Annotated in this window: 52 protein-coding genes (2 of these 52 cut by a window edge); 33 read left to right on the top strand and 19 right to left on the bottom strand. The window is 65.6% G+C overall.

Annotated elements, in window-relative coordinates:
* On the bottom strand, positions 1-72 hold the start of the coding sequence (locus Pla108_RS21095) for a DUF6666 family protein (RefSeq protein ID WP_197526710.1). Its footprint begins 1,281 nt before the window's first position; only the first 72 of its 1,353 coding nucleotides appear in the window; its start codon is at positions 70-72; its stop codon lies beyond the left edge, outside the window.
* Between the two features lie 365 nt (positions 73-437).
* Between Pla108_RS21095 and ade the strand changes: the two genes are divergently transcribed.
* Entirely contained in the window at positions 438-2,084 is a 1,647-nt protein-coding gene (gene ade / locus Pla108_RS19105) for an adenine deaminase (RefSeq protein WP_146446581.1), read from the top strand.
* A 169-nt stretch (positions 2,085-2,253) separates the two neighbouring features.
* On the top strand, positions 2,254-3,669 hold the full coding sequence (locus tag Pla108_RS19110; protein ID WP_146446582.1) for a BNR-4 repeat-containing protein: 1,416 nt from the start codon (positions 2,254-2,256) through the stop codon (positions 3,667-3,669).
* Between the two features lie 28 nt (positions 3,670-3,697).
* Here the strand turns inward: Pla108_RS19110 and Pla108_RS19115 are convergent, their stop codons facing one another.
* Together Pla108_RS19115 and Pla108_RS19120 are read right to left on the bottom strand one after the other, a co-directional pair.
* Positions 3,698-5,203 (bottom strand): cytochrome P450, encoded by a 1,506-nt coding sequence (locus Pla108_RS19115; protein WP_146446583.1) that lies wholly within the window; start codon positions 5,201-5,203, stop codon positions 3,698-3,700.
* 141 nt (positions 5,204-5,344) lie between these two features.
* The gene (locus Pla108_RS19120) at positions 5,345-5,767 is read right to left on the bottom strand and encodes a hypothetical protein (RefSeq protein ID WP_146446584.1); all 423 of its coding nucleotides are present in this window, start codon (positions 5,765-5,767) and stop codon (positions 5,345-5,347) included.
* 163 nt (positions 5,768-5,930) lie between these two features.
* On the opposite strand from Pla108_RS19120, the gene hemB reads away from it, so the two are divergent.
* Entirely contained in the window at positions 5,931-6,932 is a 1,002-nt protein-coding gene (gene hemB / locus Pla108_RS19125) for a porphobilinogen synthase (protein ID WP_146446585.1), read from the top strand.
* 72 nt (positions 6,933-7,004) lie between these two features.
* Here the strand turns inward: hemB and Pla108_RS19130 are convergent, their stop codons facing one another.
* The gene (locus tag Pla108_RS19130; protein ID WP_146446586.1) at positions 7,005-7,589 is read right to left on the bottom strand and encodes a hypothetical protein; all 585 of its coding nucleotides are present in this window, start codon (positions 7,587-7,589) and stop codon (positions 7,005-7,007) included.
* A 58-nt stretch (positions 7,590-7,647) separates the two neighbouring features.
* Between Pla108_RS19130 and Pla108_RS19135 the strand changes: the two genes are divergently transcribed.
* The 8 genes from Pla108_RS19135 (at position 7,648) to Pla108_RS19170 (ending at position 18,266) form a co-directional block, all read left to right on the top strand.
* On the top strand, positions 7,648-8,142 hold the full coding sequence (locus Pla108_RS19135) for a peptide chain release factor family protein (RefSeq protein WP_146446587.1): 495 nt from the start codon (positions 7,648-7,650) through the stop codon (positions 8,140-8,142).
* Between the two features lie 106 nt (positions 8,143-8,248).
* Positions 8,249-8,926: an HAD family hydrolase gene (locus Pla108_RS19140; RefSeq protein WP_146446588.1), complete on the top strand. Its 678-nt coding sequence runs from the start codon at positions 8,249-8,251 to the stop codon at positions 8,924-8,926.
* Positions 8,927-9,104: 178 nt separating this feature from the next.
* Positions 9,105-10,589 carry a Si-specific NAD(P)(+) transhydrogenase gene (sthA, locus tag Pla108_RS19145; RefSeq protein ID WP_146446589.1) on the top strand — a complete coding sequence of 495 codons (1,485 nt, stop codon included), beginning with the start codon at positions 9,105-9,107 and terminating at the stop codon, positions 10,587-10,589.
* Positions 10,590-10,700: 111 nt separating this feature from the next.
* A complete protein-coding gene (locus tag Pla108_RS19150; RefSeq protein ID WP_146446590.1) occupies positions 10,701-11,540 on the top strand; it encodes a Gfo/Idh/MocA family protein in 840 nt (279 codons plus the stop codon).
* Between the two features lie 620 nt (positions 11,541-12,160).
* Positions 12,161-13,852 carry a hypothetical protein gene (locus Pla108_RS19155; protein WP_146446591.1) on the top strand — a complete coding sequence of 564 codons (1,692 nt, stop codon included), beginning with the start codon at positions 12,161-12,163 and terminating at the stop codon, positions 13,850-13,852.
* A 392-nt stretch (positions 13,853-14,244) separates the two neighbouring features.
* A complete protein-coding gene (locus tag Pla108_RS19160; protein WP_146446592.1) occupies positions 14,245-15,303 on the top strand; it encodes a Gfo/Idh/MocA family protein in 1,059 nt (352 codons plus the stop codon).
* 141 nt (positions 15,304-15,444) lie between these two features.
* Positions 15,445-17,391 carry a sodium:solute symporter family transporter gene (locus Pla108_RS19165; RefSeq protein WP_197526712.1) on the top strand — a complete coding sequence of 649 codons (1,947 nt, stop codon included), beginning with the start codon at positions 15,445-15,447 and terminating at the stop codon, positions 17,389-17,391.
* A gap of 326 nt (positions 17,392-17,717) precedes the next feature.
* Positions 17,718-18,266: an SMI1/KNR4 family protein gene (locus tag Pla108_RS19170; protein WP_197526713.1), complete on the top strand. Its 549-nt coding sequence runs from the start codon at positions 17,718-17,720 to the stop codon at positions 18,264-18,266.
* A gap of 275 nt (positions 18,267-18,541) precedes the next feature.
* On the opposite strand, the gene Pla108_RS19175 is transcribed toward Pla108_RS19170, so the two are convergent.
* From Pla108_RS19175 to Pla108_RS19185, 3 genes are all read right to left on the bottom strand, one after another.
* The gene (locus Pla108_RS19175; protein WP_146446594.1) at positions 18,542-19,642 is read right to left on the bottom strand and encodes a glycoside hydrolase family 10 protein; all 1,101 of its coding nucleotides are present in this window, start codon (positions 19,640-19,642) and stop codon (positions 18,542-18,544) included.
* Between the two features lie 5 nt (positions 19,643-19,647).
* Positions 19,648-21,294, bottom strand: a complete 1,647-nt coding sequence (locus Pla108_RS19180; RefSeq protein ID WP_146446595.1) for a family 10 glycosylhydrolase — start codon at positions 21,292-21,294, stop codon at positions 19,648-19,650.
* Positions 21,295-21,405: 111 nt separating this feature from the next.
* Positions 21,406-22,485, bottom strand: coding sequence for an anhydro-N-acetylmuramic acid kinase (locus Pla108_RS19185; protein ID WP_197526714.1), 1,080 nt, complete (start codon positions 22,483-22,485; stop codon positions 21,406-21,408).
* A 156-nt stretch (positions 22,486-22,641) separates the two neighbouring features.
* Between Pla108_RS19185 and Pla108_RS19190 the strand changes: the two genes are divergently transcribed.
* The 7 genes from Pla108_RS19190 (at position 22,642) to Pla108_RS19220 (ending at position 30,193) form a co-directional block, all read left to right on the top strand.
* Positions 22,642-23,796: an AraC family transcriptional regulator gene (locus tag Pla108_RS19190; RefSeq protein ID WP_146446597.1), complete on the top strand. Its 1,155-nt coding sequence runs from the start codon at positions 22,642-22,644 to the stop codon at positions 23,794-23,796.
* Between the two features lie 168 nt (positions 23,797-23,964).
* On the top strand, positions 23,965-24,879 hold the full coding sequence (locus Pla108_RS19195) for a hypothetical protein (RefSeq protein WP_146446598.1): 915 nt from the start codon (positions 23,965-23,967) through the stop codon (positions 24,877-24,879).
* 120 nt (positions 24,880-24,999) lie between these two features.
* Positions 25,000-26,247: a PEP-CTERM sorting domain-containing protein gene (locus Pla108_RS19200; RefSeq protein ID WP_146446599.1), complete on the top strand. Its 1,248-nt coding sequence runs from the start codon at positions 25,000-25,002 to the stop codon at positions 26,245-26,247.
* Between the two features lie 53 nt (positions 26,248-26,300).
* Complete coding sequence (locus Pla108_RS19205) at positions 26,301-27,341, top strand: DUF1559 domain-containing protein (protein WP_261342532.1); 1,041 nt, start codon at positions 26,301-26,303, stop codon at positions 27,339-27,341.
* Complete coding sequence (locus tag Pla108_RS19210; protein ID WP_146446601.1) at positions 27,331-28,026, top strand: hypothetical protein; 696 nt, start codon at positions 27,331-27,333, stop codon at positions 28,024-28,026. The genes Pla108_RS19205 and Pla108_RS19210 overlap by 11 nt, the downstream gene beginning before the upstream one ends.
* Positions 28,023-28,481 (top strand): hypothetical protein, encoded by a 459-nt coding sequence (locus tag Pla108_RS19215; RefSeq protein WP_146446602.1) that lies wholly within the window; start codon positions 28,023-28,025, stop codon positions 28,479-28,481. Before Pla108_RS19210 ends, Pla108_RS19215 begins: the two co-directional genes overlap by 4 nt.
* Positions 28,478-30,193: an FAD-dependent oxidoreductase gene (locus Pla108_RS19220; protein WP_146446603.1), complete on the top strand. Its 1,716-nt coding sequence runs from the start codon at positions 28,478-28,480 to the stop codon at positions 30,191-30,193. Before Pla108_RS19215 ends, Pla108_RS19220 begins: the two co-directional genes overlap by 4 nt.
* A 44-nt stretch (positions 30,194-30,237) precedes the next feature.
* On the opposite strand, the gene Pla108_RS19225 is transcribed toward Pla108_RS19220, so the two are convergent.
* The 5 genes from Pla108_RS19225 to Pla108_RS19245 form a co-directional block, all read right to left on the bottom strand.
* Positions 30,238-30,780, bottom strand: coding sequence for a cytochrome P460 family protein (locus tag Pla108_RS19225; RefSeq protein WP_197526715.1), 543 nt, complete (start codon positions 30,778-30,780; stop codon positions 30,238-30,240).
* A 143-nt stretch (positions 30,781-30,923) separates the two neighbouring features.
* Positions 30,924-31,715 carry a 3-keto-disaccharide hydrolase gene (locus Pla108_RS19230; protein WP_197526716.1) on the bottom strand — a complete coding sequence of 264 codons (792 nt, stop codon included), beginning with the start codon at positions 31,713-31,715 and terminating at the stop codon, positions 30,924-30,926.
* A 35-nt stretch (positions 31,716-31,750) separates the two neighbouring features.
* Positions 31,751-32,626, bottom strand: a complete 876-nt coding sequence (gene larE / locus Pla108_RS19235; RefSeq protein ID WP_146446606.1) for an ATP-dependent sacrificial sulfur transferase LarE — start codon at positions 32,624-32,626, stop codon at positions 31,751-31,753.
* 3 nt (positions 32,627-32,629) lie between these two features.
* The gene (locus Pla108_RS19240; protein WP_146446607.1) at positions 32,630-33,433 is read right to left on the bottom strand and encodes a UvrB/UvrC motif-containing protein; all 804 of its coding nucleotides are present in this window, start codon (positions 33,431-33,433) and stop codon (positions 32,630-32,632) included.
* Positions 33,434-33,563: 130 nt separating this feature from the next.
* Positions 33,564-34,655 (bottom strand): DUF4912 domain-containing protein, encoded by a 1,092-nt coding sequence (locus Pla108_RS19245; protein WP_146446608.1) that lies wholly within the window; start codon positions 34,653-34,655, stop codon positions 33,564-33,566.
* A gap of 528 nt (positions 34,656-35,183) precedes the next feature.
* Between Pla108_RS19245 and Pla108_RS19250 the strand changes: the two genes are divergently transcribed.
* The 13 genes from Pla108_RS19250 (at position 35,184) to pyrF (ending at position 45,156) form a co-directional block, all read left to right on the top strand.
* Complete coding sequence (locus Pla108_RS19250) at positions 35,184-35,633, top strand: hypothetical protein (RefSeq protein ID WP_146446609.1); 450 nt, start codon at positions 35,184-35,186, stop codon at positions 35,631-35,633.
* A gap of 5 nt (positions 35,634-35,638) precedes the next feature.
* A complete protein-coding gene (gene atpB, locus Pla108_RS19255; RefSeq protein ID WP_146446610.1) occupies positions 35,639-36,586 on the top strand; it encodes a F0F1 ATP synthase subunit A in 948 nt (315 codons plus the stop codon).
* Positions 36,587-36,667: 81 nt separating this feature from the next.
* Positions 36,668-36,958, top strand: a complete 291-nt coding sequence (locus tag Pla108_RS19260) for an ATP synthase F0 subunit C (protein ID WP_146446655.1) — start codon at positions 36,668-36,670, stop codon at positions 36,956-36,958.
* Positions 36,959-37,058: 100 nt separating this feature from the next.
* Positions 37,059-37,802, top strand: a complete 744-nt coding sequence (atpF, locus tag Pla108_RS19265) for a F0F1 ATP synthase subunit B (protein WP_146446611.1) — start codon at positions 37,059-37,061, stop codon at positions 37,800-37,802.
* 52 nt (positions 37,803-37,854) lie between these two features.
* Entirely contained in the window at positions 37,855-38,484 is a 630-nt protein-coding gene (gene atpH / locus Pla108_RS19270; protein WP_197526717.1) for an ATP synthase F1 subunit delta, read from the top strand.
* Between the two features lie 81 nt (positions 38,485-38,565).
* Entirely contained in the window at positions 38,566-40,110 is a 1,545-nt protein-coding gene (atpA, locus tag Pla108_RS19275; RefSeq protein ID WP_146446613.1) for a F0F1 ATP synthase subunit alpha, read from the top strand.
* An 83-nt stretch (positions 40,111-40,193) separates the two neighbouring features.
* Positions 40,194-41,078, top strand: coding sequence for an ATP synthase F1 subunit gamma (gene atpG, locus Pla108_RS19280; RefSeq protein WP_146446614.1), 885 nt, complete (start codon positions 40,194-40,196; stop codon positions 41,076-41,078).
* 214 nt (positions 41,079-41,292) lie between these two features.
* Positions 41,293-42,732, top strand: coding sequence for a F0F1 ATP synthase subunit beta (gene atpD, locus Pla108_RS19285; protein ID WP_146446615.1), 1,440 nt, complete (start codon positions 41,293-41,295; stop codon positions 42,730-42,732).
* Between the two features lie 129 nt (positions 42,733-42,861).
* Entirely contained in the window at positions 42,862-43,260 is a 399-nt protein-coding gene (gene atpC, locus Pla108_RS19290; protein ID WP_146446616.1) for an ATP synthase F1 subunit epsilon, read from the top strand.
* Between the two features lie 69 nt (positions 43,261-43,329).
* Positions 43,330-43,659: a 50S ribosome-binding protein YggL gene (locus Pla108_RS19295; RefSeq protein ID WP_146446617.1), complete on the top strand. Its 330-nt coding sequence runs from the start codon at positions 43,330-43,332 to the stop codon at positions 43,657-43,659.
* Positions 43,660-43,671: 12 nt separating this feature from the next.
* Complete coding sequence (locus tag Pla108_RS21700) at positions 43,672-44,016, top strand: DUF6883 domain-containing protein (RefSeq protein WP_146446618.1); 345 nt, start codon at positions 43,672-43,674, stop codon at positions 44,014-44,016.
* Positions 44,013-44,246 (top strand): DUF4926 domain-containing protein, encoded by a 234-nt coding sequence (locus Pla108_RS19305; protein WP_146446619.1) that lies wholly within the window; start codon positions 44,013-44,015, stop codon positions 44,244-44,246. Before Pla108_RS21700 ends, Pla108_RS19305 begins: the two co-directional genes overlap by 4 nt.
* Positions 44,247-44,262: 16 nt before the next feature.
* Positions 44,263-45,156 carry an orotidine-5'-phosphate decarboxylase gene (gene pyrF, locus Pla108_RS19310; RefSeq protein ID WP_231934556.1) on the top strand — a complete coding sequence of 298 codons (894 nt, stop codon included), beginning with the start codon at positions 44,263-44,265 and terminating at the stop codon, positions 45,154-45,156.
* A gap of 121 nt (positions 45,157-45,277) precedes the next feature.
* Here pyrF and ggt read toward each other — a convergent pair whose 3' ends face one another.
* Together ggt and Pla108_RS19320 are read right to left on the bottom strand one after the other, a co-directional pair.
* The gene (ggt, locus tag Pla108_RS19315) at positions 45,278-47,029 is read right to left on the bottom strand and encodes a gamma-glutamyltransferase (protein ID WP_146446620.1); all 1,752 of its coding nucleotides are present in this window, start codon (positions 47,027-47,029) and stop codon (positions 45,278-45,280) included.
* A gap of 62 nt (positions 47,030-47,091) precedes the next feature.
* On the bottom strand, positions 47,092-49,794 hold the full coding sequence (locus Pla108_RS19320; RefSeq protein WP_146446621.1) for a CHASE3 domain-containing protein: 2,703 nt from the start codon (positions 49,792-49,794) through the stop codon (positions 47,092-47,094).
* Positions 49,795-50,112: 318 nt separating this feature from the next.
* Between Pla108_RS19320 and Pla108_RS19325 the strand changes: the two genes are divergently transcribed.
* Positions 50,113-51,045, top strand: a complete 933-nt coding sequence (locus tag Pla108_RS19325) for a YHYH protein (protein ID WP_146446622.1) — start codon at positions 50,113-50,115, stop codon at positions 51,043-51,045.
* On the opposite strand, the gene Pla108_RS19330 is transcribed toward Pla108_RS19325, so the two are convergent.
* Positions 50,976-52,730, bottom strand: a complete 1,755-nt coding sequence (locus Pla108_RS19330; RefSeq protein WP_197526718.1) for a PQQ-dependent sugar dehydrogenase — start codon at positions 52,728-52,730, stop codon at positions 50,976-50,978. The genes Pla108_RS19325 and Pla108_RS19330 overlap by 70 nt on opposite strands.
* Positions 52,731-52,895: 165 nt before the next feature.
* Positions 52,896-53,942 carry a pectinesterase family protein gene (locus tag Pla108_RS19335; protein ID WP_146446624.1) on the bottom strand — a complete coding sequence of 349 codons (1,047 nt, stop codon included), beginning with the start codon at positions 53,940-53,942 and terminating at the stop codon, positions 52,896-52,898.
* A 291-nt stretch (positions 53,943-54,233) separates the two neighbouring features.
* Here Pla108_RS19335 and Pla108_RS19340 point away from each other — a divergent pair, with 291 nt between their 5' ends.
* Positions 54,234-55,181 (top strand): formylglycine-generating enzyme family protein, encoded by a 948-nt coding sequence (locus Pla108_RS19340; protein ID WP_146446625.1) that lies wholly within the window; start codon positions 54,234-54,236, stop codon positions 55,179-55,181.
* Positions 55,182-55,478: 297 nt separating this feature from the next.
* On the opposite strand, the gene Pla108_RS21735 is transcribed toward Pla108_RS19340, so the two are convergent.
* From Pla108_RS21735 to Pla108_RS19355, 3 genes are all read right to left on the bottom strand, one after another.
* Entirely contained in the window at positions 55,479-55,829 is a 351-nt protein-coding gene (locus tag Pla108_RS21735; protein WP_449240203.1) for an REP-associated tyrosine transposase, read from the bottom strand.
* Between the two features lie 149 nt (positions 55,830-55,978).
* Entirely contained in the window at positions 55,979-57,109 is a 1,131-nt protein-coding gene (locus Pla108_RS19350; protein ID WP_146446626.1) for a serine hydrolase domain-containing protein, read from the bottom strand.
* Positions 57,106-57,248: the 3' end of a sodium:solute symporter family transporter gene (locus Pla108_RS19355; RefSeq protein WP_146446627.1), read on the bottom strand. It continues 1,384 nt past the right edge of the window; only the last 143 of its 1,527 coding nucleotides appear in the window; its start codon lies beyond the right edge, outside the window; it ends in the stop codon at positions 57,106-57,108. Before Pla108_RS19355 ends, Pla108_RS19350 begins: the two co-directional genes overlap by 4 nt.

Below are 57,248 nucleotides of genomic sequence, written 5' to 3' on the forward strand. Positions count from 1 at the left end.
AAGCTGCGCCGTCGCAGGCATCGTGGAGGAAGCGGCGAGAAGTCCGAATAGGGCGTGCATCAGGCGACGCATCGCAGGTACCTCACGGGGGCAGGTGTCATGATTCGACTGGCGCGCGTTCCACTAAAGACCGACTCGCGGTCTGCTAGCGGCAGGCGTGCGCCAGGCCCCCCTGGTCGCAGCTAACCGTATCTATCGTCCCCCAGCGGGCCGTACTTTCGACAAAGTCGGCGTAATCGTCAGGGTCGATGCTGTCAGGGGCAGCGGCGGTGGCTCTTTTGTTGGGTCCACAGTGCGGACCGTGCGCTGGCGGTGTTTGGAAGCCTCTTCCCGCCGCGATATCCAACGCCCGGTCCGCACAGCGGACCCTACGGGGTGGCGCCAGCATCGCTATACTCGCGTCTCTCGCTCCCGACTTGTTTAAGACCCGCCCCGCCATGCCCGCCTCGTTCTCGATTCGCTCCAACGTTGTCGATCTCTTCGCCCGCACGGTGACTCCCGCCGAGGTCCGCGTCGCCGATGGCAAGATCGCCGCCATCGAGCCACTGCCGGCTGGCGAAACCGTCGAAGGCTATTTGGTCCCTGGCTTTGTCGACGCCCACGTGCATGTCGAGAGCTCGATGCTCGTCCCGACCGAGTTCGCCCGGGCGGCGGTCGTCCACGGGACGGTCGCCTCGGTGAGCGACCCCCACGAGATCGGCAACGTGCTCGGCGTCGCGGGTGTCCACTACATGCTCGAGCAGGGGGATCAGACGCCATTCAAGTTCTGCTTCGGCGCCCCGTCGTGCGTCCCCGCCACGACGTTCGAGACCGCCGGCGCCACGATCACGGTCGAGGAAGTCGAGACCTTGCTCGACGACTCACGGATTGGCTACCTCAGCGAGATGATGAACTTCCCGGGCGTCCTCGGCGGCGACCCCGAGTGCCTGGCGAAGATCAAGGCCTCACAAGACCGCGGCAAGCCGGTCGATGGCCACGCCCCCGGCCTCCGCGGCGCGGAGGCGGCCCGCTACGTCGCGGCCGGCATGACGACCGACCACGAGTGCTTCACGATCGAGGAGGCCCGCGACAAACTCGCCGCCGGCTGCAAGATCTCGATCCGCGAGGGCTCCGCCGCCCGCAACTTCGACGCCCTCGCGCCGCTCATCGCCGAGCATCCCGGCATGGTGATGCTGTGCAGCGACGACAAGCACCCCGACGAGTTGGAGATCGGGCACATCAACCTGCTGCTGCGTCGGTCGGTCGCCCAAGGGGCCGACGTCTTCGACGCCCTCTGCGCCGCTTGCCAAACTCCGGTTGATCATTACAGCCTGCCGGTCGGCCTCTTGCGGGTTGGCGATCCGGCCGACTTGGTCGAGATCGATTCGCTCAGCGAGTTCAACGTCCGCCGCACCTGGATCGATGGCGAGTTGGTGGCCGAGAACGGCAAGAGCCTGCTGCCGCGGATCGAGCCCGCCGTTGCGAACAACTTCGTCGCCCGCGAGGTGCGTGGAGAGGAACTGGCGTTGTCGGCCGCGGGCGTCGAGGAGCTCCGCGTCATTGAGGCGATCGACGGGCAGCTGATCACCAACGCCCTCGCGGCCAGGCCCAAGGTCCACGCCGGCAACGTTGTCTCCGACGTCGACAACGACGTGCTCAAGCTGGTGGTCGTCAACCGCTACGCCGACGCCCCCCCGGCGATCGCGTTCATCAAGAACTTCGGACTGGCGCGTGGCGCTATCGCCTCGAGCGTCGCCCACGACTCGCACAACGTGATCGCGGTCGGCGTGGATGACACCGACCTCTCTACGGCGATCAACCTCGTCATGGAGAACACCGGCGGCCTCTCCGCCGCCAGCCACAAGGACGGGGTCGCCGAGGCGCTGCCGCTGCCGGTGGCCGGCCTGATGGCGACCGGCACGTGCCAAGAAGTTGGGCAGGCGTATGGCAAGCTCGACAAGCTCGCCAAGGGGTGGGGCAGCCCGCTGCGGGCGCCCTACATGACGCTCTCGTTCATGGCCCTGCTAGTGATCCCGGCGCTCAAGCTGAGTGACAAAGGGCTCTTCGACGGCGCCAAGTTTGAATTCGTCTCGCTCACGTCGTAACTCTCCTGCCACTCTAGCGCCCTCGTCGCCACCCGCTCTCGTACCGAGAGAACGCGACCCCATTGAATCGTTCGCTTTCCCGGACAGGGTACGCGTTGGGGGGCCGCCGTAGTTAAACTGGCGGGCTCACTCCACGCCGTCTTCGCCTCTCACCTGACCAGACCAAGCGATGCCTGTTTCTCAACTCCAGTGCCTCCGCTTCGCCACGGCGGCTCTTGTGCTGGCCCTCACACGGGGTGGAATCGCGTCAGACAACTCTGGCGGTCATGAGATAAACTTCGTCGCCGGCCGCCTGATCGAACTGAACGACAACGGCGCGTGGTCGTGGTTCATGGACAACCGAGCCATCGTCCAAGGCGGAAAGCTCGTCGTGGGTTCGATCCGGTCGATTGGCGACTTCCGGTCCGGCCGCACCGACCCGAATTGGGGCAACGTCGAGATCGCCACGCTCGACCTCGAAACGCTCAAAGTGGGCCGCACGGTGATGCACCGCCAATTTGAGCAGGACGACCACAATAACCCCGCCTTCCTGCCGATCGACGGCGACCGGCTCTTGGCCGTCTACACCATGCACGGGCAAGAAGTGAATATCTACGTGCGGCATTCCGAGCCGCACAACCCGCTGAGCTGGAGTGATGCCCTCGTCGTCATATCACCGGGGCAGGCGGGCAGCTTTACAAAGGACAGTGTCACCTACTCCAATCTCTTCCGCCTGTCGTCGGGCGAGATCATCGACATCTACCGAGGCGTTGGGCACGATCCCAACTATATGTCCTCGGACGACGAGGGGAAAACCTGGCGCTATCGCGGCCGATTCCTGAAAGGTCGTGACGGCTACAGCCCCTACCTCAAGTACGTCCAGGACGGCGACCGGATCCACTTCGTTGCGACCGAAGACCACCCCCGCAACTTCGACAACAGCCTCTACCACGGCTACATCGAGGCGGGTGAGTTGCACCTCAGCGACGGTGAAGCTGTCGGCCCGATGAGCGATAACCAAGAAACGGCCCTACGGACATGGGACTTCACCCGCGTCTTTCAGGGCGACCCCGATAACGTCGCCTGGATGTGCGACATCGAACTCAACAAAGAACGTCATCCCGTCATCGCCTTCACGGTACAGAAAGACGGACGTGGCCTTCCTAAGCGCCAGGGCGGTGAAGACCACCGTTTCCACTACGCTCGCTGGGATGGCGACGGGTGGCGGCAGTCCGAGATCGCTTTCGCCGGGAAGCGGCTCTACCCCTCCGAAGACGACTACACCGGCCTCGCGGCGATCGATCCGCGCGACGTGAACGTCGTTTACATCTCCACCAACGCCCACCCGAAGACCGGCGAGCCGCTCATCAGTGAGGCCGACGGCAAACGGCATCACGAGTTGTTCCGGGGTCGTCGCCCCGAGGTGGAGGGCGCCCCATGGAAGTGGACGCCGATCACCGCCAACTCGACTGCCGACAATCTTCGCCCGCTGATTCCGCCCACCACCGATGGCCTGACCGCCCTGGTCTGGATGCGGGGCAGCTACACCCACAACCGGGGCGATTGGACCACGGCAGTCGTGGCGATGCCGCTTGAAGCGGAGTGACGCTCTCTCCGCTAGGGCGTGGCCGCTCTCAACGGGGCTTACGCGATAGTGGCGCGTCACGACGGGTGACTCTCACCTTGCACGGCGTCGCGGGGCGGATCGCCAGTTCGCGGTGGGTCGCTAGGTCGTCGAATCCCGCCTGCGGTTCGAGGCGCCATTGCTGGAGCACCTTCGCCACGACCAACGGCAACTGCGCCATCGCAAGCTGCTGACCGATACAAATCCTCGGCCCGTGGCCGAACGGGAAGTAGGCGCCCTTCGGGATGTCCCCTTCCCTTTCCGCGGAGAATCGGTCGGGGTCGAACGTGAGCGGGTCGGCAAAGAATCGCGGGTCGCGGTGCGTCACCCACGGCATCGTGATCATCCAGCCCCCGCGACAGATGCGGTAGCCTCCCAGCGAGGTGTCGCGGATTGGCATCCGCGCGAACAGCACGTAGGCCGCCGGGAAGAGTCGCAAGGTTTCTTTCAGCGCCTGCGTCACGTACGTGAGCTTCGGCACGTCTTCGAGGTTGGGCTCGCGGTCGCCGAGCACTTGATCGACCTCTTCGACAAGCCGCTCGTAGAGCTCCGGCTTCGCGAGGACGAGTTTCCAGAACCAGCCGAGCGTCGAACTGGTCGAATGGGCGCTGGCGATGAGGATCGTCGCCGCTTCGTCGCGGGCCTGTTGATCGCTCATCCCTTTGCCGTCGCCCTCTTCGTCGACCGCCCGTAGCAACACGGCGAGCAGGTCGTGGTACGCGTTGGGATCGGCCCGGCGGATCTGAATCGCCGTGCGGACGTAGGCGTCGATCGCCGCGATCGCCTCCCGTTTCCGCCGGCGACTCGGTAGGGGCAACCAAGCGGGCGGGGTGATCGGGATCGCCATCTCGCGGCTCATCTGATGGGCGCCTTCGATGACCGCCTCCGACAGGTCCTCGGGAGTGGGACCCCCAATGACCTCCGGATTGATGCCGGTGGTCGTGCGTATCGACAGGTCCATCATGAGCGTGGCCATGGCCTCGACGAGATCGACGACTTTGCCCGATTCCCACCGCTCGAGGCGTTCTTGCGTCCCGGCGACGGTCACCTGGACATACCGCGGCAGCATCGAGCCGCGGAAGGCCTGCTGGATGAGCCGCCGCTGGCGAGTCCACAGCTCGCCTTCGCTGGTGAGGATCCCGTTGCCAACCAGCTGGCGAACCACCCGCATCTCCCACGGCGCGCGGACATAGTCGTCGCGCCGCCGGACCAGGTACTCGTGGATCAACTCGGGGTGATTGACGAGGTAAGCCCGTTGAGCGAACAGCAAGAAGCTGGTCAGGTCACCGTAGCGGTGCGCGAGCTTGGTGGCGTACTGCAAGGGGGAGAGCCAAAACTCGACCGCATGCCGCCAAGTAAGCCCAGCCCAGCGATTGACGTTGGCCGGCCCGGGCGGGTGAGGGAGTTTCGCGGGCGAGACGTCCGCCGACGGGACGTTGCCCGGATCGCTGGGAGGGACAGCCGGTGGTAAAAGAGGCGATTTAGGAGGTAAGACTCTCTCAGTAGCGACTGACATCGGACCAAAGTGTAGCCGTCCACACGAAATCGTCTCTTTCCAAGAGAGTTTCGTCGTCCTCTTAATCACCCGGTCCCCGGGAGACGGAGGATTACGATATCGTAATGCTCCACACTTTGCGACTTTATTCCGATTATTTCCTTACGTCGTGACCCGTCGCGCTTCGGCCCGCAGCTCCTCGCTCGACCAGCCGTTCTTTTCCGCCAGGGCCAGCAAGCGCCGCTGGCCGGCGTCGTCGAGCCGGGCCACCGCGGCGTGGGCGCTCCAGCTCTGGCTCGGCCGGCGATTGCGGATCGGCACGCGGCGGGCGACCGACGCGTAGCGGTTGAGTTGGTCGCCCGAAATGGCGCCCTCGCACATCGCGTAGAACGTCTCGCCGAAAGCGTCGTCGCCGGCGTTCAGCAGATCGCCGATCCACCACGGCCCCGCCTTCTGGCACCAGAGAGCGAACTGCAGCGGCCCTTTCCAGGCCTCGACCGAGGGCTTGCCGTCGATGCGCACCCCGACCGAAGTGAACCGGAACGGTCCGACGTGCATCTCGGGGGGGCGGTTATTCTCAGGCATGGCGGATTGAGTTGGCAGGTTGCTGAAAGCAAACCACGAAGGAACGACGGAACAAAGGGGGGCCGAATAAGCCGTCGTTGCGGAGTTGAAAAGATCGCTCCCTTGGTTCCGTCGTTCCTTTGTGGTTCAAATCGTTGAGAACCCTCCCCCACCAAGGCTCGGCATGCAATACGGAAGTTTTCCCGCCACGCGGCTCCGCCGCCTGCGGCGTCACGATTGGTCGCGTCGGTTGGTTGCTGAAACCCGACTATCGCCGGCGGACCTGATTTGGCCGATCTTTGTCAGCGAGGGGGCCAAGCGCCGCGAGCCGGTCGCTTCGATGCCGGGCGTGGACCGGCTGAGCGTCGATCTCTTGGAGTCGGCGGTCGTCGAGGCCGTCGAGCTTGGCGTCCCCGCGATCGCCTTGTTTCCCGCGACTCCCAACGACCTCAAGACCCCCGGCGCTGAGGAGGCGTGGAACCCCGACAATCTCGTCTGCCGGGCGATCCGGGAAGTCAAAGCGAAGCTCGGCGACGCGGTGGGCGTCCTCGCCGACGTGGCGCTCGACCCCTACTCGTCCCACGGCCAAGACGGGCTGGTGATTGACGGCTATGTCGCCAACGACGAAACGCTCGACGCCCTCGGCAAGCAGACACTCGTCCAGGCCGAGGCCGGGTGCGACGTGATCGCCCCCAGCGACATGATGGACGGCCGCGTCGGCTATCTTCGTCATGTGCTCGACGGCGCCGGCTTCGACCACGTCTCGATCATGGCGTACGCCGCCAAGTACGCGTCGGCCTACTACGGCCCGTTCCGCGACGCGGTCGGCTCGGCGGGCTCGCTCGGCACAGGGGATAAGAAGACCTACCAGATGGACCCCGCGAACGGCGACGAGGCACTCCGCGAGGTGGCCCTCGACTTGGCCGAGGGCGCCGACATGGTGATGGTCAAACCGGGGCAGCCCTACCTCGACATCGTGACGCGCGTCAAACAGACGTTCGCCGCGCCGACGTTCGCCTACCAGGTATCGGGCGAGTATGCCCAGATCGCCGCCGCAGCGCAGCTCGGCTGGCTCGACCGCGACGCGGTCATGATGGAGAGCCTCATGGCGTTCAAACGCGCCGGCGCCGACGGCGTGCTGACTTATTTTGCCGTTGAGGCGGCGAAGCAATTGCGGGGCCGATGAGGGACCACGCTCGACTTTTGTGGCGCTGCCCGAGGCTAGCGCCTGCGGCTCAAGAAAAACGATTGATCCCGCTTAAACGGCGACGTTCGGCTGCGGCTTTCCATCGCCCGCTTTCGCCTTTGTCTCCGGCCGTCGTAGGCGGCACGCCTGCTGGGTATTCAGCACCGTGTGGACGAACGGCTCGGGGCGCGGCGTCCCGGCCAACCGCAGCCGCTCCTTGCCCTCCTTGAGGAAGACCACGTCGCCGGCGTGGTACCACGCCTGTCCCGGAAGCACGTCGATCTCGACCGCGTCGAAATCGTCGATCGCCAGCTGGGCGACCGGCGAGGCGTCCTTCTCGAAGGGGTTCTCAATGAGCAGCCGCTTCGTCGTCAGCCGATAGCGGAGGCCGTCGGCGTTCACGGGACCGAAGAGCACCAGCGGCTTCCGCGGCGCCTTGCGGGCCAGGTAAAGCAGCGCGGCCAATGGGGCCGTGACGATCGCGATCAGCCAACCCAACAGGAGCGGCACGCCGGCGATCCGCACGCCGAGACGATTGCCATAAAGCCGGCCCAGCCACTGTCCCCACGCGCCGGCGGCGATCGACGGCCAAACGACCGCGACCGTCCGCTCTTGCGGGACGCTCGTAGGCTGGGGCGGGTGGGGTGAGTCTGGCATACCCCAGAGCATAGACTTCGCTTTGGAACTTCCTCCAGCCTCCCCGCCCGGCCGGCCGATGCACCCCGCCCAAATGCCGATCGCCGAATTGCTCGCCCACTGCGATCAGAGACGGCTACGCCGCTCGGGTCCGGGGGGCCAGCACCGCAACAAGGTCGAAACCGCGGTCGTGCTCACGCACCGGCCGACCGGCGTCGCCGCCGAAGCAAACGAACGCCGCAGCCAACAGCAGAACCGCGTGGTGGCGACCCAGCGGCTGCGGGTCCGGCTGGCGATCGAGCACCGCGAAGGCGTCTTCGACGAGCTCAGCGACCTGTGGACCGGCCGCACACGCGGCGGGAAGATCGCGGTGAATCCCGAGCACGAGGACTTCCCCGCCCTGCTCGCCGAGGCGCTCGACCACATCGCCGCCGTCGACTGGGACGAAGCAACCGCCGCCGAGCGACTCGGCGTCTCACGGACCCAACTGATCAAGCTGCTCCGCCTAGAACCACCGGCCCTCGCCCTGCTCAACCAGCAGCGAGCCGATCGCGATCGCCCGCCGCTGCGGTGAGTTAACCACCAAGAAACGACGGAAGCGATAAAAAAAGTGGTCCCATGAATTCGCGACAACTACAAACCATCGTTGCTTCGTTCCTTTGTGGTGAAAAAACGTCTCTATGAAAGTCTGCCTCTTTGACATCGACGGCACGCTCGTCCTCACCGGCGGCGCGGGGATGTACGCCTTTGCCGAGACGTTTGCCGAGGATTTTGGCGTCGCCGAGATTTCGCGCGAGGTCCCCTTCGCCGGGTGCAGCGACCGCGGCATCGCCGGCAATCTGTTCCTCGCCCACGGCATCGAGAACTCGGAGGCGAATTGGGACCGCTTCCGCGCCGGCTACGTCGCCCGCATCACCGATCACGTGCGGCGCTGCGACGGGCTGGTGCTGCCGGGCGTGTTCGAGCTGATCGACCGGCTCGAGGCGCTCGGCGACGTGCACCTCGGCTTGCTGACCGGCAACGTGGCCGCCGCGGCGGAGGTCAAACTCAAGCACTACCGATTGTGGGACCGTTTTGCTTTCGGCGGCTTCGGCGACGACCATCCCGATCGCAACGACATCGCCATGACTGCGGTCGCAAGAGCTCGCGAGCGTCATGGCGGCCAGTCAGACGTTGAACGCATCGTCGTGATCGGCGACACACCGAACGACATCCGCTGCGCCCGCGCGGTCGGCGCTCTAGCCGTCGCCGCGCCGACAGGGCACACGCCCGCCGAGGTGCTCGCCGCCGCCGGGCCCGACCTGCTGGTCGAGACACTCGAAGACGCCGACGGGATCGTCGCCTTCCTGGCCGATTGAATCGACGCCATGGCCCGAAGGGGGAGGGGTCTCCCACATAACGGTCCTCCAGCCAATACAATCGGAATACTCGGCGCCCCTCTTCGGGAGCGCGCCTCCCACTTCGCCGACGCGCCGCCCTTCTCGCCCTACGTTTACGCGGACCCTTCTTTCCGCAAATGACGCAAAGGCGACCGACGTGAATAGCTTCGACCTCGTAGTGATCGGCAGCGGCCCCGGTGGACAGAAGGCGGCCATCTGCGCCGCGAAGCTCGGCAAGCGCGTCGCGATCGCCGAGCGCCAGAAGGAACTGGTTGGCGGCGTCTGCCTGCACACCGGGACGATCCCCTCCAAGACGATGCGCGAGGCGATCCTCCACCTCACCGGCTTCCGCCAGCGCGAGGTCTACGGCGACCAGTACCGCTCGCGGAAGTCGATCACCATGGACGCCCTGCGGCAAAAGCTCGCCCAAGTCTCGCGACGGGAATGGGACGTCATCCAGGACCAATTCGACCGCAATGGCGTCGAGACGCTCGTTGGCGAAGCGAGCTTTGTCGATCCGCACACGATCGAAGTCCTCAACATCGAGGGCCCGATTCTTATTGAGGCCGACAAAGTGCTGTTGGCCCCTGGAACCAAGCCGGCGCGGCCCCCTCACATCCCGTTCGATGGCCGCACGGTCTTCGACTCGGACGAGTTCCTTGAGCTCGACCACATCCCGCGGTCGATGATCGTCGTCGGCGGCGGCGTCATCGGCGTCGAGTACGGCCTGATGATGGCGACGCTTGGCGTCCGCGTCACGATCATCGACGGCCGCGATCGACTGCTCGACTTCTGCGACCGCGAAATCGTTGACTCACTGGTCTACAACGCCCGCTCGATGGGCGTCACGTTCCGCCTGGGTGAGAATGTCGCCGAGGTGCGCCGCGTCGGCGTCAACTCGGTCGCCGTCGAACTCGAGAGTGGCAAGCGGATCCTCGGCGAAACGGTGCTCTTCAGCGTTGGCCGTGAGGGAGACTCGGCGTCGCTCAATCTCGAGGCGGCGGGCCTCGCCCCCGACAGCCGCGGGCGGATCGTCGTCGGTGACGGATTCCAGACCGACGTGCCGCACGTCTACGCCGTGGGCGACATTGTCGGCTTCCCGGCGCTCGCTAGCGCGTCGATGGAGCAAGGCCGTCAAGCGGTCTGCCACGCCTTCGGCGTCCCTGCGCGTAAGATGGGTGAGATCCCTTACGGCCTGTTCACGGTTCCGGAGATCTCCTCGATCGGTAAGAGCGAGCAGCAGCTCACCGCCGACCATGTGCCGTACGAGGTGGGCCTCGCACGGTTCAGCGAGATCGCCCGTGGCCAGATCGCCGGCGACGAGTCCGGCATGCTCAAGCTGCTGTTCCACCGCGAAACGCGTCAGCTCTTGGGTATCCACGCCATTGGAGAGTCGTCGACCGAGATCATCCACATCGGCCAAGCCGTGATGGCGTTCGGCGGCACGCTCGACTACTTCCGCGACTCGGTCTTCAACTATCCGACGATGGCCGAGGCCTACAAGGTCGCCGCGCTCGATGGCCTCAACAAGCTGACCGCTTACGACGAGGAAGTCGTTGGCGGGTGGTTCGAGCCCGAACCTGCCGCCGGCGAGTCGGTGCGCGAAGTCGAGCCGGCGGAGAAGGTCGTCCTCGCCGTTTGAGGCGGGGCGTCCTGATAGGGCCGGCCGTGTGCGGGAGGCGATCGGGACTGGGCGACGGCAACGAGCCGCCCTACTCTGAGGGGTCCCTCCGACATCCAGGACCCGGCCCCTATGAGCGCTCAGCGGATTGGCTTCGTCGACGACGACCTCGATAACTTCCACGCCAACACCTACCTCGCGGCGTTCCGCGGCCCCCTCGCCGAGCGGGGTTGGGAAGTCGCCGGCGTCACCGCCCAACAAGCTGAGAAGGGCAAGGCGTGGGCGGCGGAGAAGGGACTCCCCTACTTCGACACGATCGAAGCCCTCGCCGCGACGGTCGACGCGTTCGCTGTGCTGGCGCCCTCGACCCCCGAGACGCACCTCGGCCTTTGCGAGGCGGTCCTGCCGCACGGCAAGACGACGTTCGTCGACAAGACGTTCGCCCCCGACGCCGCCACGGCCGAGCGGATCTTCGCCCTCGCCGACCGGCATGGCGTGGCGATCCAAACCACCTCGGCGCTGCGGACCACCAACGTTCAAGCCGAGACCGCCAAGCTAAGGGACCCACTGGTGAGCCTCTCGCAATGGGCGGGGGGCGCCTCGTTCGGCGAGTACGGCATCCACCCGGTCGAACTCGCGGTGAGCTGCCTCGGTCCCGAGGTCCAGCGCCTCGTCATCGGCGGCGCCGAGCACCATCCCACCCTGGCGATCGAGCTCAGCGGAGGCAGGATGGCGACCATTGACTTCAACGCGGCCGAGCACGTGCCATTCGTCGCCACACTGACGACCGACCGCTGGTCGAAGCAGGTCGTGGTGGACGACTCGAAGCTGTTTGTCGACGCCGCGGCGGCGATCCTCGACTTCTTCGACGCCGGCCGCGCCCTCGTGCCGCGGGAGGAAACCATGGCCGTCTTCCGCGTGCTCGATGCGGCTAGGAACCCCGCCGCCCGCCGGGGTTGGGTGGCGATTTAGCGGACGTTTTGCGTTACGAACCGAGGCCGCTGGGCCACCACCGAGGCGTCCTGCTTGTCGGCCGGCCGCCCACCAGTGCAGGCGATGCGACTGGGGATTCTGGGCGCGGGGGCGGGGTCGCGCACTGGCTGACGTTGGCGATCGTTCGTCCACTCTGGGGACTCTCCGCGCAAGTTGGTTCGTCTTCTTTCAATCGCGCGTCTGCCGACCCTTTGTCGAAAGGGTCCGCATTTCGCGGAACTAGTCGCTGGGCGCAACCTTGTGAGATCGGGGAAGGACCAACGGTTCAATCCCATCATCGCCTGCCTGTAAGAGCTGAGGACCAGCACATCGGCGTCGTTGAGCTACTCCTCGCGCTGGTGATAGGTGGGCCGTACGAACCTAACCGGCGCAATCAGAGGTGCGTGCTCACCGGTTGGCATGCAGCTTGCGGCCTTTTGGCGGTAACTAGCCGGCAACTTCTTTGCGCCGCTCGCCTCCATCAAAGGTTACCCGAGACGTCGGGCGGGGGGTTGATTGACGGCGCCCATCCAAACCCTCTATCCCCGAGGAGTGAGAACATGACTTTATCAAGTTGGCGAGTATTCCTATGCGCCCTCCTGGCGCCGCCACTAATTGCAATGCCTGCAAAGGCCGCGGAAGACTACAGCGAGACGCCGTACTACGAAGAAGAGCCGTGGTACGACATCACCGAATGGTTCGACGGCAACGACTATCGCCGCACTGCTGCTAACGACACGTCAGAAGCCGACAGTGACGCGACGGTGACCGACTACGAGTACGATTACGGCTATCATTACGACGTCGATGGCGACCTCGATTACGGGGGGCACTACGAAGACCAGTACGGCGACACCCAATACGGCTACGAGTCGGATTACGGTTACGATGATCGCTACGCGAACGACGATTGGTTCTACGACTACTGGTACTGGAACAAAGGCCCGTCGTACTACAATGACTGGGACGCCGACGGTTCTTACGAGTACGTCACGACCTACAAAGACTATGACAACGATGGCTACTACGACGCCTATTTCACGTATCGCGACTGGAACAGCGACGGCATTTACGAGGATGTCGACTTTTACAGCTTCAATAACGCCTCGGGCGACAAACGGTCCGAAGGCAAGGAGCAGGGCGAGTCGATGCAATCTAAGGCCCGACGCACCCAGGGGACGGTCGCCAATGTCAAAAAGGTCAAGGTTCGGGGCAACGAGCACTTGCTAGTGCGCCTCGACGGCGGTGAAGATAAGCAGAGCACCGTCGATTTAGGCCCGACCGAGGCGCTGCAGGACTTCGACATCGCGGAAGGGACGGAGGTCCAGGCGACCGGTCCCGTCGTCAAAGTAGGCGACAAGCGGTTGCTCGTTGCGAAATCAGCGAAGATAAGTGGTCAGACCTTCAAGCCAAACCGCAACAACTCGAAGGTTCGTGGCACGATCGTCAGCACTCGGAAGTTTGAGAACCGGGGAGCGACAAGTCTTCTCGCGACGGTGAAGACGGAAGAGGGATCGTCTGAGGAAGGCGCCAAATTGCTGGTTGATTTAGGTCCGGCGGACAAGCTGGCAACCGAGTTCTCCGAAGACGATCAAGTTACGGTCGAAGGGGCGCCGGTTAAGGTGAACGACAAGCGGATCCTCATCGCCAGCCGTGTGAAGCACGATGGTGAGACGACCGAAATCGATCGCCGGACTGGCGTGCAACGAGCCGACTCGCAGCAGGCGAGCCGCAATCAGCGGCAGAAGGATTCACAGACCGCAATGAAGTCCCCGACCTTCTCCGGTAAAGTCGCGTCCAAGCGGAGGGCGACGGTACGCGGCGAGGAGCGTCAGCTCATGGTCTTGCGCACCGATACAGGACGCCAAGTCCTCGTCGACCTCGGTCCCGCCGAGCAGCTCGACATGACCTGCGAGCCGGGCGACCAGTGCAAGGTTCGCGGCCCCGTCGTGAAGGCCAGGGGCGGCCAGCCGGTCGTGCTCTGCCGGATGCTCGTTATTAACGACGGCAACCGCACGCGGGTCAGGCCCCAGCAGGCCGACTCGAACGGGCTAAGTGAAGTGACGGGCGACATCCGTTCGCTGACCACCGTTGAGGTCCAGGGGACGGAGCGCCAGCACGCGTACCTCAACACCGAGGATGGCAAGAAGCTGATTGTCGATCTCGGTGCGCCCGACAAGCTGCCCCTGGAGCTCTCCAAGGGTGAGCAACTCTCTGCGCGAGGACGGATCGTTAAGGTCAACGACAAGGTGATCTTGGTTGCCTTCGAGGCCAGCAAGTCGGATTCCGATTCGCAGTCGATCGAACGCTGATCGCTGAGACCGCCTCCGAGTTTCTCGAAGACGCCACCATGCCCCCCCCCGGGGCGTGGTGGCTTTTTTTGTGCCGTTTTGCACTTCAGTGACAAAGTGTCGCACGAGTTCAGCGGCCGGCGGATGGCGACCCTTCCATCGACGCCGGCTGCGCCCTCGTGCCGCGGGTAGAGACCATAGCCGTCCTCCGCGTGCTCGAGGCGGCTAAGAATCCCGCCGCCCGCCGGCTTTGAGTGGCGATCTAGCGGTCGTTTTGCGCTACGAACCGAGGCCGCTGCGCGTCCGCCCCGTTGCGTTCTACGCGGCGCGCCACCACATTTCTTGGAACCGGTCCCGCTTGCGCCCGCACCGGGGCGTCCAGTTAGTCGGCCGGCGGAACACGGGAGTTGGCGATGCGATTGGGGATTCTGGGCGCCGGGGCGATTGGGGCAAAGCACGCGGCCGCGGCGGTCAGCGTTGGGGTAGACGTCGGCCGCGTCGTCGATCGCGACGCCGACCGGGCGGCCGCCCTCGCTGGCGATTACGACGCCGCGTCGGGCTCCGACGCCAAGAGCCTGTGGGACGACAGCTCGCTCGATGCGATCGTCATCGGCGTGCCAAACTGCTTCCACCGCCCGATGGCCCTCGAGGCGATGCGGGCCGGCAAGGACGTGCTGCTCGAAAAGCCGATGGCCCTCACCGCCCCGGAGTGCGACGAGCTCATCGCCGCCGCCGAAGAGACCGGCCGCGTCTTGCAGATCGGCTACACGCACCGCTTTACGGCGGTCGGTTCCGGCGCTAAGGGCGTGGTCGATGCGGGGGAGCTCGGCGCCGTCTACCACGCCAAAGCGCATCTTTACCTGCGACGCGGCGTGCCGGGGCTCGGCGGCTGGTTCACCACCAAGGCGATGTCGGGCGGCGGCGCGCTGATCGACCTCGGCGTCCACCTCCTGGACCTGGGGCTGCACCTGCTGGGGCAGCCGACCGCCGTCGCGGTGAGCGGCAAGGCCTACGCCAAGTTCGGCGTCACGATGCAAGAGTATCTGTACGAGTTGATGTGGGCCGGGCCGCCGAATTACGACGGCGTCTGCGACGTCGACGACTACGCCACTGCGTTGGTGACGTTCGACTCGGGTGCGACGCTCGACCTCCAAGTCGCCTGGGCGTGTAACCTGCCGGTGGGGACCGTTCCCGACTCGATGGTCGCGCTGCTGGGCGATCGCGGCGGGCTGTCATTCGAGCTGTTCGGCGACCACCTCTTACTACGGAGCCAGATCGCCGGCCGCAACGCCGACAGCAAACTCACCCTCCCGGCGGTCGACCAGATGTCGCTACAGATGGCCGACTTCGCCGAAGCGGTTGCGTCGCGCACGCCGGGCGTCGGCGCCACTCCCGTGGAAGGTCGCAAGGTGCAGGCGATCGTCGATGCGATCTATAAGTCGGACAAGACGAACTCACCGGTAACGCTGTAAGCCAGCTGAAGCATCTTCTGTAGGAGGCGTCTCCGACGCCGATATCGCGCGGCGAGCCGAGTAACGTCCGCACGACGTCATCGGCGTCGGAGACGCCTTCTACAAAGGCCCGTCCTATCGTTGACTGAATCGGAGACGACCTTGCCCCTGCTCGCCGCCGCGCAGTTCAGCGACCAAGTGGTGGTCGCGGTCTATCTGCTCGGCAGCCTGGCGCTCGGGATCGTCGCCAGCCGCTTTTTTCGGTCGCCCAAGGGAGAGGGCCCGCTGGCAGCGGGCGAGAGTGATTCCGAGGACGATTACTTCCTCGCCGGCCGCCGCGTCCCGGGCTGGGTGAACGGCATCTCGTACGCGGCCACCGCCCTGAACGCCGACGTCGGCCCCACCTACTGCGGCTTCGCCGTGGTGGTCGGCCTGCCGATCGCCTTCTTCTACCTGCCGCGCTTCGCGCTGGCGTGGATGATCGCGGCGGTGATCTTTGCGGTCCGCTGGCGGCAGCTCGGCGTGCGGACCGGACCCGAATTCTACGCCTTGCGGTTCGGCGGGCAGCGGACGCGTTTCGTCCGCGTCTACTCGTCGCTGTTCGCGGTCTGCGTGAACATGGCGCCTTGGATCGGCGCCGGGCTGCTGGGGGTCCACAAGATCTTTGGGCCCGCCTTCGGCATCGACGACGCCCTCGCCGCCGACTGGGGCGTCACCGACCCGAAGACGATCACGCTATCAATCGTGCTGCCGGTGTTGATGATCTATGTCTGGATCGGCGGCTTCGCGGGCGTCGTGGTCACCGACGTGATGCAGACGCTCGTTATCGTCGCGTCGAGCGTCGTGCTGCTCGTCTCGGTCCTCTGGATGCATGGCGGGCCCGCGGGTTTGACAGCGGCGATCGAGGCGTCGCTCCCCGAGCGCTCGGCCGAGGTCCTCTCGACGTGGCCCGTCTGGGGACACCGTGTGCTGGGGCCGATGGTGGTGCTCGCCTGGCTGATCGTCCCAACCGTCGGTCGGGGCGGATCGGTCGATCTCGAAGGCCAGCGGCTCTTCTCTTGCAAAAGCGACCGCGACGCGGCCCACATGAATGTCTGGGCGGTGATCGGCCTGTTTGTGATGCTGCTGCTGTTGACCCTGCCGTCGCTCGGCCTGTTGGTGAACCACCCCGAGCTGTACCTCGCCGAGCCCTCGCAGCGCGAGACCGCCTACGCCCTGCTACTCGACGAGTACCTGCCGGCGGGGCTCTACGGTGTCGCGCTGGCGGCCTTGTTGGCGAGCGTTATGTCGACCATTTCGAGCCACTTGAGCTATGGATCGCAAACGCTCGTCAACGACGTCGCGCGGCAGATCCTTCCCCACGCGAGTTTCTTGGCGCCCGGCTCGAAGGGCGCCGTCTGGGCCGGCCGCGTCCTGATGCTGGCGATCTTGGCGGTCGGCGTCGCCGTGACGTTCAACGCCGACTCGCTGATCGGCATCGCCATCGTGCTGGCCGGCATGTACGGCGCGACCGCCACGGTCTATTGGGGGCAGTGGTGGTGGTGGCGCGTCAACTTCTGGAGCTGGCTCACCGCGATGGTCGGTGGGCCGTGCGTCTATGTGCTGCTCGGGGGGCTGACGGCCGGCCCGGTCGCGATCTCCGGCGTACTCAGCGCCTTCCCCGCCTGGGCCGAGGCCCGCGCCGCCGGCGAGTCGGCCGCCCAAGGGATGGACATGCTGCAAGCCGCCGTCGGCATGGCGATCACCTTCGCCGCTTGGGTCACCGTCACCCTGCTAACGCGGCCCGAGCCGATGGAGATTCTCAAGACCTTCTATCGCCGCGCCCGCCCGATGGGGGCGTGGTCCCCGGTCCGCGCGGCGTGCGTCGCGGAAGACTCCGCCTGGACGCCGCCACCCGAAGGCCTGCTCATCGCGGGCCTCGGCGTCGCGGTCATCGGCGCGGTGGCGATCTCGGCGGGCGTGCTGGCGGCGTCGAACCTGTTCGTCGGCCGCTGGGCCGAAGCCGCCGCCTTCACCGCGGTCACGGTGGCGATGGGCGCGTGGTTCGCGCGGCTCTTTGATCGACGGATGGGCCAGCTCGACGCGGACAGCGCGGGCGAGCGGCGTTAGTGCCGACGGCGGGCGTGTTGCTACGGCTTCTTGCACTCAACGCCGCCGTGGCACTTGATTGACTTCGGCGCCTTTAGCCGTGACGGCTTCTCGCGCCGGTGGATTATTGACCCCCGGGCGAATGGCGCCGAGGTGATTTCCCCCGACGGCAGTTTCTGCGATACTGAACCCGCTAAGAACGATGCAGCTGAGGCAGGTTCAGGCGTTCCGAAACTGGCCGAGGTTGTGACAACCTCTGCGGCGTAGACGCCCACCAGATTGCGGTACGTGATGACCCCCGCGGGGAGTTTCGGGGGCACAAAAGGCGTGCGGTTTTGCTACAATTGATGGAAGTCTTATTTACGCTTTTTTTGGATAAGCAGTCCTGCGCGGACTTATCTACATTTTTTGTGTCTAATAACAAGTATGTTGCTTTGGTAATCTGCCGCGTGTTGCCCATGTATGACGCACTAAAATTAGAATTGCGCGACGCCTTTAACGCCCTGCCCGGCGGCTGCCGGTTCCCGCCTGCTTCCGATTCAGAAATTACTGCCTTTGAATCCCAATTCGGACGAATGCCCGATGCATTCAGATGGTTCCTGACAGAATGTGGCGGCGGAACAATTGGCTCCGAATGGGTCGATGGCATAAATGAACTACCAATCACGCATCAAAAATACGCAAATGAAACGCGAGGCGATGACGGCTGGTCGATGCGTGGCGTTTTCATCATCGGCTGGGACAGTGCCGGAAATCCATTTGGTATTGATCGGGCAACCGGTAGCATACTCGTTGAAGATCATGACTTCGGTGGCGTTCACGAACTTGCACCTTCATTCGAATCATTCCTTGTTCGGGGACTGCTCGAAAATGATCGCAACTTAACAAACGGATGAGCCGGAGCCGGAAAAGTCGGGCTGGCTCGCTTCGCTCGTTCACGTCAACTCCCGGCCCGGTTATCCTTGACGTTATGCGGCTGCCTCTTAACTAACAGCGGTGTGCCCAACCTCAGCGATTTTGGGCCAAGTTCTTCGACGTACCGGCGTGAAACTTCTCAGCACGTTCAGGGGGGCCCAACCTGCTGAGGTGCTGCTCTTCTAAAGTCAGGCAAGGAACTGCCGAAGTCTTTCCGGTTTCACCGGCCACCGCACTTTCAGCGATACTCATTGATTCACTCGCTGTACAACGAGTCAAACACCGCTGCGTGCTCGTTCAGCCCTTCGTAGTAGAAAAAGACTTCGCCGGTGAAACCGAGCTCGCGGTTGATCTCGACCATCGCGCGGACCTTCTCGCTCGGCAGGTCGTAGCCGCCGCCCAGCGCGATGAGCACGCCCGGGAACACTTTGGAGAGGGCCTCGGCGGGGACCTGCTGCTTCATGGCGGCGAGCGTCGTGCGGTACGACTTCGGGTCGCGGCGGTAGACCTGGGGGCAGAACTCGTCGCCCCATCCTTCTCGCGCCCAGCGGGGCCAGTCTTGCAGGTAGTTGTTGCGGCTCCAGGGCCAAACGCTCGGCGCCCACGAGACGCACAGCTCGGGGTCGAGCGCCTTGAGCTCGTGGTAGGCGCGCTCGACGAACCGGCTCAGCTTGTCGGCCCGCCACTGGATCCAGTCGGCGTCCTTGGGATCGTCGGGCGGGGCGGCGCCGTTGTGCTCGGATCGATAAAGAGCGACCGTGAGCGGGTCGTAGCCGCCCGTGTTGGGGAGGGCCGGCAGGCGGTCGTCCCCTTGCACGCCGTCGATGTCGTAGTTGATGACGACCTCTTTGAGCATCGCTAGCAGAAAGTCTTGCACGGCTGGGTCAAACGCGTTCATCCACTGAAAGCCATTGCGACTCACCAGGGCGCCCTGGCGGTCGAGCGCGGCCCACTCGGGACGCCGCTCCAGCAGCGGGCCACCCTCGGGGTGGTGATAACTGCAACTGAAGCCGAACTCGAACCACGCCACCACACGGATGTCGGCCGCGTGGGCCAGCTCGATCAGCTTCGCAAGCGGGTCGCTTCCCTCAAGCCGCGGGTCGATCGTGACGCCGAACTCACGCCGCATCAGCTCGCTGGGATAGAGCGTGACGCCCCGATTCCAGGTGACGACGTAGATCGTGTTGACGCCAACCGCGTCGCAGCGATCGACGACCGACTTGAGGTAATCGCCGGACGACTGCCCCCCCTTCGAGAGATGGGCGAGCCACACGCCGCGCACCGGCTCCGTGGCAAGCGTGGTCGAAAAGAGTGAACCACCAAGGAACAAAGGAACGAAGAGCAACCTACAAAACATGGTCGTTAGTTCCTTCGTTCCTTGGTGGTTATTCCAGCGGCGCCAAGGAACAGCATCGGTAGCAGGAAGCAAGACGACGGCTCGGGGACCGTTGTCGCAGTCGGCGCTGTGTAGCCGTAGCCGCCCGACCAAAGGTCGTAGTCAAGTAGGTTGACGAAGTTGTCGCCGTTGGCGTCCGCACGGAGGTCGGTGATGGAAGCGAACGTGTCGCGCCAGATCGTATATTCGGCGGCGTTGACGAGGCCGTCGCCGTTGAAGTCGGCCGGCTCGACAGGGCGTCGGTCGGCGAGCAGCTCGACACGGGTCGCCCCGAAGACGGTCAGCTCGCGCTCGCCCGCCGGGAAGTAGCCGACCGACAGCTCCCGCCACTCGCCGCCGATCTCGGCGATGAGGCTGTAGGCGCTGCCTTCTTGAATCTCGACGCTCCAGCGGTTGACGCCCGCGGCCGAGGCCACGACCGGCACGGCGCGGTGGCCGGGGCCGAACTGCGGGTTCAGCGCTTCGCCCTGCTCCGCCACGTCGTAGAACGCGGTCAGCTCGTCGGCGAACTCGTCGCGGACAAACTTGCTGTAGAAGAGCGCATGGCCGCCGGCGCCGACTTGGCGGGTCCGCTCGATCATCGCCTCGACATCGGCGTAGGGCGTGTTGGCCCCCGATCCGTTGCCACGCAGGCCGACGACGAGCTCCTGCCGCTCCGCCACGGAGAACTGGTTCACCTGGCCCGTGAGGGTCGCGTTGAACGACGCGTAATTGTCGCGGTAGACCTGCACGGCGTACTCGTCAAACAGCCCCGCGTCTTGCCAGACGGGCCACTCGGCGTTGTAGTTCACGTCGGAAAAGTTCGTGATCGACGGACTCACCGACAGCAGCAGGTCGGGCCGCACGGCGTGGACCGCGGCGGTCAGTTCCTCGGCGAACAGCGTGACCTTGTCCTGCCGCCACGAGCGGAAGTTAGCGTCGTCGACACTCGCCGGCAGCGACCGGCCGGTCTCTTGCTGATAGAGGGCCGCGGTGGTGGCGTCCCAACCGAACTCGCGCGGCCACGCCAGCCGGTCGTCGAACTGCAGGCCGTCGAGGTCGTAGTTTACAACCGTTTCGAGCGTAAGGTCGATCAGGAACTGTCGCACCTCGGGAACGGCGGGGTTCATCCAGGCGAAACCGTTGGAGCTATTGCCGAGCCGGCCCGATTGGTCCCGCAGCAGCCAGCCGTTGTCGCGCATCTTGGCGCCGAGCGGCGTCGCGGTGTTGCCGCCCGTCCCCACGAACTCAGCGGCGAAACCATACTCGAACCAGCCGATGTAGTTGAGCTCGTTGCGGTGCGCCTCGGTCACGGTCTCTTGGACGAGGTCCCGAGAGTTCCCCAGGTAGGACGCCCGGTCGGGGCCCGCCATCGCGGCGAGCGTCGGCGACGGGTAGTTCGTGTAGCCGTTCTTCCAGGTCTCGACGTAGACGGTGTTGAGACCAATGTGGCGGAGGTCGGCCATGACGGCGGCCGTGTTGGCGCCGGTACGGATGTGGTCCTCCGCACCGGTCGTGGTAAGCCACGTGCCGCGGACCTCGGGCGCGGCGGCCTCGACGATTACGGGGAGGGCGCAAGCGGCGAAGACGGCCGCATGAGTCGCAGCGAGGCGACGGAGAAAATGTATCGGCATGGGGGACGAGGCTCCTGCTGTTCCACTTGCAACCCTAGTCGGCGGCAAAATCACGTCAATCGCCGGGAGCACATCGAAGTCGAACCAAGCCCGGCGCTTCACGCCGCCCCGTCAGTCGATATTGTCCCACTTGGTCGATAGCCCCGCGCTGCCGGCCGAGCGGCAGCCGGTCGTCTCGGGCGTCGAGACCGGCAGCCCCCGCTGGTAGCGGATCGCGAGCCAACCGAAACACTCCGCCTGCATGGTGTCGGGGTTGAGCCCGCGTTGGTGGACGTTGCGGACCTCGTCGAAAGCCTCGGCCAGTCGGGCCAGGATCAGCGGGTGGCGGCTGCCGGGGCCCGTCACCCAGGCGAGCCGCGGCCGTTCCGGCAATTGTCCGACGGCCGAGACGACCGACTCGGCGATGACGGCGCAGATCGTGGCGGCGCCGTCGTGCGGGCTCAACCCCGAGACGTCGATCCGCTCGAAGTCCGACCGCGACGGCGTCCGCGGCAACGGCCGCGAGAAGAACGGGCTCTGCAGCGCGTAGCGGACACTCGCCTGATCGACGACGCCAGCCGACGAGACCGCGCCGTCACGGTCGTGCGGCGCCTCGGCGACCTCTTGGACCCATTCGTCGAGGAGCTCGACGCCGGGGCCCACATCGCCCGCGATAATGTCGTTGGCTTGGCTCAGCCAGGTGAGACTCGTCACGGCGGCGAAGTTGACCATCAAGGCGGGGCGGGGCTCGCGGGCCATCAAGGCCCAGTGGTACATCGCCTCGAGCGGCGCCCCCTGCCCGCCGATCGCCATGTCGTAACGGCGGAAGTCCGTAACGACCGGCAGGCCCGTCAGTTCGCCGAGCAGCCACGGGTTGCCGATCTGCAGCGAGAGCCCCTCGGATGGCATCCGGCGGAGCGTGTAGCCATCGAGGCCGACCACCTCGGCGGCGGCCATCTCGACGGGGTGGCGCTCTCTCAGCAGCTCGACGGCGGCGGCGTAGGCGTGCGTCAGCTCCCGCTCGAGCCGCAAGATCTCCGTCGTCGGCAGGTCGTTCTGGGTCGCCTCGACGAGGCCCCAGTGGAGGCTTTCGTCGCACGGGGAACTGACGCCGCCGATCGGCGTGACCTCGTCGCGGCCGTCGCTGTGGATCAGCGCAGCCTCGACGGCGTCGCCGGTCACCGACGACATGATCCCCACCGCGTATCGCATCACATCGTCGCGAGCCAATTGAATCTCACGGGAAAAAAGGAGTGAACCGATCCATTCGATTTATAGGATTCGCCACGAAAACGACCGTACCAACCTGCGCGGCGCCCGCCTATCCTTTCGCAGCCGCCTCCCCTTGCCCCGCCTCAGGCCGCCGCTGTGCCGATCCCCGAAGTCGCCGTACTCGTCGAGACTGACTCGAGTTGGGGGCGCAACGTCCTCCGCGGCGTCGCGAGCTACGCCCAGAAGTTCGGACCGTGGAATCTGCTGGTCGAGTCCCACGACCGCGGGCCGAGCTGGGCGATGATCGAGTCATGGCGGGCCGACGGCGTCATCGCCCGGCTCGCCACCCCGCTCTTGTTGCGTCAGATCCAGCAGCGTGGCGTGCCGGCGGTCGATGTGGGCGACCTCTTTGTCGGGGCCGAGGGGGTCGACGCCGTCCTCACCGATACCGACGCCTGGGCGCAGCTAGCGCTCGACCACTTCCGATCGAAGGGCTTCGAGCACTTCGCCTACTACGCGCCCCCGAGTCGTGACTACTCCAAACGGCGGGGAACCGCATTCGCCGCGGTGGTCGAGGCGGCGGGCCAGCGCTGCGCGCAGTACCGCCCCGGCTATCGGGTTGGCCGCGAAATCAGCCGCGAGGAACATCGCCGCCGCGTCGGCCGGTGGCTCAGCCAGCTGCCGCACCCGGTGGCGGTGCTCGCCATCGACGCCCAACGCGGCAAGGACCTGGCCGAGATCTGCACGCTGGAGGGCTACAACGTCCCGGACCAAGTGGCGATTCTCGCCGGTGACTCGGACGAGCTCTCTTGCGAAATCTGTACGCCGCCGCTGTCGAGCATCGACGTCGCAAGCCGCCGCATCGGGTACGAGGCGGCGGCCCGCCTCGCGGCGCGGCTCGAAGGGGGCGCCTGTCTCGCCGAACCGCTGCTGATCGCGCCCGACGGCGTTCACAACCGGCAATCGACCGACGTGCTGGCGATCGACGACCCGCTGATCGTCCAGGCGCTGCGGTACATGCAGACCCACGCCTATCGCGGCATCACTGTTGACGACGTGCTGGCGGTCGTGCCGATGGCCCGCCGGCAGCTTGAGCGGCAGTTCAAGAAGCAGCTCGGCCGGCTCCCCGCCGAGGAGCTCCGCCGCCTGCGACTCGAGCGCGGCCGGCAGTTGCTCGGCGAGACCGAGCTGCCGATGGACGCCGTCGCCGAGGCGTGCGGCTACGCCGGTTCGACCCAATTCGGCGCGGCCTTCCGTAAGCACTACGGCATGACGCCGCTCGCCTATCGGCGGCGATTGCAATCGAGCTAGAAAGCTTGGTGTCGCATCTGGTGGAAAAAAATACGCACCTGCGAGAGGTGCGAAATGGTGTCGCGGTTACTCTGTGGAGATGGCGTCGGACCGCCCCCGCCGCGCCGGGAGTGTCAGCGACGCCCGCCTCATCATCCCGATGCACCGCCCTGAACCCGAGGACGCCTAATGATCCGCCAACTAACCCTCTGCTTGGCCACCGCGGCCCTTGCCGTGGCCGGCTCGTCCGCCTCGGCGGCGATTCTCGCCCAGGACAGCTACATAGTCGGCCCGGGAGAGTACACCGCGGGTGGATTGAATGCCCAAACGGGCGCGAGCTCGGTCGGCTTCAGCGCCCCGTGGAGCGTTAACAGCGCCAACCTGCAAGTCGAAGCCGGCGGCATCCTTGATGGCGACGCCGACACGACGCTCCCCAGCAATGGCCAGGGCAAGTTCTTGTCGGCGCCAGGCGCGTTCTCCGCCAACTTCCGCCGCGCCGATCGCCTCCTGGCCGCTCCGGCGCCGGCGGGCAGCACCTACTACATGAGCCACCTCCTGAACGCTGGCAGCTCGACCGGCCCCAACCAAAACTACGCCTTCGTCGGTTTCGGCGGCTTTGTCGCCCAGCAGACCATCGAAGGGACCGCGAACAACTTGTTCGGCGCCTTCACGGGATTCGTCGGTGACGGCGCGGGCGGCGTCGATCTGGTGGTCCGCTCGCGGACCGGCGCTGCCGCGGGCGGAATCGGCACCACGGTCTTGGTCCCCGACGCCGCCAACACCACGTTCAACGTCGTTATGGCGCTCGAGTTCAACAACCCGGGCGACACGGTCCGTTACTGGGTGAACCCCACCGACTTCGCCAACGGCGAGGCGGGTCTAACCGCGTCGTCAACCATCAACGGCGCCATCCCGGGCTTCCAGCTCTCGGCCGTCTCGGACATGGCCCGCTTGAGCATCATGACGGCGGGTTTCGACCGTTCGTTGTTCTGGGACGAGTCGATCCTTGCCGACACGGTTGCGGACCTCCGTCCGGTCCCTGAGCCGACGACCCTGCTGCTAGCGGTTCTCGCCATCGGCGCCGTCGTGCGACGTGTCCGCTAACGAAACGTTCGGCCGCCTAGCGAGCCGTCCCCACGAGGGGCGGCTCGCGGCCGGCCTTGGTGAAGTGAGAAGCGATCCTCTCCCGACAAGACGCGAATCCCCACTGACAGGCGCCACCCCATGCGTGCTTCCCTCGTCTTCGTTTCTGTCGCCCTCGCGGGTACGGCGTTCGCGCCGAATCGGGCCGCCGCCCAGTTGATCGCGGCCGACAGCTTCAACGCGGCCGACTACGCCGACCCGTTCTTTCCTGGCGACGCACAGCTCCGGCTCTCCGGCCCGAACGCCGACGGCAATCCGGTCGTCACGCCGGGCTGGGTCGACAACGGCAGCGGTTCGCCGAGCGGGTGGTCGGTTGGCACCGCCAACCTGAACTGGGACACCGACGCGACCAACCCGACTCTTCGGTCGGTGCATGTCGCCTACGACGACGACTCGACCGGGAAGGTTTCGTTGGCGCCGATCGCCGCCGGTGGGTTCGGCGTCACCTTCCGCGCCGGAGAGCGAGGCCTCGACCCCTACACGCCGAGCGACACCTACTACATGAGCGCCCTGCTCAATCCGGGCGGCGCCTTCGGGGCCGGCGCGCGGGGTGAAGCGATGGTCGGTTTCACCAACGGGTCGTGGACTGCTGATGGCTTCAACAACGTCAACACGTCCGCCGGCAACCCGTTCGGTTTGATGTTTGGCTTTCACGGCGAGCAGTCGGCGTCGAACCCCGCCGCCACCGACCAAGTCGACCTGGTGGTGCGAGCTCGGCAGGGTGACGTCAACGATCCGATCCTGGTTGACAACGTCTTGCTCTCGGGCACGTCGGAGAGCCCGCTCGACAGCACGACCTACCTGCTGATGCTACGGGTTGATGTCAACGTCGATGGTGGGGCGTTCGACAAGGTCACCTACTGGGTCGATCCGGCGAACGTGGCGACCGAACAGTCCGCGACCAACTCGGCCGTAGCGACCGGCTCCTTCGACACGCTCGCCTTCAACACGACCGCCGACATCACCCGGTTGCGGACGGTGTTCAACCAGTGGGAAACCCGCAGCTTTTTCTTCGACGAGGTCCGTTTGGCGGGAGACTTTGAATCGTTGCGTGGTGAGGTCCCGCTGTCGGGAATCGACGGCGACTACAACAACGACGGCGTCGTCAACGCCGCCGACTACACCGTCTGGCGTGACAACAACGGCGCGCCGTTGACCCTCCCTAACGACATCACGCCGGGGACCGTCGACTCGGGCGACTACACCGTTTGGGCCAACAACTACGGGGCCGACGCCCCCGCCGGCGCCGCCGCGGCGATCCCCGAGCCCACGGCCACCCTGCTCTTGCTGGTGGGCATGGTGGGCGGCTGCGTGTCGTGTCGTCGCTAAGAGTGCGTGTGACCGGACCGTCCCTACGAATGCTTCAGACCGCGAGGAATGCGATGTTGAAACGGAAGGCGGGCTTCACGCTGGTCGAGCTCTTGGTCGTGATCGCCATTATCGGGATCTTGGTGGCCTTGCTGCTGCCGGCCGTGCAGGCGGCTCGCGAGGCGGCCCGACGCAACTCGTGCACGAACAATCTCAAGCAACTCGGGCTGGGGTGCCTCAACTACGCCTCGACCAATTCGGACTCGCTCCCGCCGGGCTTTGGCGGTCACATGCTGACGTCGGCCGGGGTGGTCGACGTTGGCAAGAACTTCAACAAGCTCAGCGTCTTCACGGCGATCCTCCCCTACATCGAGGAAGAGAGCGTCGACGCGCTGGTCGATTATGAATACGAAGTGGCCGGCGCGCCCTTCTCGGACCCCGCCAAGAACGTCGTCATCAAGTCGTATCTCTGTCCCAGCTTCTCCTTCGAGCCGATCTACGCCTCGGCGCCGGCGGCCGAGGGGTACAAGAATGGCGCCCTCGTGACGTACGCCGGTGTCGCCGGCGTCGATATCAACGAGCAGCAAGGCGCGACAGGCGTCGCCAACTTCTCGGCTACCGACATCGATGAGAAGCGAATCACCTCCCAAAACACGGGCGGCTACGGCGACCTCTTCCTCAATGGGGCCTTCACCTTCGGCAAGCTCTACCCCAACCCAAACAACAAGACGCGGCACTACATCATTCCCAAGGAACGCAAGCTCGCGCAGATCGTCGATGGGACGAGCAACTCGCTGATGATCGGGGAGTTCGTTGACAGGCCTTGTGAGTTCTTCGGACAATGCGACGAGTTTCCGGGGTATATCCGTCCCTGGTACCTGGGCGGCTACCAAGGCGCCCCCTACCAAGTGCGGATCATCCGCTTCACGCCAAACTCACAGCTCCCACAGATCGACGCCAACTTCACCGAACGCCCCTTCAGCAGCCTGCACCCGGGGGTGACGCAGTTCGTTTACTGCGACGGGAGCGTCCACACGCTCACCGACTCGATCGATCCCGCCACGTTCTACGGACTGGGAACCGTCGATGGGGGAGAAGTCATCAATGCCCTGTGAAAAGACCACCAACCGTAGCGCCGACGCGACCCGCCCCGGTTATCGAATGCAACGACTCGCCGGCGGACTGATTCTGCTGCTCGGCCTGGCGGCGACCGGTTGCGGCTCCGGCGCCGGCAAGGCGGAAGTGGTTCCGGTGACGGGACGGGTGTTTCTCGGCGACCAGCCGCTCGGTTTTGGCTCGGTCACGTTCCAGCCGTTACAAGGCGGGCAGCCCGCGAGCGGCAAGATCGACGCGGACGGCAAGTTCGTCCTCTCGACCTACAAGCCAAGCGATGGCGCCGCGGTCGGCCAGCACCGGGTGCGGGTCGTCTGCTACGCCTCGCAAGACCCGGCCAACGCGGAAACGCCAACGGGCGACGCGTTAGGCGAGCTACTAACCCCGTCCCGCTACGCCGGCTTCGCCAACAGTGGGATCCAGGTCTCGGTCCTCGCCGACGGGAACGCCCCGTTCATCCTCAAGCTCGAGCCCGATCCGCCCGCCGAGGAAGTCTCACCGGAAGACGGGGACGAAGCCGGAACCGCGGCGCCGGCTGCGGACGACCCCGCCACCGACGACCCCGCCACCGACGAGGTTCCTGCCGACGAGAGGCCGACCGCCCGCGTTGCGCCGTCGGCCGCCGAACCGCAGCGCCCCAGCGAAGAAGAAGCCGCCAGCGAAGCAGCGACGGAGGACCAAGGTTGATCGCTTGTAATTTCGCCCGCCGCAACGGCGGCTTTCTTGCCGCGCTGATTCTGCTGATGGCCGGGTGTGGTGGCGGACCGCCAATGGGAAAGGTCTCTGGGACCGTCTCCCTCGACGGCAAACCGATGAGCTTTGGCACCGTGATGATGCAGCACGTCGAAGGGGGACAGCCATCACGCGGCGAGATCCAGCCCGACGGGACGTTCGTCATGTCGACTTTCCACCCCGAGGATGGCGCCCGCGTCGGTGAAAACCGAATCCGCGTCACCGCCTACTCGACACAGGACCCGCGGACCAACCCCGGCGGCGCTTCGAGTGGCGCGCTGGGCGTGCTTGTCATCCCCGAGGCGTACGGCTCGTTCGGCGCCAGCGGGTTGAAGGCCGATGTCGAGCCGGGCGATAATCCACCGCTCAACCTCGAGCTTACTAGCGGCGGAAAGAAGGCAAGACGGTGAAGCAAGTCGACCTCTCGCTCGGCGTGGCCATCGTCACGGTTTTTCTCGCGCCGCTCGCCTCGCTCGCCGAAGCGCCCCGGGCGACCGACGCCGCACGTTACGACGTCGTCATCGCCGGCGGCTCGACCGCCGCCCTCGCCGCCGCGTTCTCTGCCGCCGAGGAAGGGGCGACCGTCGCCCTGCTAGAGCCGACCGACTGGATCGGGGGACAGCTCACCTCGTCGGCCGTCCCCGCCGTGGACGAGGCTTGGCACAAGATCACGGCCAGCGACGGTCGCGTGCTGCTCGACGTGGCCGCCGTCGCACGCGACCCGCGCAACATGACGCCCTTCTTCCGCGACGCGCTCGCGGCGATCGGCAACCCCGGCGGCGGGTGGGTGAGCCGCTACTGCTTCGAGCCGCGGCGCCTGCTGGACGGCTTCCTCGAACCGCGCGAACGCGAACTCGCCGGTCGGCTGACGGTCTACCGTGAAACGGTCGTCAAACAGGTCGAGACCGACGGCCGCCGCGTCACGGCGATCGTCGCTGTCCGCCGCACGCCGCGCGACGGCGTCGAGGGCTACGACCGGCTCCCGTCCCAAGAGCTTGCCGACTGGTACTCGCCGGCCGATTCGTCGCGATTCACCAAGGAGACGCTCCGCATCGAGGGCGACATCTTTATCGACGCCACCGAGTGGGGCGAAGTCCTGGCGCTCGCCGACGCCCCCTACCTGCAAGGCGCAGAGCCGACCGAGGACTCGCTCGACGGCGACGACACCCTCGGCCAAGCGACCGTCTACTGCTTCGTCCAGCGGATGCACGACCGGCCGATCGATGATCACCCCTCCTATCAGCCGGTAGCGGGCCTCGGTTACGGCCCCTACCACGACCGGGCCGACGCTTGGTCGTTGATCTGGACCTATCGCCGCGTCCTCGGCGACGGGCCAACCGCTTCGGCCGGCGAGTTGTCGCTCCAGAACTGGGGCTACTCCGCCACCGTCGGCGACGGCGGCAACGACTACCCGTTCGGCTACCTCTTCGTGACGCGCGACGCGGCGGCCGCCGCGCGAGACGACTGGCGTGGCGGCGTCGACCCCGAGGTCCTGGCGGCGGCCGAAGCCCGCGCCTTGGCCTGGCACGACTGGTTCCGCCACGCGGCGCCGGCGGCGATCGACCCCGATCAGATCACGCTCGACGGCGAAGCCCTCGGCACGCATCACGGCCTGGCGAAGCTCCCCTACATCCGCGACACGCGCCGCAGCATCGGCGTCGACGGCTTTGTGCTGAAGCTCGACGACTTGGTCGCCGAGGTCGAAGACGATACGCTACCGCGGCTTACCGGAACCAAATTCCGGGACCGCGTCGCCCTGGGCGCCTACGCGGCCGATATCCACCCGCTGGTCGGCTACGAGTACCCACCCGACCTGCACGAGAACCACGCGACGCTGCCGTTCTATCTGCCGCTCCGTTCGCTCACCAACGACGGCTTCGACAACCTGCTGGTCGCCGGCAAGACGATGGCCCAGACCTTCTTGGCGAACACCGCGACACGGCTACACCCGATCGAGTGGTCGAGCGGCACGGCCTGCGGCGTCGTCGCGGCGGACCTCGCCGAGAGCGGCGCCACGGCGGCCGACGCCTGCAAGGACTTCGAGCGTTTGCGCACAAGAATCGCGCGTTACACGCCGGTCGATTGGACATTGCCAGAGCCGATCAGCGACGACATGCAGTAATGCAGTGGACCGTCGGCCGCCAAGCCCGCAGCGGGGTGACACGATCACTCTTCGCTAGCCCAGTCGCCAAACACATAGTCGGTATCTGCAGCTCTGCGGTGGCAATTGCTGCATGATGCGATGGCGCCTGACTGCAGTGGCGCCGAACTATCTCGATAAAAATACTCCCAATCCCCGTACGCCGGGTCAAAACCGGGAGCGCGTTTGATCATCCCGCCTACCCCTTCGTTGGACGAGCCGGTCGACGAAGCGAAGGGTTGCTTCTCCTTCACGATAACGGCCCCCTCTGGGTATCGATTACGACCGCCGTTAAAGGCCTGAGCTGCCAAGTCGTTCATGTAGACCACGATGGCGGCATTGGCATGGGGGCCGTAGGCCTGGCGTGTGACTTCAAGTTGGGACGGCTGCGGAGACACACACAGCGCTGCGATGATTGGGTCGACCAGCACGGGAGCCGCTGTCATCTGGTGGAAATCTCCATACGCTTCCACCACGCTACCGACCGTCTGTATCGGATCACAAGTTGCGGGCGTCTCTCTCTCGCCCGATGAGCACCCCAATAGGGAGAGAGCCAAGGCGGTGAGCAAGCATCGACGCATCGGAGAGCGACCTTAAAAAACTCTTGTTGCAGTCGCCCCTGAAAAGAGGCCCCCAGCCGGCACACTGTCGCCCACGTGGCTTGTGAACTAACCCTTCTGGCGACAGAAATCCGGGAGCAACCAATAAACACCTATTCGATCGGCAACTCCCGGACCTCGACCTTGCGGAAGTCGATCGCGTTGCCCTCGGCCTGCAGCGCAATGTAGCCGGAGGTCAGCGGCTTGCCCTCGATGTACTCCGCCGGGTCGTAGCCGTCGACAATGGGGCCGCCGATCACGGGCTTCGAGTAGTGCAGCACCTCTTCGCCATTGACGAAGTGGGTGATCTCATCGCCGCGGACCTGGGCCTCGATCCGCACCCACTCGTCGGGGGCGAACGTCGGCCCGCTGGAGGGCAGGATGTGGTCCTCGCGGAGTTTCCCGTCGTACCAGACGTGGGTGCCGGGCGTGCAGACGTTGCCCGTTGCTCTGGGATTGCCGTCGGGGAGGCCCGCCAGGAATTGGAACTCGATGCTGATCGGCCAGTTCTGGCCGCGTGGCATCCGTCGCGGGTCCTGGGCGTGGAGCATCACGCCGCTGTTGAGCCGTGCATAGCCGGGCGCCGACGGCATCAGGTCGCCGACGAAGCGGTACTCGACCGCCAAGTCGTAGGACGAGAACGGCTTCTCGTAGAACAGATGGCCGTAGCGCTCTCCGAAGCCCCCCTCGTCGTACCTGTCGTAACGGACCTGCAACACGCCGTCGGCGACGCGGTAGGTGTCGCGATAGTTGTCGCCGACTTCATGGCCGTGAATCTTCACCAGCCAACCATCGAGGTTGCGGCCATTGAAAAGCTGGCGCCACTCGCCGCCCGCTTCCGAAGCGAGCATCGGCGCCACGCCTGTCGAGAACGCGATCACCCCAACCAGTAGCAAGGCTTTCATCGAGAGCTCCAGAGAAAAGGGTCGCAATCCGCGCTTCATTCGCGTCGAGTAGCGGCGGCCGGAGGGGAGAAGGTCAGCATCTCGACCGGCACCAACGTGTTGAGGCTTCCCGACTCAAACCCGGCCAAATCGAGCGTCACCCGTTTGAAGCCGAGCGCTCGCAGGTCACGCACCAAGGCGCGGCGGGTCTCGGCCACCGCGATCAGGCCAATCGCTTCGTCGGGGACCTCGATGCGGGCGATGTCCCCCTCGTGGTAACGGACGCGTAGCTCGCGTAGGCCGAGCGCGCGGAGACGCTGTTCGGCGCCGTCGACCATCGCCAATCGTTCGGGCGTCACCTGCTGGCCGTAGGCGATGCGGCTCGCGAGACAGGGGGCCGCCGGCTTGTCCCACACCGGGAGCCCCCAGTGCTGAGCCAGCGCGCGGACACGGTCTTTACCAAAGCCCAACTCTAGCAGCGGGCTGCGGACGGCGTGCTCTTCGGCGGCGCGCATGCCGGGACGGTGGTCGCCGACGTCGTCGGCGTTGGCGCCGTTGACGACGACCGCCAACGAAAGTTCACGGGCCACCGCGTGGACGTGGCCGTACAGCTCGGTCTTGCAGTGGTAGCACCGGTCGGGGGCGTTCGCCTGGTAGGCGGCGTTCTCGATCTCAAGCGTCGCCCGCTCGACGAGGCGGACCCCCATAACAACGGCGAGCTCGCGCGCCGCCGACAGTTCGCCAGCGGGGAGCGCTGCACCGACGCCGACCACCGCCACCGCTCGGTCGCCGAGCGCGAGTTGCGCCGCCTTGGCGACGACGGTGCTATCGACCCCCGCCGAGAAGGCGACGGCGCAAGAACCGAGCCGGCGCAACGACGCCACCAGTTCGTCGGCGGACGCCTCGATCGGCGACCTGTCTACGTTCGACATGTTTCAGCCCCCGGGGGGAGGCGGGTTCTCCAAACGATTGAGCTCGTCGCGGAGATTGGCGGCCTCCTCGTAGCGTTCCGCTTCGATCGCTTCGGCCAGTCGCTCGCGCAGCTGATCGAGTGGGTCGTCCGGCACATAGTCCTCGGGTTTGGGGAGTTTCCGTTTGCCGCCGTCGGCGATCTCGCGACGCCAGCGTAGAAGAAACGACAGCTCGTTGACTTGGTCGGCTTGTTCTTCACGGCCGTAATCGGCCAAGAAGCGCTCGATGCGGTGGACCCCAATATCGATCGCCTGGATCGCCGCCTCGCGGTGGCCGGCCTCCAGCATCGGCGTGGCGACCGCCCGGGCGTGCATCATCGCCACGTAGGGACGCCACTGGTCGAACTGCAGCTTATCGCGTTCGAGCTTGGCGTGGTCGCGGACAAACAGAATCAGCTGCAGATTGCGTTCGGTGTCTCGCGCGCAGAGCTCGTACCGCGAGAGCGCCCAGAAGCTGACGTACCGGTGGTAGTACTGCACCCCCTCCCGGAGGAGGTTCGCGCAGTCCTCGGGCTTCAGACGGTAGGGGGCGCCGTCGGGATTCTCGGCGTCGTGCTGGCGTTGGCGGTCGCGGTGCAACTCGAACCACGAGTCGAACCCTTCGACACGTTCCCCGTCGGGCCGTCCATCGACCTCCATCTGCATCAGCCCCAGGTCGAGCCGGAGCTGGATCTTTTCGAGCCCGTCGTCACCCTCAATGGTACGGACGGTCACCTCGTCGGGGTTGAAGCCCCAGTCACGGAGGGTTGATCGGATGTCGAGCGTCACAACCGTCCTTGCTGTCGGTTACGTCGGTGGAATGTTCGCCCCCCGATCGTAACGCATCGAAACGGCGGCGTGAGGGCCGGTCCCCACGCCAAGGGCCCATCTTCCTTCCGATCGGATACGAGCGGCGCCGCTAGCTGGCCGCCGTGTCGCGACGGCGAGGCTCGAGCGCTTTGGTGTTCCGTTCGACCCCCAAGATGATCGTCCGCTGGTGCAGCCCGTCGGCGCTGCTCGCGACGACCGGAATCACCTGGCGGCGATCGGGGAAAGGCAATTTCACGGCGAACTGGCCGTCTTCGCGGACCGGGACCGGCTCGCCTTGGATCGTCAGGTGGGTGTGGGGTTCGGTGGCGCCGCGGACGACCAGGTCGGCCTCCAATTGGACGTCGAGCGATGACCCGTCGGTCACCGCCGCGGAAGAAGTAAACCTGGTCTCGGTCGGCCGACCGAGCGGGCGGCGGAGCCGCGTCTCGAGCGCCTGCCGCAGCTCTTGGCTCGGCCCGTCGTGCGAATAGCCTCCCGACAGGGCGAACACCTTGTCGGCGTTGCGGGCCACGTCCGACCAGGCGTTCTCGCCAACCTCGGTGACCCCCGCTTCGGGGGTCTGAACCTCGTTGCTGCGGGCGAGGCTATAAAACTGCCCCGAAACATCGACGTAGCCAATTTCGGCCCGGAAACGGCTCGGGGGATCGGCCACATCGACGTACCAATGATTGACGCCGCCGTGGACCTTTACCTGTCGCGTGCCGGCGACCGAACCGTCGTCGCTAAGCTTGCCGATCCGCACGACGGGCTGGGCGCCGTGCCAGTGCTGGCCGAGCGCGGTCCGGGCGCGGGCGACGCTCGCCGGGGCGATCTCCCAGGTTACGTGCAGCCAGTAGGGGTCGCGCACGAGCAGCAGCAAACGGTCGACCGTCGCGGTCGCCGTGGTGACGCTCAGGTCCTGCAGTCGCTTGCGATGCTTCTGCATTTCAGCGAGCTTCTTCTGGGCCGCCGTGACGCGTCGCGGCCGCGCAGCGGCGGCGCGCTGGGACGCGGCCTCAGCGTCCCCACCGGCATCGTCGCTAGGCGCGTTCCGCGACCGATCGGGCTCTTTCACGCCAACCGAGACGAGGGCGGCGATTAGCTCGTCTTTCCGCATCGAGTGCCACTTGGCGAAACCGCGTTGCCGCGCCATCTGGGCGAGGTCCTTGGCGGTATACGATCGCAACTTGGAAAGAGACATTGAGAACGGGAGGGACGAAGGTCAGAGCCTACTGAGGATCAGAGCCCTTCCGTGGAGCCGTCGATCAAACCAAGCGGGCGGAATCAGGGGAGTACTTCACGATAAGCGAGATGCGTTATTTGGGCAAATTATTCCCGATTTAGCGCTTTCAGCGGAAATTACTTTCGTTGAGAACGGTGAAGGGCGCCCCGACGCCAGCATGAGCGCCGCCCCACCGCGGGAGCTTCGCCGACGGATCCCTAACGCGACATCGCAGGGGCCTCCGCTATCGGGGGTCCACGGGCGTCGGCAATCGCTGCAAACTGTTCTCCTTAAAACACTTACGTCTCGCGTCGGCCGGGCTGGCAAAACTTTGTGAAAAAATGCACGAATTGCCCCGTGGCCCGTTGACGATGAGCCTGAGTCCGGCGACTATGGGCGTCTCACCTGCTGGGCATGACATTCCTGTAAGGTCCGCGACCCGGAACTTGCAGAGAACGGCAAGCCAAACCCCTCCACGGAGGGGAAACCGCGTCTTACCTCCCTGAGATGAACGTCACTCCCACCGATCGCCATAGCTTGCTCGGCGTCGCCCCCATCGTGGTGGCGGGCGTGGTAGTGCTGGCTGTTGCGGCCGTTTTGGGTGGGGGAAAGATCGCGGTAGTCGCGGCGGTTGGAATCGCCACGACGCTGGCCATCTATGTCGTTGCCGAGACCATCGCTTGGCTGTCGGGTATCAAACGGCCCGTCGAGCGAATGCTGCTCACGATGGGGATCCGCGGTATGTTGGCCGCGATCGCCGTCGTGGTGGGCGTCACCGCTAGCGGCGTCGAGCCGAAGACCGTCGCTTTGGTGGCATTGCCGCTTTATCTGAGCCTCGTGGCCGGTGAAGCGGCCGTCGCGACCCAGCTGCAGACGACCCAGCTACAGACGAACAAGCCGCAGGCCACTGGGATGCGTCCGGCTGGCGCCTCGCTACCAGCCAGGGAAAGGAACTGATTCGCATGGCCGCTGGCAAGAACGCGTTGTCGCCCGAGGTGCTCTTCGAGCACGTACAGGACACGCCCTACTTCCATCTTCCCCGCATGCTCGCGCCGGCTGGCGCCGACGGCCACGTCCAGCTTCCCCAGCCGCTGGCGACGCCGATCGAAGGGTCCGACCACGGGCACGGCCCGCAATACAAGCCGGTTGTCGAGCTCAAGACCGGCGTCGCGGTGATCGACAAGTCGCTGATGCCGATGGACTTCGTTTTCTCGAAGTTCATGGTGATCGAGACGCTGGTCTTGGTCATTTGCGTCGCCTTGTTCGGTTGGCTCGCGACCCAGATCAAGTCGGGTGGGGCCGCCAAGGGCTGGCTGGCCAACCTGCTTGAGTCGTTCTTGCTGTTCATCCGCGACGAAGTCGCCCGCCCCACGATTGGCGAGCACGACGCCGACGACTATCTGCCGTTCCTTTGGACGTTGTTCTTCTTCGTGCTGGGCTGCAACCTGTTCGGCATGCTGCCTTGGTTCGGCTCGCCGACGGGGTCCTTGGCCGTCACGGCGGTGCTTGCCCTGATGACCTTCATCACGGTGTGCGGCATCGGCATCGTCAAGTACGGGTTCGCCGGGTTCCTCAAGGCGCAGATCCCCCACATGGACCTGCCCAAGCCGGTTGCGATCTTCCTGGTGCCGATGATCTTCGGAATCGAACTCTTCGGACTGTTGGTCAAGCACGGCGTGCTCGCCGTTCGTTTGCTCGCCAACATGCTCGCCGGCCACATCGTGCTGGCGGTGATCCTGGGCTTCATCAGCTACACCGCGGCCTCGACCGTCTGGTGGGGCGTGATGCCCGCCAGCCTGCTCGGCGCGACCGCGCTGAGCTTCCTAGAACTGTTTGTCGCCTTCTTACAGGCTTACATCTTCGTGTTTTTGTCTTCGCTGTTCATTGGCTCGGTAGTGCACCCGCACTAACCGTCCGACAGCCGTCGACGCTTAACCAATTCGAGAGGGAGACCACCCGTGGCGCAATTGTTCCGCATCGCCAGCATGTGCATGGCTTATTTGCTCCTCGCTTCGGCGGCTGACGCACAAGAAGTCGCTTCGACTACGTTCGACGCCGAGAGCGGCAAATTTCTGTTCGACGCCGTCGGCAAGGGCATCGGCGCCGGCCTGGTGATCCTGGGCGCTGGCCTGGGCATCGGCAAGATCGGCGGCATGGCTGTCGAGGCCATGAGCCGTCAGCCCGAAGTCTCCGGCAACATTCAGACCGGCATGATCATCGCGGCGGCCCTGATCGAAGGCGCCACGTTCTTCGCGCTGATCCTGATCGGCTTCTTGATGTAAGCGATAGGCTTTCGGGGGTCGACGGCGCCTCGCGCCGCGACGCCCGGCAGCGATTTCCCCTTTTGAGTTTGGCCCTTTTTGCTGTGTGGGAGCTTTCCCGATGCGCGATTGGCAGCGCGTTCTGACAACGTTGGTCTTCGGCGTCCTGATCGCGGCGTACGCTACGGCGTGCTCCGCGCAAGACGCGGCGGCTGATGAATCTCCGGCCGACGAAGCCGCCGAAGTCGCGTCCGAGGCGGAGGTCGCTGCGGCGGCCGACGGCGATGGACACGACGCCGACGGGCACGAAGAGGCTCACGGCGACCACGCCGGCCACGAGGACCACCCGGCGTCGGCGCCCGATCCGTTGGCGACCGACCCCGACCTCGCGTTGTGGACGCTCGGCGTCTTCGTCGCCATGCTCTTGATCCTCAGCCAAGTGGCTTGGGAGCCGATCATGAAGGCCCTCAAGGCCCGTGAGGAGAACATCGGCGGCGCGATCGCCGAGGCGCAGCAGAAGCTCGAAGACGCCAAGGGAATTCTCGCCCAGCACGAAGCGCACCTGGCCGGCGCCGCCGACCAGGTCCGCGAACTGCTGGCCGAGGCCCACCGCGACGCCGAGACGACCGTCGCTCAGGCGAAGGCTAACGCCAAGGCCGAGTTCGAGGCCGAACGCGACCGGGCGATGCGAGACATCGACCAGGCTAAGGACGCCGCCGTCCGCAGCCTGGCCGAGCGGACCGCCGGGTTGGCGATCGACCTGGCGGGCCGGGTCGTGAAGCAGGACATCACCCCGGCGCGTCAGAGTGAGATCGTCCGCGAAGCGCTCGGTCGCTTCTCGAGCAATGGCCCCAGCGCCAACTGACGCAGCGTCTTCACTCCCCCTTTCTCCCCTCTCCAGGCGTCCCTCCCTCACCATGGCCAAAGGCGACAGCAAGCCGAAGCACGAGACCGTCATGGATGTGACGGCCGAGCGAATCGCGCGGACCTACGCCCAAGGCTTCCTGGGCGCCGCGGGGGAGAACGACAAGACGGCGGTAGAGGACCTCGAAGCCGTTGCGACCGAGGTGTTTGCAAAGTACCCCGATTTCGCCGAAGCCATGCGGTCGGCCTTCGTCGATGACGAGGTGCGTGTCGGCATGCTCGACCGCGTCCTCGGCAGCCGTGTCGATCCCGTCGTGGTGACGTTGCTCAAGGTCATGGCGGACCATCGGCGGATGAACCTCGTCGGCGAGGTCGCTCGCCAGGCGCGGAAGCTCTACGAGACGTCGAACAACCGGGCCCCGGTCCTGATCCGACTGGCCCACGCGGTCGATGACGCTTTGATCGCCGAGATCGAACAGACCATCCGCCAGCAGACCGGGCTCGAGCCGATCACCTCGGTCGAGATCGACCCCGAACTGGTTGGCGGCCTTGAGGTGCGGGTCGGCGACACCGTCTTCGACGGCTCGGTCCGCACGGCGTTCGCCAAGGCCCACAAGATGATCGTCAACCAGACGGTCGCCGCGATCGAATCCCAACCCGAGCGTTTCACGCTCGCCGAATAAAGCTAGACAAGATCGACAGGTTCACGCGGATCCCCTCATCCTGTCGATCCTGTTGATCCCGTCAAAATCACGAGAAACGCGATGAAGTTCAACAGCGACGAGATCGCCTCGGTCATCCAGCAAGAGATCTCCAACTACGACGCGCAGATCGACGTGCGCGAGGTCGGTCGCGTCTTGGAAGTCGGCGACGGCATCGCCCGCGTCTACGGCCTGGGCGGCGTCATGGCCGGCGAGATGGTGGAGTTCGCCAGCGGCGTCACCGGCTTGGCGTTCAACCTCGAAGAGAACTCGGTCGGCGTGATCATCCTCGGCGACTACCTCAAGATTAATGAGGGCGAAGAGGTCAAGACGACCGGCCAACTCCTCAGCGTCCCCGTCGGCGACGAGATGCTAGGCCGCGTGGTGAACCCGCTCGGCGAGCCGCTCGACGGCAAGGGAGCGATCAACACCAGCAAGCGGCGCCCCGTTGAGGTGATCGCCACCGGCGTGTCGGAGCGTCAGCCGGTTGGCGAGCCGATGCAGACCGGCATCAAGGCGATCGACGCGATGACGCCGATCGGCCGTGGCCAGCGTCAGCTCATTATCGGCGACCGCAAGACCGGCAAGACCGCCATCGCGGTCGACGCGATCATCAATCAGAAGCACTCCGGCGTGAAGTGCTTCTACGTCGCGGTCGGTCAGAAAGAGTCGACGGTCGCGGGAATCATCGAGAAGCTCCGCGACTCGGGCGCGATGGACTACACGACGGTGATCGTCGCCGGCGCCAGCGACCCGGCGCCGCTGCAGTACATCGCCCCCTACTCGGGCACGGCGATGGCCGAGGAGTACATGTTCAACGGCGGCCACGCTCTGGTCGTTTACGACGACCTCTCGAAGCAGGCCGTCGCCTACCGCGAGCTGTCGCTGCTGATGCGGCGCCCGCCGGGACGCGAGGCGTTCCCGGGCGACGTGTTCTACTGCCACAGCCGTCTGCTGGAGCGTTCGGCCAAGTTGTCGGACGCCCTGGGCGGTGGTTCGATCACGTCGTTGCCGATTATCGAAACGCTCGAAGGCGAAGTCTCGGCCTATATCCCGACGAACGTCATCTCGATTACGGACGGCCAGATCTACCTGCAACCGGACCTGTTCTTCGCGGGCGTCAAGCCGGCCATGAACGCCGGTATCTCGGTGAGCCGCGTCGGTGGCGCCGCCCAGATCAAGGCGATGAAGAAGGTCGCCGGCGGTCTGCGTCTCGACTTGGCCGCCTTTAGGGAGCTCGAGGCGTTCGCCCAGCTCGGGACCGAGCTTGACCCGGACACCCAGGGCAAGCTCGACCGTGGTTACCGCATGGTCGAGCTGCTCAAGCAGGGCCAGTACTCGCCGCTCGCGACCGAGGACGAGGTGCTGCTGATTCTGGCCGGCACGCAGGGCTACCTCGACGACGTGGCGGTCTCGGACATCGGCGCGTTCGAGAAGGAGTTCCTCAACTTCCTGCACGACCAAAAGCCGGAGATCGGCAAAGAGATCCGCGAGACCGGCGCCATCAGCGACGAGCTCGCCGCGACGATCAAGGGCGCGATCGGCGAGTTCAAGGCGCAGTTCCAGGCGCCCTCCAAGGCGACCAAGCCGACGCTCGCTGCCGTTTGATCGCAACCCGCCAAACTCGACCTGCGCGGCTCGCCGCGAATGCTTTCACTGACCGCTGATCGCTGACAGCTGACCGCTCTTAAATGGCCAACCCCCGTCAACTCGACAAGCGACGCAAGTCCGTCAAGAACATCCGCAAGATTACGCGGACGATGGAGTTGATCGCCACGGCGCGCTTCAAGAAGGCGATGGACCGCGCCAGCGCCGCGACGGCGTACACCAACCGGATCACGCAGCTCGTCGCCGACCTGATGAAGACGGGTCTTACCGTCAGCCATCCGTTGCTCGAGCCGCGTGAGAAGACGCAGAACGCCAAGCTGCTGATCCTGACCGCCAACCGCGGCTTGTGCGGCGGCTTCAACGGCAACCTGATCCGCGCCGGCCTGAAGCAATGGGACGTGCTCGAGTCGGTCGCCGACAACTGCACCCTTGAGGTCAGCGGTAAGCGTGGCATTGGCGGCATGAAGTACCGCGGCGTCGTCGCCGAGCAGCAGTTCACTCACTTCGAAGACAAGCCCCGCTTCGACGAGGTCGACGCCATCGCCGAGCGCTACCTCAAAGCTTACGCGGCCGGCGAGCTCGACCGCCTCGATGTGGTCTACACCCGCTTCCTCTCCCCCGCCAAGCAAGTCGTCGCCGTCGAGACGCTGCTGCCCCTCGGCTCGCTCGCCGGCGCGGACGACAGCGACGCCGCCGACGCCTCGGCCGGGACGCCTTACGAGTTCTTGCCGTCGCCGGAGAGCATCCTCGAAGAGGTCGTGCCGACAAGCTTCAAGGTGAAGCTCTTCAAGTGCTTCCTCGACTCGGCGGTGAGCGAACAGATCGCCCGCCGCGTGGCGATGAAGGCCGCGACCGAGAACGCCGACGACCTCATCAAGTCGCTCAGCATGCAGTACAACCGCGCCCGCCAGGGCCGGATCACCAACGAGCTGATGGACCTCATCGGCGGCGTCAACGCGATCAGTTAACCGCTCAACGATTGAAACCTTATGAAGGGAGATGTGGAGATAAAGGGGAGATAAGGAGATGGCCGCCAACACGGGCGGCCGGTTCAGCGAAGCTGAAGCAATTCTTTTAAGAAGACTGCTTTAGCAAGTGCGGTCCAGCATCGCCAAGTTGCCATCCCCCCATCCCCAGTTCCATCCCCCTCATCTCCCTTCAAAAAGCCTCAAGCACAAAAAGATGTCCGTCGCCACTCAAAACATCGGCAAGATCACCCAGGTCATCGGTTCGACGTTCGACGTCGAGTTCCCCGAGGGCCAGTTGCCGCCGATCTACAACGCCGTCCGCATCGAGACCGAGACCAAGGGCGTCTCGATCAAGCTGACCGGCGAGGTGCAGCAGCAGCTTGGCGGCGGCCGCGTGCGTTGCGTCGCCCTCGGTTCGACCGAAGGCTTGGTCCGTGGGGCCGAGGTGCTCGACACCGGCGCCCCCGTGTCGGTGCCGGTCGGCGTCGAGACGCTCGGCCGCGTGTTCAACGTGACGGGCGACGTGATCGACGGCCGCGGCCCCTGCAACGCCGAAGAGCGTTGGCCGATCCACCGCGATGCGCCCGAGTTGAAGGACCTGACGACCGACACGCAGATCTTCGAGACCGGCATCAAGGTCGTTGACCTGCTGACGCCGTTCGTCCGCGGTGGTAAGGCCGGTCTGTTCGGCGGCGCCGGTCTGGGCAAGACGGTTATCCTCACCGAGCTGATCGCCCGTATCGCGACGCAGCACGGTGGCTACTCGGTGTTCGCGGGCGTTGGCGAGCGGACCCGTGAAGGGACCGACCTCTGGCTCGAGATGCAGGAAGCCAAGATCGGCGACACCGGCAAGAGCGTCATCGACCAGACCTGCATGGTGTTCGGCCAGATGAACGAGCCGCCGGGATCGCGTCTCCGCGTCGCCCTGTCGGCCCTGACGATGGCCGAGTACTTCCGCGACAAGTCGGGCGCCGACACGCTGCTGTTCGTCGACAACATCTTCCGCTTCTCGCAAGCGGGTTCGGAAGTGTCGGCCCTCCTTGGCCGCATGCCGTCCGCGGTGGGTTACCAGCCGACCCTCGCCAGCGAGATGGGCGCCCTGCAAGAACGGATCGCCTCGACGAAGAACGGCGCCATCACCTCGGTGCAGGCCGTTTACGTCCCGGCGGACGACCCGACCGACCCGGCGCCGGCGACGGCGTTCGGCCAGCTCGACGCGTTCCTCTACCTCGAGCGGTCGATCTCCGAGAAGGGCATCTACCCGGCGGTCGATCCGCTGGCGTCGTCCTCACGGATCCTTGACCCGCAGTACGTCGGCCAAGAGCACTACGACTGCGCCCGCCGGGTGCAGACCACGCTGCAGCGTTACCGCGAACTGCAAGACATCATCGCGATCCTCGGCGTCGACGAGCTGGCCGAAGACGACAAGCAGGTCGTCCACCGCGCCCGCCGCATGGAGCGGTTCTTGTCGCAGCCGTTCTACGTGGCCGAAGTGTTCACCGGCAAACCGGGCGAGTTCACCTCGATCGCCGACACGATCCGCAGCTTCAACGAGATCTACGAAGGCAAGTGGGACCACCTCCCCGAGAGCGCCTTCATGTATGTCGGCCCGATCGAGCAGGCCGAGGCGCAGTGGAAGAAGAACCAGAAGTAGCAAGCATCTCCCCTCCCCCTCAGGGGGAGGGCTTGGGAAGGGGCGCCCCGGGTACCCGCGCCACCCCCTCCCCTAACCCCTCCTCCTGAAGGGGGTGGGGGATCAAGGTCGCAACGCATCGATTCCGCCATGGCTGAAATGACCGTCACCGTCGTCACGCCCGAAGAGACCGTTGTCGAGACAACGGCGTCGAGTGTGGTGCTGCCGCTGTATGACGGCGAGGTCGGCATCCTCCGCGGCCACGCCCCGATGATCGGCCGACTCGGCTACGGCGAGATGCGGCTCACTGTCGACGGCAAGACCGACAGCTTCTACGTCGACGGCGGGTTCGTTCAGGTCGCCGACAACGTCGTCAATGTGATGACGAACCGGGCGATGGAAGTCGGCGAGATCGACTTCGTCTCGGCCAACGAGCACCTCGAGCAGAGCCTCGGCCTGACGGCGAAGGGCGACGAGGGGATCCTCACCCGCCTGCGTTCAATCGAGCAGGCCCGGGCCCAGCTGCGGTTGGCGAAGAAGGCTCGCTGAATTTTTTGAACCACAAAGGAACTAAGGAACGAAGGTTGTCTTCGATTGGTTTCCTGTTCTGATGTGGCGATGAAGAAAAGGCTCCGCAAGAAGAAGTATCTCGGCGAGTTCCGCGAAGATTGCTTTGAGATCGAATTCTCGATCGACCCGCCTTTCACGGCGGACGAGGACGACGCGTTTTGGGACACCTTTATCGTCGGCCTAATCGAAGGCCGTGGACTGCAGTTTGGCGGCGGTGGTGGCCGTGACAGTTGGTGCGGCGTTGTCGAGGTCGGGCGACACGGTGAAAGTGGTGCCGCACATCGTCAAGCGGTGATTGACTGGCTAATCCAACATCCTGGGATTACCGATGTGAAGGCCGGCCCGCTGAGAGACGCCAACTACGGCTGGGAATGGTGATCGATCTTCATCATGCCGATACCACACTCCGAATCGGCTGTCGTCCCAGCAGAGAAGTTGACGGACTATCTGCTCAATCTCTCTCACCCGGTTGGGGGCCCGAAAGCACGCTGGTTCCAATCACATGGGTTCGTGGTAGAGTCGGCTGAGAGTCTCAAGGAATGCTTGCTCGGTATAGCCCGAACGAGCGACGACTTTGCGGAAGAAATGACGCTCTATGGCGCCAAGTACGTCGGACGAGGTGAGTTGGAGTGCCCCGATGGCGCCCGACCGCGTATCGTAACCGTATGGATTGTCGAAACCGGGACACTCGCCCCCCGGTTCGTGACCGCCTACCCGGACGAGGTCGATTCATGATCGCAGAACACGACACTGTCGTCTTGACGACCGCTATTGCCGAGCACGGCTTGCAAGCCGGCGACGTTGGGACCGTTGTACACGCGTACCCCGATGCGCAGGCGTTTGAAGTCGAGTTCGTCTCCGGTGACGGATCGACGGTCGCGGTCGTCACCGTTGAGGCCGGTGGAGTCCGCCCTGTGGCGGGGAGTGAGATTTTGCATGTCCGCAATCTGCCCGCCTCTACTTGAGTAGCTCGAAACCATCATGCCCGCGTTCATGGACGCCCTCGCCGCTGCGGTGCGGGCCAAGCGTAGCCCGCTGATGGTCGGTCTCGACCCGCGGCTTGGCAACTTGCCCGACGGCTTGCGGCCCGCGGATGGCGCCTCGCTCGCAGAGATCGCCGAGGCGTTCCGCGCGCACTCGTGCGGCGTCATCGACGCGGTCGCCGACCTGACGCCGATCGTCAAACCGCAGGCGGCGTTCTTTGAGCAGCTCGGCCCCGCGGGCATGACGGCGCTGGCGGCGGTGATCGACCACGCGCATGCGGCGGGACTCTTGGTCTGTGTCGATGGCAAGCGGAACGACATCGGCAGCACCGCCGAGGCGTACGCCGACGGCTGGCTTGGCGCCGTGAGCCCTTGGAGGGGGGACGCCCTGACGGTGAGCCCCTACCTCGGCGACGACAGTCTCGAGCCCTTCACCAAGGTGGCCGCCGCACGCAACGCGGGGGTCTTCATCCTAGTGAAGACTTCCAACCCGGGTGGCGGCACGTTCCAAGACAAGTTGGTCGACGGCGAGCCCCTCTATCGCCGCGTCGGCGCCCACGTCGAAGCGACCAGCGCCGCCTCGGCTGGCGAGTGCGGTTATGGTGTGGCCGGAGCCGTGGTGGGGGCGACTTATCCGGAGCAACTGGCCGAACTGCGGGCCGCGATGCCGCACACCTGGTTCCTGGTCCCCGGCTTCGGCGCCCAAGGGGGCGCGGCGACCGACGTGGCGGGCGGCTTCGCAGCGGACGGACTCGGCGCGGTGGTCAACAGCTCGCGCGGCGTGATCTTCGCCTACGAGAAACGCCCCCACGCCGACGGCTGGCAAGCCGCGGTGCGCGTCGCGGCCGAGGAAGCGGTGCAGCAACTCCGCGAAATCATGCCGGGGGGCTAGAGGCGTTTCTCAGTTCTCTTGTGGGAGGGGTCTCCGGACCCCGATAACGCGCACCACGCCGATTCGCGATGGACGCCGAAATCGGGGTCTGGAGACCCCTCCCACAACCGATGGTGTGCGTTCAGCGTGCCGCCGCCTTTCCGGGGACGCGCGGGTCGCGGACCGCCGTTAGCTCGCCCGACTCTTCGCGGATGATCCCTTGGGTGATGCCCCCCGAGGAAAGCATGCCCACGGCGTGGCCGCGTTCGGCGAGCGGCAGCACGTCGATGATCGGCGTCTGCTTCTCAAAGCTCAGCACGTCGGGCCGCCACTGGTGGTGCCAACGCGGCTGGGCGACCGCCTCGGCGAGCGTCATGCCACCATCGACGACGCCGATGATCGCCAGCACCACCTGCGTGATGATCTTCGGACCGCCGGCGGCGCCGACCGTCATCAGCGGGTTGCCTTCCAGATCGAGGACGATCGTCGGGCTCATGCTCGACAGCGGGCGTTTGCCCGGCGCCACGCTGTTGTTCTCCATGCCCACCAGGCCGAAGGCGTTGGGCGCGCCGGGCTGGGCGGAGAAGTCGTCCATCTCGTTGTTGAGGACAAGCCCCGTGCCGGGGACGATCACCTTCGAGCCGAAGCCGGTGTTGACCGTCGTGGTGATGCCAACCCACCAGCCTTGGGCGTCGGCGGCGGCGATGTGCGTCGTGTGCCGGCCGAAGAGGTCCTGACGCCACTGGGGCGGCTCGCCCTGCGCGGGCGCCTCGGTCGCTTTCTTCGGGTCGATCTTCTCCGAGAGGGTCTTGAGGTAGGCCGCATCGATCAGCCCGCGCGGCACGTCGACAAAGTCGGAGTCGCCGAGCCAGTAGGCGCGGTCGGCGAAGGCGAGCTTCATCGCTTCACCGACGAGGTGGATCCCGTCGTGCCTCTCCTTCTTGAAAGCGGCGGCAAGGTCGAACGGCTCGAGCATCCCCAGCATTTGGGCGATGTGGATGCCGCCGCTGCTGGGGGGCGGGAAGCCAACGATCGTCAGGCCGCGGTACTTCGAAACGATCGGTTCACGGCGTTTCGGCTCGTAGCCGGCGAAATCTTTGGCGGTCAGGACGCCGCCGTTCTCCGCCATCCAGGCGCCGACCCGTTCGGCCAACGGCCCGCGGTAGAAGTAGTCGAGCCCGTCTTTGGCGATCCCCTCATAGGTCGCCGCCAAGTCAGGCTGCTTCAGCACGTAGCCGGCGGGGTGAGCTTTGCCCTCGGCGTCGAGCAGCTGAGCCTTCGAGCCGGGAAACTTGGCGAGCACTTCCGACGCCCCTTTCAGGCGATTGGCGTAGTTGGTGTCGAGCGGAAATCCGTCCCGCGCCGCCGCAATGCCGGCCTGCAGCAGCCGGGCGAGCGGTTTCGAGCCGGCCGTATCGAGGGCCATCGCGTACGCGGCTAGCGCGCCGGGCGTGGCGACGGCGAGCGGTCCCACCTGGCTTAGATCGGGGTCCGCTTTGCCATCGACCAAGAACATGTCGTGGTCGGCGGCGGCGGGGGCGGTCTCGCGGCCATCGATCGCGATCAGTTCCCCGTCGGGCGAGAGGATCAAGATCAGGCAACCGCCGCCGATCCCCGAGTTGTGGTTGTCGACCACACCGAGCGTCAGCGCCGCGCAGATTGCCGCGTCGACGGCGTTACCCCCTTCGGCCAGGACTTCCATCGCCGCGTTTGTGGCGATCGGCTGTACTGTGGCGACCGCGTGCTGGGTCCCCGTGGCGGTGAAATCGGCGGGCGCCAAGGCGCGGGCCGACGACGCCAACAACACCAGGCAGGTTGTCAGCGATCCGAAAGTCACCAACCCGAGTAGCGGGAGAGTTGCGGCGGCGAGACGGGCGCGGTTGGGACGAATCATGGAGGGAGGGCTCGTGGTTCTCTCGGTCCGAAGCGGACCCCCAGTTTAGCTGCCCGCCCGACTCATTCAGCCCCCCCGACGTCACGATCTCGGCCCAACCTCTTCGCGGTGAGCCGTGAGAAGATCGCTTCAAGCTGCCGGGCGTCGGCCGGCTTGACCAAATGCTCATGGAATCCGGCCTCCATCGCCATCCGGCGATCGCTCTCCTGCCCGTAACCGGTAATAGCGACCAAAAGGACCCCCTCGGCGTCGGGGAGTTCGCGGAGCGAACGGACCAGGTCGTATCCCGACATGCCGGGCATCGAGATGTCCGAGATCACCACGTCCGGAGCGAACTCGGCAAACTTGGCGAGCGCTTGCTCGCCCCCATCGGCCCCCTCGACGGTGTGCCCCATCTTCTCCAGAAGCTTGCCGAGCACTATCCGCAACGCGGCTTGATCCTCAACGACAAGCACCCGGTACGCAGTGAAGGAGGCGGGATCGGTCGCCGCCGGGGCCTGGACCGGCGCCGGCTGTCGGTCGCTCAGCGGTAAGGTGATCGCGAACACACTGCCGCGTCCCTGCCCCTCGCTGCGGACCGTAATCGTGCCGCCGTGCATTTCGACAAGCGACTTGACCAACGTGAGACCGATCCCCAGGCCCGCCGACCCGCGCTCGAGCGATTGGTCAAGTTGCGAGAACATCGTGAAGATCTGTTCCAGATACTCGGGCTCAATACCAACGCCGTCGTCGTGGACCTCCACAACGGCTTGCCCGTCGGCCTCACGGACCACCAGTTTGATTTGGCCGCCGGCGTCGCTGTACTTGGCGGCGTTGTTGAGCAGGTTCGACACGACCTGGGTGAGACGCGCCGCGTCGGCGTCGACCGCGAGTCCCTCGGCCTTGTAGTCCACCCGCAACGTTTGCTCATTGGCCTCGATCAGGGACGCCGCCGCCTCGACCGCCGCTTCCACGACCGACGCCAGCCCGATGGTCTCCTTGCGGAGGGTGATTTTTCCCCGGCTGATCCGCGAGACGTCCAGCAGGTCGTCGATCAGATGGACGAGCTGCTCGACCTGGCGTTCCATCGTCTGGCGGAGCGCCTCGGTCTCTTCGTCGAGCGGCGACATCGCCATCAGCTGCACGGCGTTCTTGATCGGCGCTAGCGGGTTGCGCAGCTCGTGCGCGAGGGTCGCAAGGAACTCGTCCTTGTTGCGGTCCGCCGCGGTCAAGTTAGCCGTCAGTCGGGCGATCGCCTGCTCGGTCCGTTTGCGCTCGGTAATGTCGGAAACCGTGCCGTCGAAGCTGACGAGTTGGTGGACCCCCTCCACCTGGCGGAAGTGCGCCGACCCTTTGCCAAGCAGCCAGCGGACGGCGCCGTCGGGATGCACGACGCGGTACTCCTCGGCGTAAGGCGCCGGGTCGTCGATGCTGAGCGACGCCGCCACCGCCGCACGGATACGCTCACGGTCGTCAGGGTGGATCGCCGCGAAAGCCGCTTCGTAGTCGAGCTTCTCTTCGCCCCCTGTGAAGTGGCGCCAGAAGCGTTCGTCGGCCACCAACTCCGAGGTCGCGGGGTTGATGTTCCAAGAGCCCAAATCCGCCGCATCGAGGGCGAGGCGAAAGCGTTCCTCGGCGGTGCGGAGTTTTGACAAGGCGAGCCCGAGCTCCCGGACATCGAGAGACCGCTGCATCGACGCCTCTTGCAAGCGGATCTCGTCTTCGCGGCGCTGGGTCACGTCGCGGAACACCAACACGACGCCTCGGGTCTCGCCGTCCTCGCCACGGATCGGGGCCACGCTGTCATCGATCGGCGTCTCGACGCCGTCACGAGCGACCAATAGCGTGTGGTTCGCCCCGCCGTTCGGGAGCCCTTCGCCTTGGGCGGGCGACGCGGGCGAGTCGATCGGCTGGCGCGTCGTCTCGTCGATGGTTTGAAAGACCGACCGAAGGGGGGCGCCCCGCGCCTCGGCGTCCTCCCAGCCGGTGAGCTGTTCGGCGACTCCGTTGAGGAACGCCACCCGCCCTTCGCTGTCGGTGGTGATGACGCCGTCGCCGATGCTCGCCAGCGTGACTCGCAGGTGATCACGAGCCGCCTGGATGGTGCGCGCCGACCGCTCCGAGCGTCTTCGGCTCCGTTGGATCAGATAGATCACCCCGCCGACGAGCGCAAGACCCGCCAGGGTCGAGAAGATCGACGTCACGAACCCCCGGCGGTACGTCTGGCTCGCAGACGCCTCGCGACGCTCCAATGCGATGCGTTCTACTCCGCGCATCCGTTCGGCAAGAGCGCGGATCTTCTCCATCGTCCGCATGCCGATGTCGGTCGTTAAAAGTTCAGCGGCCGCTTCGGTCCCCTCGTCGCGGCGTACTTCGATAACCTCTTTGAGTTCCCCGATTTTTTGCTCGACTTTCCTGCGGAGATCGGCAAAGGTCGCCCGTTGCTCCGGGACGGTTTGGCTCATCTCGCCAAGCTCGTTCAGCAAGCCATCGATACGGGACATCGCCTCTTCGAACGGCTCGAGATAAGACTCGTCGCCGGTGATCACGTAACCACGCTGCCCGGTCTCGGCGTCGGTCACCGCCAGGAGGGTCTCTTCGATCTTGATGAGCACCCGCTTGTTGTCGCGCAGCTGCGAACGGTTCTCTTGCAGCCGCCGGAAGTTGTTCACCTGCAGCAACCCATTGCCGCTGAGCGCAGCGATCACAAGGGCGACCAGTAGCGGCTCGATGAACCGCTTCGGCTTCAACTCTTCGAAAAGGGTCGTCTTCGACTTGGCGGCCATACGCAGAGGGTTCGAGGACTCGAAGATAACGCTAAGCGCAGCCGGCGCCGCGTCATCGCTGAATCATATCCGGAGCACCGATTCCCCGATAACCTACCCGATCCGTGCGCGGAGAGAACCGCCTCGCTGGACGAGTCGAAGTGCGCCCCGAAGTCCGCCACCGCCATCAGCGATCAAAGGCCCCTCGCCGGTTCGCGGCGCTGATTCATCGACAGCTCACGCCCGATTTCTACCTACCAGCATCGGTTTATTTCGGCGCCCCCCGAGGCGGGGTCGGGTTAAGTCCTTCTTCCAACGCCTTCAATCTTGGGACGGACGATGACCACGCGACGGTTGATCGACAGGACCTTCTTCTGCCTCGTCACGCTTGGCGTGCTAGCGGCCGGCGCGATTGCGCTTTCGCAAGGCCGGCCGCCGCGGCAGCATACGGCGACCGCCGCCCGACCCCTGCGGCTCGTGCCGGCCAACCAGCCGCCGCCCGCCGAGAATCGGGTCACCCTCGAAGCACAGCACGGCCACCGCCACGTCGAGTCCAACGCGGTTCCGCAGCACCCGGTGGGCCGGTTTCCTAATTGGGGCAACCCGCACGCCATCGCCGAACAGCGCCACCGCTTCAACCTGCCTCTCGAGCCTCAGCCGGCCGACAAAGTCACGCCGCTGCACCTCGCCTCGCGCCGGGGCCCGCCCAACCTGCCCTTCGGCGTCGCGGTGAATGGCGTGATGTTCGACCCGGGGACGGCGGAGTTCTGGCGCGGCGACCGCACGCTCGGCTGGAACTACGAAGCCTTGGGCGGCGCGGCGCCGCTGGGAGTCGACGAGAACTTTGCACACGTCCAACCGGGCGGCCAGTACCACTACCACGGCCTGCCGACGGGACTTCTGAAACGCCTCGGTCAGAGTCCGCAGAAGCACTCGCCGCTGGTTGGTTGGGCCGCCGACGGTTTCCCAATCTACGCCCAATACGGCTATGGCGACCCCGAGGACCCTGACTCGACGATCATCGAACTGCGATCGAGCTATCGCCTAAAGCCGGGCGTCCGGCCGGGTGGTGACGACGCGCCCGACGGCGCGTACGACGGGGCGTTCGTGCAGGACTACGAGTACGTCGCGGGCCGGGGCGATCTCGACGAGTGCAACGGCCGCCACGCCGTGACGCCCGAGTTCCCCCAGGGGACGTACGCCTACTTCCTAACCAGCGAGTGGCCGGTGATCCCCCGGGCGTTCCGTGGCGCGCCGGTGCGGCTGCGGTGAGGCGTCCGCCCGGCCCCCGCAAGCAACACGGCAAGGCCAACGAGCGCCACGGTCGCGGGCTCGGGCGTCGCCGAGGTCGGCCCGGAGACGGCGCCGTAGTTCGACGCCCAGACGCCGTAGTCGGCTTGCGTGTAGTTTGTTCCCAGGCCGTCGCGCCAGACGGTGTAGTCCGCGGCGTTGACGGCGCCGTCATTGTTGAAGTCGCCTTCGCTCGGGTCGGGCACGTAGACCAGCCGGTAGACCTCGCCGGTGCCGAACTGTGTTAGGACGCCGGTCCAGCCGGTCTCGCTCGTGCAGCCACTCGAGCACTCGTCACCGAAGTCGAGCAGATAGAGGTTCCCGTCAGCGTCCTCGCCGAACGAGGCGAACTGGTCGAGATCGAGCCCGGCGCCGGCGAGCGACGCCGCGAGTTGGTCGGTGATCACGTCGAAGTCGATCTGGCCGCCAAACCCGGTCTCGTCGGCTTGGAAATTGGCGACCATTACCTTTGGCTCAGGAAAGTCGAAGCCGCCCACGAAGTACCGGCCCTGCAGCGCCGGGTGTTGGTCGGGGCCGCGGTAGACATAGCCTCCGGTGATCGAGCGGATCGAATCGGGCTGGTCTGAGCGAGAGAAGAGGTACAGCGGGTCGATCGATTCGGGTCGGATGCCCTCGGGACCGTCCGGGTCGCGCGGCCCGCCGTCGTCCCAGTCGCCCTCGACGTACCCGTCGCGGCGCGGCCAGCCGAAGTCGACGCCGTACTCGGCGCCGGCGCCCGGCCCGGCGGGTTGGCCCGCCGCGTCGAGCCCCATGACGCCGCCCGCGATGTAGTTCAGTTCCTCGCCGCCGCCGTAGCCAACGTCGCCGATCCAGATGTCGCCGGTCGCGCGGTCAAAACTCGCCCGCCACGGGTTGCGTAACCCCGAGTAGTAGACCTCCGGGGCGGTCTCGCCCGGCACGCCGTCGTTGGCGTCGTCGTCGCCGAAGTAAATCGTCGGGGTGAACCCATAATTGCGGTTCGGATCGCTGGGGTGGTCGTCGGCGCCACTCACGTCCAGCCGCAGCATCTTGCCACGCAACGACGAGAGGTCCTGGGCGTTGTTAACGTAGTCGTTCTCGTTCGCCTGCACGCCGCCATCGCCGACGGTCATGTAGAGCCAGTCGCGCTCGTCGCCCTGGGCGCCCGGGCGGAAGCCGATCCAGTCCATCGAGTGCGAGGCGTCGTTCTCCTCGAGTCCGGGGAACTGCAGCAACGTCCGAGCGTACTGCGGGACGCCGGCGGGGCCAATCACCCACTCTTGCAGCGTGTTGTTGGCGATAAACGGCGTCGGACTGCTCTCCAATGCGATCACGTAGAGCTTGCTCCCTTCGACCCCCGGCTGGTAGTCGGGGTGGAACGCCAGCGCGTGCAGCCCCCCCTGCGTATCGGCGTCGAGACCGGTGACCTGCAGGAAGGGGACCGTCTGACCCGTTACGAGGTCGTGGCGGACGATCGTCCCCGTCGAAAGGCCCGGCCCCGAGCCCGCGTCGCGCTGCGGCACGACATACAGGCCGCCCGGATCGCCCGGGGCGTGGGTCGCATAGATCGGCTTGTTCAGCCCGCTGGCGACCAGCTCGAGCTCGTAGCCGGCGGGCGCCGTCACGCCGATGAGGCTGACCACCAGCACAACGGCGCCGACAGACGCACCACGAAAACGTTCAGGCATCGATTGAATCGCCTCGAGAGAAGAGAAGCCGTGACGCGACGCTGTCGCCGAGACCCCCAGCCACATCGTCGCCACGACCGCAGGGTAACCACCTGCTCTCCGGCGGGCCATCACCGAGACGACCCGTTTCAAGTCGCGCCGCAAAGCGATCGGCGTAGCGCTCGGCTACTCCGTCGGCGTCTCGTGGCCGGCGCCGGCGACCTCGGGGTCCCAGTCCCCCTCCAGCTTCACGGCGGTGGTCGAGTCGGCCGCAAAGATGTTGGCCGTGGTGTAGGCGGCGGCCTCCTCGTCGGTGAGCTGGTGGGTCCAGGGGAGCCGACCAACCGGGTCGCCCCCGGGGCCGCGGCTGTTGTACTCGGCGTAGTACGCGGTCTTGTGATTCTCACGGCCCTGCCATTCGGACCACCCCTCCTTCCTGATGTGACCGCCCATCGTGCAGTTGAGGTACACCACCCGGGCGCCGTCCCGCCAAGGCCGGCCGAGCGAAACACTCGTCGCCTGCTCCTCGGGATGGAGCCGGAGGTCGCAGTTCTTGAAGACGTAGCCAAACCGATTGACCGATCGCCCGTCGCGGAGCGTCTGGCCGTGCGCGGTGATGTGGGAGTTCTTCCGGCAGTTGATGACGCAGTCCTCGAACACCGCGACGCCATCGCCGTAGATGAAGTCGGTCGTCCCCTCGATGACGCATTCCTTGTGGTAGGAACGTCGGTTGCCGCCGGTGTAGTAGGTGTCTTGAAACCCGGTGAGCCGGCACCGAACGAACTGGGCCCGATCGCCATCGACCCGCAGCGCGACGGCCTGCCCCCCTTCGACGCCCGACCGGCTGTCGACGGTGTTCTGGAACGTCAGCCCCTCTGCAAAAAAGTCGTCCGCATCGACACGTGTGCTGGCGCAGTCGTGGTTCTTACCGGCGTAGTCGTCGTAGGTGAGAACCGTGTTCTCGTAAGACTCGCCGACCAACTTCAGGTTCTTCTTATCGGCGGGGATACGGATTCTCTCTTTGTAAACACCCGGCTTGATCGAGATGACCGTCTGGGTCGATCCGTTGGCGCCGACCGAATCGATCGCCGCCTGCACGGTCAAAAAATCGCCACTGCCATCCGCGGCGACCACCAAGTCGGGCGCGTCGGACGCCGCCCTCGCCTCGGCATGACCGGTAACAAGCAGGAGACCGAGAAGTAAGGCAAGGCAACGAAGAGAAGTGAATGACATGGCGTCGGAAGAGGTGCGTGCTCGACGGCTGTTGGCGAGTCGTACCGGCCATACCGCACTGATCTGAGTAGATAAGTGTGATTCTAGGCCGCCCGGCTCAGCCGCGAATACAAGCCCGCTGTAGCTTACCCGCCTGAGCCGACGGCGCGAGCCGCGGGCCGAACCCGCCGCAATGCTCCCCACCCCCAGAATTCTGCTGGAGCCCCCCATCAAGGCCTGCTAGAAAAGAAGGGCCGGGGGGCAAATGATCGGGGGAGAACGCTCCTCCGGTCTCATCTAACGGAGCAGACGATGGCGGTTCGCTCATCAGCCACCCTCGTGGCGGCGGTGTTGTACGCGTTTCTCTCGCCGTGCGACGTCCGGGCCGACTGGTTCGGCAGCGGCGACAACCGCTTTGAGATCCCGTTCGTCACGATCGGTTCGCCAGGCAACGCGGCCGACACGACCGGCGCCCCCAACCCGGCGGGCCGCGTCGATTACACCTACCGCATCGGCAAGTACGAGGTCCCCGAGGAAGCGGTACGCAAAGCGAATGCCCAGAGCCTTTTGGACGGCGCGCCGCTTGGCATCACGCTCGACACTCGCGGCCCCCAGAAGCCGGCGACGAGCCTGTCGTGGTTCGAGGCGGCGCGGTTCGTCAACTGGCTCAACGGAGACGTCGGCGCCAGCCCCGCCTACAACTTCGATGCGTCGGGCGAGTTCCAGCTTTGGACGATTGCCGACCCCGGATACAACGCGGCCAACCCGTTCCGCAACACGCTGGCGCAGTACGTGTTGCCGAGCGTCGATGAGTGGTACAAGGCAGCGTACTACGATCCTAACCTCGCCATCTGGTGGGACTACACCACGGGGAGCGACACGCCGCCGACTCCTGTGGCGGGTGGGACCGATCCGGGTACCGCAGTGTGGAATCAAACCGCCGGGCCGGCCGATGTGCAGCTGGCGGGCGGGGAGAGTCCATTCGGGACTATTGGACAAGGAGGGAACGCCTGGGAGTTCGAAGAGACTTCGACCGACCTTGTCAACTCCGATGCCGAGGAAAGCCGCGGAGTCCGTGGCGCGGAGTACGTAGTCGCTACATCGCCCATTGGTCTTTCCGTCAGCTACCGCAACTCAGGACTCCCACCCGCGTTTTTTATGAATGTAGGTTTCCGCATTGCGAGCGTCCCCGAGCCAGCGAGTGCGACGCTACTGTTTGCCGCGTTGTTATTTGGCCGAATCTTGCCACAACGCCACTAGCCGGCTCAGCCGGGTAGGGTGGGTCAAGACCTACCATGAACGACCAATTGACTCGGCCGCCGGTGGGTCTCGACCCACCCTAAGTTGTTTGTTGGATCATTCGCATCGGGACCATTCGTCACCGTAGAACTCTTCGCTGCCGCCCCAATCGCTAGAGTACTCACCGGCTCGTACGTAGCGATGGAACGATGACCAAGGCCAATCGCTCACTCGCTTCACGAGTCCATGTCGGACCGGGTTGAGGTGGAGGTAGTCAACACAGCGTTTATGATCGCCTTCGTCGCGAACCGTGTGCTCTTAGAATCGACGTTGCCAGATGGATTGCTCTCTCTTGGCGACGCGACTCGGCGATGGCTTGGGGTCGATCTCGAGCGATTCCGCGAAGCGAGAAGTAAAAAGCGATTTAATCCGCCGCCAACGGGTCGAAAAATCGGCGTCCCAAGGGGGTAACGTCCAAACAGCGTGCAAATGGTCCGGCAACAAGACGATGGCGTCCACAACAAAGGGACGCCGGGCCCGCTCCTCCTCGAACGCTTGCCGTAGCGCTACGCGGGCGCTCCGGCCTGTCAGCAACGGCCGTCGCTGATCGGTCACCAACGTGAAGAAGAAAGTACCACCGGGAACGGTAACGCGGCGATAGTTGGGCATGCCGCCAAACTAGCTGCGAGCTTCCGGGAAGCAAGCGGGAATCGGGTCACGACCCACCGTGAATCGCCAAGGGACTTTGGCTCTACCCAAGTTGGGCTCCGGTGGGTCTCGACCCACCCTACTCAGCTGCCGGTGGTTCGCGATCCACCCTACTCTATCGCCCCCACCACCGCTCCCGCGGCGATCGCGCCAACGCGGCCGGCGGTTTCGTTCGCGTTCCCCTTGCCGTCCGGGTGCAGGCGGTTCGAGAGGAAGATCACGTAGAGGTCGAGGCCCGGGTCGATCCACATCGCCGTGCCGGTGAAACCGCCGTGGCCGAACGCGCGCGGCGTCATCGTCTCGCCTCGGTTCGACGAGTAGCCGCTCGCCATGTCCCAGCCGGCCGCGCGGAGCTGATCGCCCGGCACGTTGCGCGGCCTTGTCATCTCGGCGACGGTCGCTGCGCCGAGCACCCGGACGCCGTTGAGCTCGCCGCCGTGCAGCATCATGCGGGCGTACAGCGCGAGGTCTTCGGCAGTGCTGAACAGGCCGGCGTGGCCGGCGACGCCGTCGAGCAGGGCTGCCCGTGGGTCGTGAACCTCGCCGACGAGCATCTTGCCGTCGCGCGGCTCGCTCGCCGCGGCGCGAGCCGCAAGCTCCGCCGGCGGCAGGTAGCCGGTCTCGGTCATGCCGAGCGGGCGGTAGACCTCGTCGCGGGCGAACTCGTTGAGCGGCTTGCCGCCGGCGCGCTCGACGATCTTGCCGAGCAGCTCGAAGTTGACGTCGGAGTACTGGAATCGCGACCCCGGCGGGTGCTGCGGCGTGAGACCGAACAACCGCCGCCACGCCTCGTCGACGCCGTGTTGGTAGTCCTTGATCGAGTTGTCGGGGACGTAGCCCGACTGGTGCGTCAGCAGGCTTTCGACGGTGATCTGCTCGCCGTGCGCGCCGTCGATCTCGGGCAGGTACTTGTTGATCGAGTCACGCAACCGGACCTGGCCCCGCTCCACCAGCACCATGATGCTGGTGGCGGTCGCTACCGGCTTGGTGAGCGACGCCATGTCGAACACGGTGTCGGTCGTCATGGCGTGATGCTCGGGGACGACTTGGCGGTTGCCGAACGCCTCGAGATAGGCGACGCCGTCCCCCGTGCCGATGGCGACGACACAGCCGGCGAACTCGCCCGCTGCGAGCGACTCGGCGACGCGGTCGGCGATCGGGGCGAGCCGTTCGACGGCGATCTCCGCTTGGGTCGAGGTCGCGGCGAGGAGCAGGCAGAGCGTCGAGAGGGGTCGTGTCATGTGGGGTCCGCGGGCTTTCGTTCGAGCAGGAAGGCGGCCGCGTAACCGGCGGCGAGGGTCGTCGTGGAAGCGATCAGAGCGTTCCAGGTCCAATGGACGCGGTCGTCGGGCTCGGAGATCGCGTTCCAACTGAACAGCG

The sequence above is a fragment of the Botrimarina colliarenosi genome, assembly GCF_007859955.1.
Classification (GTDB): domain Bacteria; phylum Planctomycetota; class Planctomycetia; order Pirellulales; family Lacipirellulaceae; genus Botrimarina; species Botrimarina colliarenosi.

Coding starts and splice junctions, on each gene's coding strand:
- Pla108_RS19115 (WP_146446583.1), bottom strand. CDS start 5,203: ATGTCAGTCGCTACTGAGAGAGTCTTACCTCCTAAATCGCCTCTTTTA.
- hemB (WP_146446585.1), top strand. CDS start 5,931: ATGCAATACGGAAGTTTTCCCGCCACGCGGCTCCGCCGCCTGCGGCGT.
- atpF (WP_146446611.1), top strand. CDS start 37,059: ATGCGCGATTGGCAGCGCGTTCTGACAACGTTGGTCTTCGGCGTCCTG.
- Pla108_RS19160 (WP_146446592.1), top strand. CDS start 14,245: ATGCGATTGGGGATTCTGGGCGCCGGGGCGATTGGGGCAAAGCACGCG.
- Pla108_RS19305 (WP_146446619.1), top strand. CDS start 44,013: ATGATCGCAGAACACGACACTGTCGTCTTGACGACCGCTATTGCCGAG.
- larE (WP_146446606.1), bottom strand. CDS start 32,626: ATGTCGAACGTAGACAGGTCGCCGATCGAGGCGTCCGCCGACGAACTG.
- atpD (WP_146446615.1), top strand. CDS start 41,293: ATGTCCGTCGCCACTCAAAACATCGGCAAGATCACCCAGGTCATCGGT.
- Pla108_RS19200 (WP_146446599.1), top strand. CDS start 25,000: ATGCGTGCTTCCCTCGTCTTCGTTTCTGTCGCCCTCGCGGGTACGGCG.
- Pla108_RS19170 (WP_197526713.1), top strand. CDS start 17,718: ATGGAAGTCTTATTTACGCTTTTTTTGGATAAGCAGTCCTGCGCGGAC.
- ggt (WP_146446620.1), bottom strand. CDS start 47,029: ATGATTCGTCCCAACCGCGCCCGTCTCGCCGCCGCAACTCTCCCGCTA.
- Pla108_RS19295 (WP_146446617.1), top strand. CDS start 43,330: ATGAAGAAAAGGCTCCGCAAGAAGAAGTATCTCGGCGAGTTCCGCGAA.
- Pla108_RS19320 (WP_146446621.1), bottom strand. CDS start 49,794: ATGGCCGCCAAGTCGAAGACGACCCTTTTCGAAGAGTTGAAGCCGAAG.
- atpC (WP_146446616.1), top strand. CDS start 42,862: ATGGCTGAAATGACCGTCACCGTCGTCACGCCCGAAGAGACCGTTGTC.
- Pla108_RS19340 (WP_146446625.1), top strand. CDS start 54,234: ATGGCGGTTCGCTCATCAGCCACCCTCGTGGCGGCGGTGTTGTACGCG.
- Pla108_RS19150 (WP_146446590.1), top strand. CDS start 10,701: ATGAGCGCTCAGCGGATTGGCTTCGTCGACGACGACCTCGATAACTTC.
- pyrF (WP_231934556.1), top strand. CDS start 44,263: ATGCCCGCGTTCATGGACGCCCTCGCCGCTGCGGTGCGGGCCAAGCGT.
- Pla108_RS19185 (WP_197526714.1), bottom strand. CDS start 22,485: ATGCGATACGCGGTGGGGATCATGTCGTCGGTGACCGGCGACGCCGTC.
- Pla108_RS19245 (WP_146446608.1), bottom strand. CDS start 34,655: ATGTCTCTTTCCAAGTTGCGATCGTATACCGCCAAGGACCTCGCCCAG.
- Pla108_RS19120 (WP_146446584.1), bottom strand. CDS start 5,767: ATGCCTGAGAATAACCGCCCCCCCGAGATGCACGTCGGACCGTTCCGG.
- atpG (WP_146446614.1), top strand. CDS start 40,194: ATGGCCAACCCCCGTCAACTCGACAAGCGACGCAAGTCCGTCAAGAAC.
- Pla108_RS19330 (WP_197526718.1), bottom strand. CDS start 52,730: ATGCCTGAACGTTTTCGTGGTGCGTCTGTCGGCGCCGTTGTGCTGGTG.
- Pla108_RS19180 (WP_146446595.1), bottom strand. CDS start 21,294: ATGCCGATACATTTTCTCCGTCGCCTCGCTGCGACTCATGCGGCCGTC.
- Pla108_RS19155 (WP_146446591.1), top strand. CDS start 12,161: ATGCCTGCAAAGGCCGCGGAAGACTACAGCGAGACGCCGTACTACGAA.
- Pla108_RS19335 (WP_146446624.1), bottom strand. CDS start 53,942: ATGTCATTCACTTCTCTTCGTTGCCTTGCCTTACTTCTCGGTCTCCTG.
- Pla108_RS19130 (WP_146446586.1), bottom strand. CDS start 7,589: ATGCCAGACTCACCCCACCCGCCCCAGCCTACGAGCGTCCCGCAAGAG.
- Pla108_RS19175 (WP_146446594.1), bottom strand. CDS start 19,642: ATGTTTTGTAGGTTGCTCTTCGTTCCTTTGTTCCTTGGTGGTTCACTC.
- atpB (WP_146446610.1), top strand. CDS start 35,639: ATGGCCGCTGGCAAGAACGCGTTGTCGCCCGAGGTGCTCTTCGAGCAC.
- Pla108_RS19325 (WP_146446622.1), top strand. CDS start 50,113: ATGACCACGCGACGGTTGATCGACAGGACCTTCTTCTGCCTCGTCACG.
- Pla108_RS19135 (WP_146446587.1), top strand. CDS start 7,648: ATGCACCCCGCCCAAATGCCGATCGCCGAATTGCTCGCCCACTGCGAT.
- Pla108_RS21700 (WP_146446618.1), top strand. CDS start 43,672: ATGCCGATACCACACTCCGAATCGGCTGTCGTCCCAGCAGAGAAGTTG.
- Pla108_RS19350 (WP_146446626.1), bottom strand. CDS start 57,109: ATGACACGACCCCTCTCGACGCTCTGCCTGCTCCTCGCCGCGACCTCG.
- Pla108_RS21735 (WP_449240203.1), bottom strand. CDS start 55,829: ATGCCCAACTATCGCCGCGTTACCGTTCCCGGTGGTACTTTCTTCTTC.
- Pla108_RS19250 (WP_146446609.1), top strand. CDS start 35,184: ATGAACGTCACTCCCACCGATCGCCATAGCTTGCTCGGCGTCGCCCCC.
- atpA (WP_146446613.1), top strand. CDS start 38,566: ATGAAGTTCAACAGCGACGAGATCGCCTCGGTCATCCAGCAAGAGATC.
- Pla108_RS19210 (WP_146446601.1), top strand. CDS start 27,331: ATGCCCTGTGAAAAGACCACCAACCGTAGCGCCGACGCGACCCGCCCC.
- Pla108_RS19140 (WP_146446588.1), top strand. CDS start 8,249: ATGAAAGTCTGCCTCTTTGACATCGACGGCACGCTCGTCCTCACCGGC.
- Pla108_RS19195 (WP_146446598.1), top strand. CDS start 23,965: ATGATCCGCCAACTAACCCTCTGCTTGGCCACCGCGGCCCTTGCCGTG.
- Pla108_RS19230 (WP_197526716.1), bottom strand. CDS start 31,715: ATGAAAGCCTTGCTACTGGTTGGGGTGATCGCGTTCTCGACAGGCGTG.
- atpH (WP_197526717.1), top strand. CDS start 37,855: ATGGCCAAAGGCGACAGCAAGCCGAAGCACGAGACCGTCATGGATGTG.
- Pla108_RS19110 (WP_146446582.1), top strand. CDS start 2,254: ATGCCTGTTTCTCAACTCCAGTGCCTCCGCTTCGCCACGGCGGCTCTT.
- Pla108_RS19260 (WP_146446655.1), top strand. CDS start 36,668: ATGGCTTATTTGCTCCTCGCTTCGGCGGCTGACGCACAAGAAGTCGCT.
- Pla108_RS19205 (WP_261342532.1), top strand. CDS start 26,301: ATGTTGAAACGGAAGGCGGGCTTCACGCTGGTCGAGCTCTTGGTCGTG.
- ade (WP_146446581.1), top strand. CDS start 438: ATGCCCGCCTCGTTCTCGATTCGCTCCAACGTTGTCGATCTCTTCGCC.